A 56,111-nucleotide genomic window follows, 5' to 3' on the forward strand; every position below is an offset into this window, starting at 1 on the left:
ATCCTGATCGAGCTCGCGCGGCTGAGTCATCGCCTTGGTCACCGTGTCCTTGGTGATGGCGTTGAAGGTGACGCGCTGGACGTCCTTGGGCAGCGCCTTCTTCTTGGCGAGCAGTTCGCGCACGTGCCAGCTTATCGCCTCGCCCTCGCGGTCAGGGTCGGTTGCGAGGATCAGGCGATCGGCCTGCTTGGCCAGATCGGTGATCGCCTTCACCTGCTTGGCCTTGTCGCCGTAAAGCTCCCAGTCCATCGCGAACTCTTCGTCCGGGCGGACCGAACCGTCCTTGGCCGGCAGGTCGCGAACGTGGCCGTAGGACGCGAGGACCTTGTAGTCCTTGCCCAGGTACTTCTCGATGGTCTTCGCCTTGGCGGGCGATTCTACGATGACTAGCTGCATTGCGTCTCTGTATGCCCCTGCTCACACGTGCATGTATACGTGTACGCGTAAGGTGGTAACCCTTTGGGGCAGCCGTCAAGCGTCCGTTCGATTCAGCGCAAGGTCGCCAGCTTCGACACCAGCACCTGGTTCGCCTCGGTCGCGAGCTGGCGCGCGCCAGCCGAATAGGCGCCCGGCTCGGGGGTGAAGGTGAACTTCTTCGAGGAATTGGTGCCCACCCCACCAAGCAGGCCGATGGCATTGCCCAGGGCATTGGAGACCTTTTCACCGCTGCCCATCGCGTCGGTCTTGCGGAAGAAGTTGCCGCCGATCGCGACAGGCTCGTTCAGGACCAGGCTGCCGGTCTTGTTGTTCGGACCGATGATCGACAACTTCGACTGGGTCTCCATCATCGCCAGCCCACCCTCGACCTGGACCGCCGAGGAATTGCGGAACCAGCCGCCGTATTCCTCGCTCTTGGCGAAATCGAGGTAGTAGACGACGTTGACCACGCGCGTGTCCGTGTCCTTGACGTAGGCCGCAAAGCCCTGCGCCGCCTGGCTGCCCGACATGATCATCCCCATCGCACCGAAACCGCTGGCGGCGACGTCGCCGATCAGCAGGCGCAGCGGCTGGGTCTGGCTCGCACCGATGAACAGCACTTTCGCCTTGTCGTCGCGGCCGGTGATCGTTGTCATCTCCTTGGGGCCGGCCTCGCCGCGCGCGCGCGCCATAGCGGGATGCGCCTCGAGCGAGGTGCGATCGGCAACTTCGAAGCCCGCCGCGGTGAGCTGGGTGACGAAATCACCATAGGCTGCATCGACGATCTCCTGCATCTCGGCCTGGGTGTATCCCGCCAGGGTCGAGCGCACGGTCGAGCGACCGCCGAAGCCCGAGCCCATCAGACCGCCCCCGGCCTTGGTCGAATCCTTTCGCTCGATCAGAAAGCCGATCGTGAACTGGCCGATCGTGACGCGTTGCGTGCCCTTGATCGCGTTGGCCGAAGTGACCTTCACCGGCTCGGATTGCTTGGACAGCGCTGGCGCGGCGCCGATAAGCGAAATAGCGACGGCGAAACCGGTCGCGGTCTTCCTCATCCCCATAGTAATGCCCCTTGTCGTCTTCCCCTAAGACGTGAGCATCATACTTTATCGATACTTTCGATCAAGTGACGGAATTTAAGGCACATTACTCTCACATACCCCTGTTCAGGGGTTGACGCCGCTCGGGCGATCAGCCGCCGGTGAGCGAGACCCTGCCGGCGGCATGACGTGTCAGGCGACCGGTGATCTCGAGTTCGAGCAGGGCGAGTTGCACCGCCGCGGGGCTCTCGCCGCTCTGGCGGATGAGTTCGTCGACCGCGATCGGGGCCGTGGTGAGCAGACCGGCGATGTCGGCAGATCCATCGGCCACCTCCTCGACCACGCGCATGATCGGCACCGCTTCGCGCGGCGCTCCATCGTAGCCCGAGAGCAACTCAATCACATCGTCGGGCGTCTGCACGAGCACTGCGCCTTCGCGGATCAGCTGGTTGCAACCGTGCGAACGGCTGTCGAGCGGCGAGCCCGGGATCGCCATGACCTCGCGCCCGAACTCGCCCGCCAGGCGCGCCGTGATCAGCGAGCCCGACTTGGGCGCTGCCTCGACCACCAGAGTTCCCGCGGCGAGCCCGGCGATGATGCGGTTTCGCGAGGGAAAGTGCCGGGCCAGTGGCTCGGTGCCGATGGGCTGTTCGGCCACCAGCAGGCCGCGCGTGGCGACCTCGTTCTGAAGCTCGGCGTGCTCGGGCGGATAGGCCACGTCGATGCCGCTGGCGATCACCCCGATGGTAGATCCGACCGACAAGGCACCACGATGCGCCGCGCCGTCGATGCCGCGTGCCAGGCCCGAGACCACGACGAGGCCGGCCTCGGCCAGCCCCGCCGCGAAATCGCGCGCCAGTTTCACCGCCGCCGCCGAAGCGTTACGCGCGCCGACCACCGCCACGGCGGGGCGCGACGCCAGCGTCGCGTCGCCGCGAATCGTCAGGATCGGGGGCGCGCTGTCGATCCGGGCGAGCAGCGCTGGATAGTCGGGCAGGTCATGGAAGAGATAGCGTGCGCCGGCGCGCTTCACGCCGGCGATCTCCTCAATCACGCGCGACTCGAGTGCGGGCCGATAGGGCCGCCCGCCACGCGCTGCGAGATCGGGCAAGGCCGCGAGCGCGGCCACGGCATCGCCGAACCGCAACAGGAGCTGGCGATAGCCGATCGGCCCGATGTTGGGTGAGCGCAGCAGGCGGATGCGGGCGAAGGCCTCGGCCTGGTTCAGCCCGCCTCGCCCCTCGCTCACGCCGCCTCGCTCATGAGGCCTTGCCGCCCCCGACCTTTGGCTCGGTCCCGGCGCGCAGGCGGCCGATATTGGCGCGGTGCATCCAGATCACGAGGGCTGCGAGCAGGATCAGCGGCGGCACGAAGATCTCGTGCCCCGTGGCCAAGGCGGCGATCGGTGCGATCACCGCAGCGCTCATCCCCGACAGCGAGGAGATCCGCGTCAGCGCGAGAACGCCGAGCCAGGTCACGGCATAGGCCAGCCCGATCGGCCAGGCGAGACCGAGCGATACGCCCATCAGCGTGGCAACGCCCTTGCCGCCCTTGAACTTGAGCCAGACCGGGAAGCAGTGGCCGAGCACGGCACCCAGCGCTGCGAAACCGGCGGCGGCCGGCCACAGATGCGCGGCGATCAGCACGGCGAAGAGACCCTTGGCAAGATCGAGCAGCAAAGTCGCTGCGGCCAGGCCCTTGCGGCCCGTGCGCAGCACGTTGGTCGCGCCGATGTTACCCGAACCGATCGCCCGCAGGTCGCCGGCCCCGGTCAGGCGCGTGAGGATCAGGCCGAACGGCACCGAGCCGAGGGCGTAACCGAGCAAAAGGCCGAAAATCCACTCCATGTCGGCACCCATAACCGCCCACCCTGAGCTTGTCGAAGGGCTGTTCTTCCTTTTGCTCCGTTGCCGAAGTAAAGGGCGGCCCTTCGGTCCCCGCCTCCGCGGGGACAGGCAAGCTAAGGGCGGACGAGGATTGTTGTTTTGACCGAAGCTTCCGCCCCCATCCTCCTGTTCGATTCCGGCGTCGGCGGTCTCTCGGTGCTCGCCGAGCTGCGCGCGCAATTGCCCGATGCGCCGATCATCTATGCCGCCGACAATGCCGGCCTGCCCTATGGCAACAAGACCGAGGCGCAGATCGCCGCGCGCGTCGCCGGGCTGCTCGGTCGCATGACCGAACGCTATCGTCCGCGACTGGTCTGCATCGCCTGCAACACGGCTTCGACGATCGCGCTCGGCATGGTCCGCGAAGTGCTCGAAGTGCCGATCGTCGGCACCGTCCCCGCGATTAAGCCGGCAGCGGCGCTGACCGAAACCGGCACGATCGGCCTGCTCGGCACCGAAGCGACGATCCGTCAGGGCTATGTCGATCGACTCGAGGCCGAGTTCGCCCAGGGCAAGCGGCTGTTGCGCCATGGCGCACCCGGTCTCGTCGCCGCCGCCGAAGCGCGGTTGCGCGGTGAGCCGGTCGATCGCGCTGCCTATGCCCGCGCGGCCGCGGGACTGCGCGATCAGCCCGGCGGCGAGACGATCGATACGGTCGTGCTCGCCTGTACCCATTTCCCTCTGGTCGAACGCGAACTCGCCGAAGTTTTCGGCCCCGGCGTGGGCTTCGTTCATGGCGCCCAGGGAATCGCGCGGCGCGTGGCCCACCTCACCGAAGGTCAAGCGTTCGTACGCACGTCGCCCGACCTCGCACTGTTCACCCGCGACGGCGAGGACGTGGCCGCGCTGCTGCCCGCTTTGGCTCACTACGGGTTAAACCGTATGGAAATCCTGTGACGCATCCTAGATCAAAGGCGCTGGCAAAATCACCGGGGTTCGGCTAAGGCGCTGACCAAAGGCCCGGGGGAAGGCCAAGAAATTTCACAGGACGGGCTTTTGTGAACTACGACAAGATTTTCGACCAGGCTATCGAGCGCCTGCATGCAGAAGGGCGCTATCGCGTCTTCATCGACATCCTGCGCAACAAGGGCGCGTTTCCCAACGCGCGGTGCTTTGCGGGCCACAACGGCCCCAAGCCGATCACCGTCTGGTGCTCGAACGACTATCTGGCGATGGGCCAGCACCCCAAGGTCATCGCCGCGATGGAAGAGGCGCTGCACAACGTCGGCGCCGGTTCGGGCGGCACGCGCAACATCGGCGGCAACACCCATTACCACATCGAACTCGAGCGCGAACTCGCCGACCTCCACGGCAAGGACGGCGCGCTGCTGTTCACCTCGGGCTATGTCTCGAACGACGCGACGCTGTCGACGCTCGCCAAGATCCTGCCCGGCTGCATCATCTTCTCGGACGAACTCAACCACGCATCGATGATCGCGGGCATCCGCAATTCGGGCTGCGACAAACAGGTCTGGCGGCACAACGACGTCGCCCATCTCGAGGAACTGCTCGCGGCGGCCGATCCCTCGGTGCCCAAGCTGATCGCCTTCGAGAGCGTCTATTCGATGGACGGCGATGTCGCCCCGATCCACGAGATCTGCGATCTGGCCGACAAGTACAATGCGCTGACCTATATCGACGAGGTCCACGCCGTGGGCATGTACGGACCGCGTGGCGGCGGCATCACCGACCGCGACGAAGCCGCGCACCGCATCACCATCATCGAGGGCACGCTCGGCAAGGCTTTCGGTGTCATGGGTGGCTATATCGCCGCGGACAACAAGATCATCGACGTGATCCGCAGCTATGCTCCGGGTTTCATCTTCACCACCAGCCTTTCGCCGGTGCTCGTCGCGGGCGTGCTCGCCTCGGTCAAGCACCTCAAGGCAAGCTCGGCCGAGCGCGACGGTCAGCAGGCCGCCGCCGCGACGCTCAAAGCGCTGTTCGCAGACGCCGGCCTGCCCGTCATGCCCTCGACCACGCATATCGTGCCGCTGATGGTCGGCGATCCGGTCAAGGCCAAGAAGATCAGCGACATCCTGCTCGCCGAATACGGCGTCTACGTCCAGCCGATCAACTTCCCGACCGTGCCCCGCGGCACCGAGCGTCTGCGCTTCACCCCCGGCCCTTCGCACAGCGAGGAGATGATGCGCGAGCTGACCGCCGCGCTCGTCGAGATCTGGGAACGGCTGGACATGGAGCTGCTCGAAGCGGCCTGATCCCTCCGAACCCTCGGGGTTCCTCAAGATCGGCCACGGCGCATGCGTTAAGCATCGTCGTGGCCGATCTCGTATGGAGCCCCGAAACCCGGTTAGACCAAGGTCTAAAACTTCCTCGTAGAAGCCCGAGCGGCTTCTACGATTTCGTTCACCAGTTTCGTCTAGTCCGAAGGCCTAAGGAACCGGCAGCTTTCCGGTCCGCCCCCGAACGGGATGGGGGTACGAGAGGTCGCGAACGAGACAATGTTGAAGGTCTTTAGCTGCATCACGCAGGAGCATGACCTGCGTCTGTTGCTGGTCGCGGTCGCGATCTGCTTCTTTACCGAACTCACAAGCTTCACCCTTGCCGGCGACATCCGTCGCATGGCCACGCTGCCGCAGCGGCGCTGGAGCGTGATGATCGCCTTCGTCGTCGCATCGGGCATCTGGGCGACCCATTTCATCGCGATGCTGGCCTATCAGCCGCATCTGCCGAGCGCCTACTCTCCCCTTCTGACCGTGCTCTCCTTCGCCGTATGCTTCGCGGTCTGTTTCGCGGCGGTGAACATCCGCTCGATCGTCTGGGGCTCGCTGCAGATGACGGTGGGTATCTCGACGATGCATTTCATCGGCATGGCCGCGCTCGAAACCGCCGGCCGGCTCGATTACGACTTTCCGACCATTCTCTCGGCCTCGGCCGCCGGCGTAGTGCTCGTCGCCGCCTCAAGCTGGACCTTCAGCCGTCTCAAGACGCGCTTCACGGTCATACCGGCGCTTCTGTTCACACTCGCCGTGGCTTCGATCCACTTCGGCTCGATGGCCGCGATCACGATCATCCCCGATCCCCAGGTCGTGATATCTCCCAGCTCCATCAGCTCGCAAAGCCTGACAATCGTCGTCTCGGCCTTCGTCGTCGCGCTGCTCATGGTCAGCATAGTCATGCTCAAGACCGAGCGCCGGATCATCTCCAATGGCCAGGAAGAGGCCCGGCGGATGAAGCTTTTCGCCGACACCGCGATGGAAGGCCTTGCGGTGCTCGAGGACGATCGCATCGTCGACGCCAACGCGGTGTTCTGGAAGCTGGCCGGCTATGACGAAGCCGATGCCCCCGTGCAGATCGACCTTGGCGAACTGATCCCCGATCTTGCTGTCGCCGCCGCCGATCGCGAAGGGCCTTTCATCGAAACGACGCTCGTCCGGCGCGATGCCGAGGCGCTCGACATCGAGGCTGCCCTGCGCCGTACGAGTATGGCCGGCAAGCCCTGCACGCTGTTGGTCGTTCGTGACATCAGCGATCGCAAGGCGGCAGCCGCGCGTATTGCCCACCTCGCCAATCACGATCCGCTGACCGGCGTCGGCAACCGCCTGGCGTTCAACCGGGCCATGGAAGAACGCCTTGCAGGCGCCAGCGAGGCCCAGCCGCTCGGCCTGCTCTGCATCGATCTCGATCGCTTCAAGCCGGTCAACGATCTCTACGGCCACCCGATGGGCGATACGCTTCTCGTCAAGGTGACGCGCCGCATCAACGCGCTGCTCGACAAAACCGAACTGCTGGCCCGGCTCGGCGGCGACGAATTCGCGGTTCTGACCCAACGCGCACCCCATCGTGCGTCGCAACTGGCCGAGGACATCATCGAGGAGCTCTCCGCGCCTTTCACGGTCGAAGATCAGATGATCACGATCGGTGCCTCGATCGGCATCGCCTATGCACCGACCGATGCGCTCGACGCGCAGACCTTGCACAGCCGCGCCGATCTCGCACTCTATCGTGCCAAGAGCGATGGCCGCTCGTGCTTCCGGTTTTTCGACTGTGGCATGGACGATCAGGTCGTCGAGGCCTTCCGCATGAAGGCCGACCTGCGCACCGCGCTGCAGGAGGGGCAGCTCAAGCTGCACTACCAGCCGCTCGCCAATCTCACGACGGGCGACATCATCGGCTTCGAAGCGCTGCTGCGGTGGACTCATCCCGAACTCGGCCAGATCTCGCCCGTGACCTTCATCCCGCTCGCCGAGGAAACCGGTCTCATCGTGCCGATCGGGGAGTGGGTGATACGCGAAGCCTGCCGCGAAGCCGCGCGCTGGCCAAATGGCCTCAAGATCGCGGTCAATCTCTCGCCGGTGCAGTTCACCACGGGCAACATCGTCGAGGTCGTCGCCTCGGCGCTCGCCTGGAGCGGGCTCGAAGCCTCGCGGCTCGACATCGAGATCACCGAAGGCGTGCTGGTCAAGGATGCCGACGGCGCGCTGCGCATCCTCAACGCGTTCAAGGCGCTCGGCGTGCACATCTCGATGGACGACTTCGGCACCGGCTATTCGTCGCTAAGCTATTTCCGCCAGTTCCCCTTCGACAAGGTGAAGATCGACCAGACCTTCATCCGCGACATGGAAACCAATCCGCAGTCGCGCGCGATCATCCGCGCGATCATCGGGCTGGCGAAAGGTCTCGACGTCGAGATTCTGGCAGAGGGCGTCGAGACCGAGATGCAGATCGACATGCTCAAGCGCAAGGGCTGCGAACTGATCCAGGGCTACGCGATCAGTAGGCCGGCACCGATCGAGCAATTCGACGACATCGTCGGCGGCCGGGTCGATATCGACTTGGACCAACGCGCGGCCTGACCGCACGCACTGCACAAAAAGCCCCCGGAAGCCTTGGCTCCCGGGGGCTTTTTGTTGGAACGTTATCGGCTCAGCGCAGCGAGACGACGTTGTCCGAAACGCGCGGATCGCGGCGGCCCGTGTAGAGGCTCGACATCGGCTCGTCCGACACTTCGATCGCGGCGCCCTGGCCGAAGCCGTTGAAGCCGGTCCGCATGGCCGCGCCATAGGCGCCGAGCATGCCGATCTCGATGTAGTCGCCGGCCTCGATCTCCGCCGGTAGCGGGAACGGACCTTCCATATAGTCGGCATCGTCGCAGGTCGGGCCGTAGAACGAGAAGCCTTCGCTGACCTCGCCCTGGACCGGTGCGAGGCTGCGGACCGGGAAACGCCAGCCGAGATGTGCGGCATCGAACAGCGCGCCATAGGCGCCATCGTTGATGTAGAGTTCCTTGCCGCGGCGCTTCTCGACCTTAACGATCAGCGAGTTGTACTCGGCGCAGAGCGCGCGGCCGGGTTCGCACCACAGCTCGGACGAGTACGACACCGGCAGCGATTCGGCGGCGCGGTGGATCGAGGCGAAGTAGTCCTCTAGCGGCGGCGGTTCCATGCCCGGATAGACCGAGGGGAAGCCCCCGCCGACATCGATGATGTCGACCGTGACCGACGCGTCGACGATCGCCGCGCGGACGCGCTCGAGCGCCTGGACATAGGCAAACGGCGTCATCGCCTGGCTGCCGACGTGGAAGCAGATGCCGAGCCAGTCGGCAACCTGGCGAGTCGCCTGGAGCAGCGGTGCCGCATCGGCCAGATCAACGCCGAACTTCGAGGCCAGGCTCAGTTCCGAATATTCGGAAGAGACGCGCAGGCGCACGCAGAGGCGCAGATCAGCCGCCGGCTCGCCGTTTTCGTCGGCGGTCGCCTTGACGATCTTGGCCAGCTCTTCGTGGCTGTCGAGGCTGAAGGTGCGCACGCCGTGGACCTTGTAGGCCTCGGCAATCGCAGCCGCCGGCTTGACCGGGTGCATGAAGCACAGCTCGGCCTCGGGCAGCGTCTCGCGAACCAGGCGCACTTCGGCGATCGAGGCGACGTCGTAATGCGTCACACCCGAATCCCAGAGGACACGGATGAGCTCGGGCGAGGGATTCGCCTTGACCGCATAAAGCGACTTGCCCGGAAACTTTTCGACGAAAAAGCGTGCTGCCCGCGCCGCGGCTTGCGGACGGTTCAGAATGACCGGTTCGTCAGGCGCAATGGTGCGCGCTACAGCCGATGCGTCTTGGTGAATGTGCAACTCAAGGGACCCCCAAAAACACGGTTAGATGGACAAGGCTGCCTTGCGGTTATTGGAAGTCCCCATGGGGCAGCGGGGGGTCGATATAGGGACGTGGTGGTGAACTGCAAGTGAAAATGGACCCCCGTTTTCACAGAAATGCCACAATCTTGAATTCGTTCAATAAACCGCGTCAAACCAATGACATATATGACAGTTTTCGCCGCCGCAGCGCGCCGCCTAGACCAATGTCCAACGACGATTCGGGGTGCAAATGCGGCGACTCGCCATTCCGCTCTTTTCGTTCAGAACGAGACGTTCGGCACTGCACCGACGGAGGCTCGCTCGTCTGGGGCCAATTCGTGGAATGCGAAGGGCTCGAACCCCATCGAACCTGCGAAGAGGACCGCGGGAAAGCTCTCGCGCGCCGCATTGTAGCGCGCCGAGGCACTGTTCAGCGCACGCCGCGCGGCTGCGAGCTTGTCCTCGGTATCGGCGAGTTCACCCTGAAGCGATTGGAAGTTCGCGCTGGCCTTGAGATCGGGATAGGCCTCGCCCAGCGCCATCAGCTTGCCGATCGCACCATTAAGCTCCTTCTCCGCTTCGGCCCCGCCGCCGCTGGCCGCGCGGTTGCGCGCCGAGATGACACGGTCGAGAGTCTCCTGCTCGTGGGTGGCATAGCCCTTCACCGTCGAAACCAGATTGGGGATCAGGTCGTTGCGCTGGCGCAGTTGTGCGTCGATGTCGGCCATGCCCTGCCGGCAGGTCTGGCGGAGCGCGACGAGCCGGTTATAGATGCCGATGAGGACCAGCGCGAGAACCACCACGATGGCGATGACGACGACGATCGTTACCATGTCCGCTTTCCCCTTGGACTTCAGTGTCTTTGCGAATGGCTATCATTTCGCCGCAGCGAGGCAAGCCGCTTGATCGAGCGGCCCGACCCCGACGCATTGCTCGCCGGCCCGCTGGGCCAGTGGCTCGCGAGCCAGCAGGGCGCACGCGAGGAAGCCAAGGCCACGGCCCAGGCGCGCCGCCGCAAGGGCTTCATCGCGGCTTTCGGCATCTTCGTCGTCATGTCGCTCCTTGCGCGCGATCTCGAAGCGGGGTTCTGGTTCGGCGGTTTCGTCGCGCTCCTCGCCTGGGCCTGGGGCGAGATGGCGAAGACCGCGGTTGCCAAATCGATCAAGGGTGGGATCAACGGCGCGCTCGCCGAGGCGCTCGGGCTGACCTACGCCATGGAGCCCGATACGGGCGAAGAATGGACACGCGCGCGCCAATTCGGCCTGGTGCCCGGCTACGACCGCGCAAGTTTCGAGGACGGCTGGTCGGGCGAAGTCGGCGCCCTGCCCTTCCGCGTCTACGAAGCCCATTGCGAGGTAGAGTACGAGGACGACGACAAGAAGAAGTGGCGCACCGTGTTCCGCGGCGTCGTGCTGTCGGTCGGCTTCACCCGACGCTTCCACGGCACGACGCTGGTCGAGCGCGACGGCGCGCGCAAGAAGTGGTTCGGCGGCGAGAAGGAGGAGATCAAGCTCGGCGGCGTGACACTGGGACGCTGCGACATGGTCGACCAGACCTTCGAGGAGCGCTTCACCGTCTGGGGCGACGATCCGGTAGAGGCTCGCTTCCTCGTCCATCCCGAATATGTCGAGCGCCTGACCGCGGTCGAGCAGGCCTTCGCCGGCTCGAACCTGCGCTGCCTGTTCTGCGGCGGCCAACTGCTGATCCTGATCGATTCGAGGGATCTGTTCGAAAGCGGCTCGATCGATGCCGGCAAGGACCGCGAACTGCTCGTGAAGACGATCGACCAGTTCGCCACGCTCGCCGATCTCGCCAAGCGACTGAACGAGGCCCCGCGCGGAAATTTCACGCCGGCGGTTTGACGGGCTCGTCATCCCCGCGAAAGCGGCGACCTTTGGCGATTTGCTCCGAGATCGCAGTTACAACTTGCCAGTCGTCCCCGCTTTCGCGGGGATGGCGCGACGGACTCAGCTCAAGCGGCCGCGAAAGTCCTCGTAGTCGAAGCGACGGACCTGCTCGAGATTGTCGGTCTCGCTGTCCCATAGCCAGATCGAGGGCAGCGGCACGCCGTTGAAGGTCGTGGTCTTGACCATCGAATAGTGCGCTTGGTCGAGGAAGGCGAAGCGCACGCCTGGCTCGACGGGCACCGGCAGCGCATAGTCGCCGATCACGTCGCCGGCGAGGCACGAGGGGCCGCCGAGACGGGTCACGCCTTCGGGCGCTTCGTCGACCTCGCGGTCGATTGCCCTCTCGCCGAGCATGGCCGGGCGATAGGGCGCCTCGATCACGTCGGGCATGTGGCATGTCGCCGAAACGTCGGTGATCGCCAGGTCCATGCCGTTCCAATGCGTGTCGAGCACGGTGCCGACAAGAATGCCCGCGTCGAGCGCGACGGCCTCACCCGGCTCCATGTATATCTCGGCGCCGGTGTCCTCGGCCATGTCGCGGAGGAACCCGACGAGTTCCTCGCGCTGGTAGTCGGCGCGGGTGATGTGGTGGCCGCCCCCGAGATTGAGCCATTTGAACTCGCCGAAATGCGGTTCGAGGAAGTCGAACACCTTTTCCCAGGTGCGCTGGAGCGGCTCGAAATCCTGCTCGCACAAGGTGTGCATGTGGATGCCGTCGACTAGGGCGACATGCTCTTCGGTCAACTGGTCGATCGGGAAGCCCAGGCGCGAGCGCGGCGCGCAGGGATCATAACGCGGGACCTCACCTTCGGCATGCAAAGGGTTGATGCGCAATCCAATATCGAAATGGTCGCCGCGCGCTCGCGCGGCTTCGATGATCGGCCAGAAACGCTCGATCTGGCCCGGCGAGTTGAAGATCAGATGGTCCGACAGACGGCAGATCTCGGGCAGGTCCTCGGCCTTGTAGGCCGCGCAATAGGTCGCGATCTCGCCGTCGTAGAACTCGCCCGCGAGCCGAGCTTCCCACAGGCCCGAGGTGCAGACGCCGTCAAGGTATTCGCCGATCAGCGGCGCCACACTCCACATCGAGAAGGCCTTGAGCGCCGAGAGCATCCTGATGCCCGCGGCATCGCGCACTTCGGCGAGAATGCGCAGGTTCTGCCGCAGGCGCGCCTGATCGACCACGAAGGCGGGGCTGTCGACGCGCTCGAGATCGAACTGCGCGAATGCGCCCGGATCGCCGGCTCTGGTTTCCATGACTTCAGTCCTTAGCTGCCCAGTCGAGGGCGTCCTCGAGGCGATCGTCGCCCCAGAAAATCTCGTCGCCGACCACGAAGCTCGGCGCGCCGAACAGGCCGCGCGCCACGGCTTCCTCGCCGCTAGCGCGCAAGGCCGTCTTCTGCGCATCGCCTATATCGGCGGCGGAAAAGCCGTCGGCGCTGCCCCTTGCCTGCTCCAGACAGGCGTCGATCACTGCGGGATCGGCGATGTCCCGCCATTCGACGAACTCGGCCGCGAAGACCTGGCGGCAGAACGCGACGCCCCAGGGCTCGTCGCGCACCGCCAGCGCAACGCGTGCCGCCAGCAGGCTGCGCCGCGGAAAAGCGCTCGCATCCTCGGGCGCGCGAAACGGCACGCCGAAGCGCTCGGCCCGCCGCGTCATGTCGCGCCACATGTAGCGGCCTTTGACCGGCTGCAGGTTGAACGGCGAGTCGGTCCAGCCCTGCGCCGCGAAGATCGGCCCGAGTAGGAAGGGCCGCCAGCGCACCACGACACCGCGCGCTGCGGCTTCAGCATCGATCCGCGAAGCCGAGAGGTACGAATAGGTCGAAGCGAAATCGAACCAGAAGTCGACCGGCGACGCCATCAGTGTGGATCGACCTGGGTGGCGACCCACCAGGTCAGGCCACCGGGATCGCGGAAGCCACCGCGACGGTCGGCATCGTCCTTCTGCTCGGGCGCCTGGACCGCCTGCGCGCCCAGTTCGAGCGCACGCGCATAGGTCGCGTCGACATCGGGCACGTAGAGGTGCAGATGCGCGTCCTGCGCGGGCCAGTCAGCCAGCGCGCCACCAATCATCAGCACGACCTCGCCGACGCGGATCTCGGCATGGCGGATCCGCCCCGTCTCGTCCTCGATCCGCCGCAGCCGCGCACCGTCGAACACCGCCCCGGCGAAAGCCAAGGTCGCCTCGGGATCGTGTAGGATCACGTAAGGCGAGAGCGCCGGATATCCGTCGGGCTTGAACGCGGCCATGGCGGGACCTTTCGTCAGAACTGCAGCGGCCCCGCCAGTTCCTTCACCTGCCAGGGCAGGCCGTGCTGGTTGAGCATGTCCATGAAGGGATCGGGATCGAACTGCTCGATGTTGAACACACCCTCGCTCGACCAGGCGCCGGTCAGGATCATCGCCGCGCCGATCATCGCCGGAACGCCCGTGGTGTAGGAGACCGCCTGGTTGCCGGTCTCGTGATAAGCGTCCTCGTGATCGCAAATGTTGTAGATATAGAACGTCTTGTCACCCGAACCGTCGAGCGATTCTCCGGTCGCGATATCGCCGATGTTGGTCTTGCCCTGAGTCGTCGGGCCGAGCGAAGCCGGCTCGGGCAGGACCGCCTTGAGGAACTGCAGCGGGATGATCTCCTGGCCGTTGTAGAGCACCGGATCGATCCGCGTCATGCCGACATTCTGCAGCACGGTCAGGTGCTGGATATAGGCGTCGCCGAAGGTCATCCAGAAGCGCGCGCGCTCGAGTTCCGGGACGAACTTGGCGAGGCTCTCGAGTTCCTCGTGATACATCAGGTACATGTTCTTCGGGCCGACGCCCTCGAAGTCGAAGTTCTGGCGGATCGTCATCGCCGGGGTCTCGACCCAGTCGCCGTTCGCCCAGTGCCGCGCGGGCGCGGTGACTTCGCGAATGTTGATCTCGGGATTGAAATTGGTCGCGAAGGCCTGGCCGTGATCGCCGCCGTTGCAATCGAGGATGTCGAGCGTGCGGATCGTCTTGAGCTTGTGCTTCTTGAGCCACATCGCGAAGACCGAGGTCACGCCGGGATCGAAGCCCGAGCCGAGCAGCGCCATCAGGCCGGCCTGCTTGAAGCGGTCCTGATAGGCCCACTGCCAGTGATATTCGAACTTGGCGACGTCCTTGGGCTCGTAGTTCGCCGTGTCCATGTAGTGCACGCCGGCGGCCAGGCAGGCGTCCATGATCGTCAGGTCCTGGTAGGGCAGCGCCAGGTTGACGACGAGCTTGGGACCGATTTCCTGGATCAGCGCGGTCAGCGCGGGCACGTCCTCGGCATCGATCGCATAGGTGCTGACCGTCTGGCCGGTGCGGCTCTTCACCGATTCGGCGATCGCATCGCACTTCGACTTGGTTCGGCTGGCGAGATGCACGTCCGAGAAAATCTGCGGATTCATCGCCATCTTGTGGACCGCGACCGAACCGACGCCGCCCGCGCCGATAACCAGAACCTTGCTCAAAGCGCATCTCCTTTCGCCCGATCCGATGCGGGCCAGACAGGCGCATATAGGCTCGTTCCATGACATCTCAACACAGTCACTGAACGGTCATGCCGCGGGCGCAATTGGACCGCACCGCACGTGCGATTCGAGGTGTCCCCTATGCCGAAGTCCGCCGCTCAGCTCGTAACCAAGGCGGTCGTCCGCCGTGACGCCAATCCCGGTGGCAAATTCCTCGACAAGGCCTTCGCTTTCGCCTTCAAGGGGCTGGTCTACGCGCAGATCTGGGAAGACCCGGTGGTCGACATGGCAGCGCTGCAGATCCAGCCCGACAGCCGGATCGTGACGATTGCCAGCGGTTCGTGCAACGCGCTGTCCTATCTGACCGCCGACCCGGCGCAGATCACCGCGGTCGATCTCAACGCCGCGCATCTTGCGCTCGGCCGGTTGAAGATCGCGGCGGTCCGCCACCTGCCCGATTACGAGGCGCTGCGCCGCTTCTGCGCCGAAGCCGACGATCCCGCCAACCTTGCAGCCTATCGCGAACACCTGGCACCCCATCTCGACGCGCGTACGCGGCGCTATTGGGAAGGCCGCGACCTCGCCGGCCGCAAGCGCATCGGCGGTTTCTCCCAAGGCATCTACAAGCGCGGATTGCTCGGCAATTTCATCGGCTTGGCACACTTCCTTGCCAAGCTCTACAAGATCGATCCGCGCACGATCCTCGAAGCCGAGACAATCGAGGACCAGCGCCGCGTGTTCGACGAGAAGTTCGCGCCGATCTTCGACCGCCGCTTCGTTCGCTGGCTGACCGACCGCCCGGCCTCGCTGTTCGGCCTCGGCATTCCGCCCGCACAATACACCGCGCTCGCCGGCGACGACCGCATGGCCGACGTCCTGCGCAAGCGTCTCGAAAAGCTCGCCTGCCACTTCCCGGTCAACGACAACTACTTCGCCTGGCAGGCCTTTGGTCGTGGCTATGGCCGCGGGCCCGGCGATCCGCTGCCGCCCTATCTCAAGCCCGAGAATTACGACCTGATGCGCGATCGCATCGATCGGCTGGACGTGCGCCAGGCCAATTTTGCCGAGCATCTGGCCGCCCAGCCCGAGGCCAGCCTCGACCGCTATATCCTGCTCGACGCGCAGGACTGGATGGACGACGCCCAACTCACCGGGCTCTGGCGCGAGATCACCCGCACCGCCCGCCCCGGCGCGCGCGTGCTGTTCCGTACCGCGGCCGAACCGAGCCTGCTGCCGGGTCGCGTGCCCGATGTAGTGCTGTCGCTCTGGCATTACGCCGAAGCGGAATCGCGCGAGGCGACCAAAGCGGACCGCTCGTCAATCTACGGCGGCGTCCACCTTTACGTGCTGCGCTGATGGATATCGCCCACCCAGCGGGCGATCACGCCGCACTGATGGATTCGGTCTATCGCGGCCAGCGCCACATCTATGACCTGACGCGCAAATACTACCTGTTCGGTCGCGATCGGCTGATCGATGAGCTGGCAGCCGAGCCAGGCCAGGCCGTGCTCGAGATCGGCTGCGGCACGGGGCGCAACCTCGCGCAGGTGGCGCGGCGCTGGCCGGGCGTGGCGCTCCACGGACTCGACCTGTCCAGCGAAATGCTGAAATCCGCACACGCGACGCTCGGCACTTCCGCCGTGCTCGCACAGGGTGACGCCACGGCGTTCTGCGTCCAGGAGTTATTCGGCCGCGCTGACGTCGATCGCGCGATCCTGTCCTATGCCTTGTCGATGATCCCCGACTGGCGCGCCGCGCTCGCCCAGGGCGCCTCGGTGCTGGCACCAGGCGGCGCGCTCCATGTCGTCGATTTCGGCGATCTCGCCGGCCTTCCCGCACCGCTGCGCAAGGGCCTACGCGCCTGGCTCGCGGCGTTTCACGTCATGCCGCGGCGCGAGCTGGTCGAGACCGCGCAGGAGATCGCCTGGAACCGCCGCCTCGAATGCCGATCGGCACGTGGCCCGCTCGGCTACTTTCAGATGATCACACTGACGCGCGGGATTTGACTTCACGCCGCCTGCCGAACAGTCTCCGCCAGAGCACTGAAGGAGAAGCCTGAATGGTCGGCATGACGATCCTGCAACCCGTGGTCGCACTGTCGGCCTGGACCATGGTGATGTGGTTCTGGCTCTACGGGACGCGCATCCCGGCGCTGAGCGCGGCCAAGGTCGATCCCGACGACCTGGTCCACGACACGACCAAGGGCCTCGACCAGATACTGCCGCCGCAAGTGCAATGGAAAGCCCACAACTACAACCACCTGCATGAAGCTCCTACGGTCTTCTATGCGGTGGCGATCACGCTCGCGATCATCGGCAAGGGCGATGGGCTCGCGCTGCAACTGGCCTGGGCCTACGTGCTGCTACGCGTGGTTCACTCGCTGATCCAGGTGCTCGTCAACAAGGTGAAACTGCGCTTCCTGGTCTTCGCCCTGTCGAGCTTCGTGCTGATGGCGCTCGTCGCACTGGCAATCATGAACCTGTTTTGACGAACAAACTGGCGAGTTCGACATGGGTCGACCAGCGGAACTGGCCGACCGGGCGCAGCTCGACGAGCCGATAGCCGGCCTCGACGAGCAGTGCCGCGTCGCGCGACCAGCTCGAAGGGTTGCAACTGATATAGACGATCCGCGGAACCTTGCCGCCGGCCAGCAGCTCGATCTGGTCGCGCGCGCCGGCGCGCGGCGGATCGAGCAGGACGGCGTCGAAGCGGTCGAGTTCGTCAAGCTGCAGCGGATTGCGGAACAGGTCGCGGTGCAGCGCGTGGATTTGCAGCCCTGCGCGCCCCGCAGCGGCCTTGCAGGCGAGATGCGCGTCGCGCGCCGCCTCGACGGCCAGCACCTTGGTTTCAGGTCCGGCCAGCGCGAAGGCGAAAGTGCCGAGGCCCGAGAACAGATCGGCGACCGTCGTCGCACCCGCCAGCCATTCGCGCGCGGCGGAGACCAGCGCCTGCTCGCCGTCGAGTGTTGCCTGGAGGAAAGAACCCGGCGGGAAGCCGACGCTGACGCCGCCGAGCAGGACCGTGACCGGCACCGGCTCCCACAGCGTCTCCGAGCCCCAGCCCTGGTCGAGCGTCAACCGCGCGAGGCCGTGCTCGCGCGCGAAGTCGAGCATCAGCTCGTTGGCCTGGAGACCTTCGACGGTCAGCCCCTTGATGCCGAGATCGACGCCCTGCTCGGTCATGGCCAGTTCGATATCGGCGGCGAGGCGCGGCATGGCGTTCTTGCCGCCGGGCTTCTTGTTGCGCCCCTTGCTCTGCCCGCCAGATTGGCCAAGCCTGATCAACAGCTTGCGCAAGGGATTTAGAATCGTAACGAAGTCCGGCAGCATGACCGGGCATTCGGCCAGCTCGACCAGCCGGTGCGACTTGGCCTCGCGAAAACCGATGACCACGCGGCCGCCCGAGCTCTCCGCGCGCAACGAAGCGCGGCGGCGCGTGCCCGGCGGCGAGAGGTGCGGCGGCGTGATCCGCTCGGCGCCGAGCTCCTGGCCGGTCGAGGCGTTGGCGACGCGCTTCTCGACGAAGTCGCTCAGGCTCTCCTCGTCGAGCTGCTGGAGCTGGCAGCCGCCGCACTGGGTGAAATGGCGGCAGGCCGGATCGATGTGGTGCGGGCCGCGTTCGAGCGTGCCGTCGGGCAGCAGCCGGTCGCCCGGCGCCGCGCCCCAGGCGAAGCGTCCCGACGCGGTGACGCCATCGCCTTTGGCGGCAATGCGGATGATTTCCTCGATTTCGCTCATAGGCAGGCGGCTAGAGCATCGGGCACCCGCGCGGCAAGCCCGCTTGCGGTAAAAGCCGGGCCTGCGAGCCGCGCGGCCTCGGCCTGGAGCCAGACGCCCTCGCCCGCAGCCTGGAAGGGCTCGATGCCGCAGGCGAGCCGGCTGGCGATCGTTCCGGCGAGCACGTCACCGGTGCCCGCGACCGACAGCCACGACGCCGCGCGAGACGCGAAAACGAGCCGCCCGTCGGGTGCGGCGATCAGGGTGTCGGGGCCTTTGGCGACGATCACCATGCCGCTAGCCCCAGCCAGAGCCAGCGCACGCTCGGGCTTGGCGCCCTGCCCGTCGCAGCCGAAAGCCCGCTCGAGTGCCACCAGTTCCCCACCATGCGGCGTGGCGACGACCGGAGCCTGGCGGTCCGCGAGCGTGCGCTCGCCGATCAACAGCAGCGCGTCGGCATCGACCAAGGCGGGCACCGGATCGGCTAGCGCCACGGCGAGGCGTTCGCGCGCCCTGGCGTCACGCCCGAGCCCCGGGCCGACGAGCACTGCCCGGTTACGCAGGTCGGTAAGGACTTCGGAGAGCTTGCCCGTAGCGATCACGAGATCGGGCGGCGCGGGCGGACCGTGATCGGTGAAAAGCTTGACGTAGCCCGCACCCGCCCCCTGCGCCGCAGTCGCCGCAAGCACGGCGGCGCCGGGCATCGCGCCGCCCACCACCGCCAACAGACCGCGCGTGTACTTGTGGGCCTCGGCCGCGGGCGCGGCGATCCGCGGGCGGCCGAGCAGCGTCGCCGTGCCGGGAACCGCCGCCACGCCGATGTCGACGAGCCGCAGCGCGCCGAGCCGGGCGCTCGCGGGCATCAGCATATGTGCACGCTTCCAGGCGCCGAGTGCCAGGGTCAGGTCGAAGGCCGGCAGGTCGGGATTGAGAAGCGCGCCGCTGTCCGCTTCCACGCCGCTCGGCAGGTCGATCGCAAGGCTCAGGCGATGGCTCGCGACGAGGCGGGTCAGCAAGGCCAGATGTTCCGCGCTCAATGGCCGCGTCAAGCCGCTGCCAAACAGGCAATCGACGAAGACGTCGCCTTGGACCGCGGCGTCGGGGGCCAGCACCTCGCCCTGGTAGAGCGCGCGCGCGGCCTTGGCGGCGTCGGTCCGGGGCTCGGCGGCAGGCACGACCACGACCGCACCACCGCGCTCGCGCAGGGCCTCGGCGATCACCCAGCCGTCGCCGCCATTGTTGCCGGGGCCGCAGAGCACGGTGACCTTGTGCTGTGCGGCGATCCGCCAGACCCAGTCGGCCGCCCCGCGTCCCGCGATCTGCATCAGCGCATCGACGCTCGAGCCGGCGTCGATCAGCGCCTGCTCGGCCGCGCGCATCTGCGCGAAGGTAAGGATCTGGTCAGCGTGCGGCGGCATCGGCCGCTGCCGGGAAGCGATAGCGATCGTTCGCCACGCGCACCTCGAGATCGCTGCCGATGCGCGTCGCCGCGACCTCGTCGGCGCCGTCGGCCGTGGCGATGCGCTTGCCGCCGTCGATCAGCACGAAGCGACGGAAACCACCGTTCGGATGGCGGATCACCCAGGTCTCGCCATCCGGCGACTGCGCGATCTCGCGCGTGCAGGCGAGCGCGAAGTCCCGCGCGCCCGCGGGCGCGCAGCTCACGTGGTTCTCTTCCGTCTTGGTCGGCACCGGCGCCGGCTGCGTATCCCTGCCCTTGCCGCAGGCGGCGAGTGCCAGGACCACGACCGTCGCCGCCGCGCCGCGCATCAGCCGCGCTTGAGCTGGGTCACGTCGCGCACCGCGCCGCGCGCGGCGCTGGTCGTCATCGCCGCATAGGCCTGGAGCGCGACCGAGACCTTGCGCGGGCGCGGATGCACGGGCTGCCAGGCCTTGTCGCCGCGCGCTTCCATCTCGGCGCGACGCTTCATCAGCTCGGCATCGGAGATCGCCAGCTGGATCGTGCGACCGGGGATGTCGATCTCGATCGTGTCGCCGTTCTCGACAAGGCCGATCGCGCCACCTTCGGCCGCCTCGGGCGAGGCATGGCCGATCGACAGGCCCGAAGTGCCGCCCGAGAAGCGGCCGTCGGTGATCAGCGCGCAGGCGGCGCCGAGGCCCTTCGACTTGAGGTAGGAGGTCGGGTAGAGCATTTCCTGCATGCCCGGCCCACCGCGCGGCCCTTCGTAGCGGATCACGACGACGTCGCCGGCCGTGACCTCACCGCCGAGGATGCCCGCGACCGCTGCGTCCTGGCTCTCGTAGACCCGGGCCGGGCCGGTGAACTTGAGGATCTTTTCGTCGACGCCGGCGGTCTTCACGATGCAGCCGTCGAGCGCGATGTTGCCCGAGAGCACGGCGAGGCCGCCGTCCTTCGAAAAAGCGTGTTCTGCCGAGCGGATAACGCCGGCTTCTCTGTCGGTGTCGAGCTCATCCCAGCGGCTCGACTGGCTGAAGGCGACCTGGGTGGGCACGCCGCCGGGCGCCGCCTTGAAGAACTTCTGTACCGAGGCATCGCTGGTGCGGCTGATATCCCAGCGGTCGAGCGCGTCGCCCATCGTCTTGGCGTGGACCGTCGGCAGATCGGTGTGGATCAGCCCGGCGCGGTCGAGCTGGCCGAGAATCGCCATGATCCCGCCGGCGCGGTGGACGTCTTCCATATGGACGTCGTTCTTGGCCGGCGCGACCTTCGACAGGCAGGGAACGCGGCGACTCAGCCGATCGATGTCGGTCATGGTGAAGTCCACGCCCGCCTCGTGCGCGGCGGCGAGCAGGTGGAGCACGGTGTTGGTCGAGCCGCCCATGGCGATATCGAGGCTCATCGCGTTCTCGAAAGCCTCGAAGGTCGCGATGTTGCGCGGCAGGGCGCTCGCGTCGTCCTGCTCGTAGTAGCGGTGGCAGAGATCGACGACGAGACGCCCGGCCTCGAGGAACAGACGCTCGCGGTCCGAATGGGTCGCCAGGGTCGAGCCGTTGCCCGGCAGCGACAGGCCCAGCGCCTCGGTCAGGCAGTTCATCGAATTGGCGGTGAACATGCCCGAACACGAGCCGCAGGTCGGGCAGGCCGAGCGCTCGATCGTCTGCACTTCCTCGTCGGTGTACTTCTCGTCGGCGGCGGCGACCATCGCATCGACGAGGTCGAGAGCCACTTCCTTGCCGCGCAGAACGACCTTGCCGGCCTCCATCGGCCCGCCCGAGACGAAGACCACGGGGATGTTAATCCGCATCGCCGCCATCAGCATGCCCGGCGTGATCTTGTCGCAGTTCGAGATGCAGACCATCGCGTCGGCGCAGTGGGCGTTGACCATGTACTCGACCGAGTCCGCGATCAGGTCGCGGCTGGGCAGCGAATAGAGCATGCCGTCGTGGCCCATGGCGATGCCATCGTCGACCGCGATCGTGTTGAATTCCTTGGCGACGCCGCCCGCCGCCTCGATCTCGCGCGCGACCAGCTGGCCCAGATCCTTGAGGTGGACGTGACCGGGCACGAACTGGGTGAATGAGTTCACCACGGCGATGATCGGCTTGCCGAAGTCGCTGTCCTTCATGCCCGTGGCGCGCCAGAGCCCCCGCGCGCCCGCCATGTTGCGGCCGTGGGTGGTGGTGCGGGAACGATAGGCGGGCATGGTCTGGCTCCGGTCGAAAATCTAACTAAGTTAGCGCTGCCCTAGTGCAGGTAGGGACTCTTCCGAAGAAGAAAATGCCCTATTCGCCTATGGTGAGCGCAACTTCGTTGCAGATGCGTGCGAGACGTTCCGCCCACTCGCCTTGGCCGGCAGGGTGACCGATCTCGTCCTGGCGCACTTCGATGCCGAGATAGGGCCGCCCCTCGGCCTCGGCATGGCGATTCATCGTCGCGTTGAGGAGCTTGCCCGAATAGGGCTGCTGGTCGCCCACCACCAGTCCTTCGGCCTCCAGCAGCGGGATGGCGATCCGCGCCGCGCGGTCGTCCTCGTTGTATAGCACACCGACCTGCCAGGGACGCTTTTCCTGAGGATTGCTAACCAGTTGTGGAGTGAAGCTGTGAAGCGACAGGATCAAGCCGGGCGGCACGGCGTCGAGCTGTTCGGCGAGCCCCGCGTGATAGGGTCGGAAGAAGCGATCGAGCCGGGCCTCGTGTTCCGCGTGGCTCAGTTCGTTGCCGGGGATGGCATGGCCGTCGCTGGCGATCGGCACGATCGCGGGGGCGCCCTCGTCGCGGTTGCAGTCGCAAACGAGGCGGCTGGCGTTGCACAGGAAAGCGGCGATACCCGAGGTCTGCGCCATAGCCTCGGCCACCTCGCGCACGCCGATGTCGACGGCGATGTGCTGGGTCAGCAGTGAGGGATCGATGCCGAGATCGATGTCCTCGGGCACGCGGTTCGAGGCGTGATCGGCGACCACGAGAATGCCGCCGAAGCGCGGGGTGCCGATCAAGCGGAAGGCATCGTTCATCGCAGCTTCCCCGCCATCTGCCACCAGTCCGCGTTGATCCCCGCTGCCGCGGCATCGCGCGCTGCCTCGCTCGCGTAGAGCGCGAAGCAGGTCGCGCCCGAGCCCGACATGCGCGCGAACAGCGGCGCGGTGTCGTTGAGCGCGGCGAGGACATCGGCGATCGGCGGGCACAGGCCGATCGCCGGCATTTCGAGATCGTTACGCCCGGCCAGCGCGATTTCGCGCGCGCTACCGCCCGGCATGGCACCGCGGTCTTGGCCGTCCCAGGCCTTGAACACCGGCCCCGTCGCCAGCGGTACGCGCGGGTTGACCAGCAGAACGGGGGTGCCGGCAAGGTCGTCGTCGACCACCGCGAGATCGGTGCCCGTGCCCGTGCCCAGGCAGGTCCGGCTTTCGACACAGGCGGGTACGTCGGCGCCGAGCGCGGTGGCGATGTCGTGCCAGTTATCAGGCAGGCCGCCCCACTGGCGGACCATGCGGAAGATCGCGCCGGCATCGGCCGAGCCGCCGCCGAGCCCCGCGGCCACGGGCAGGTTCTTCTCGAGCGAGACCGACCAGCCGGGGACATGCTTGAGCTTGCCCAGCGCCTTGACGACGATGTTGCCGAAGGGATCGTCGAGCGCCCCGGCGAACTCGCCCTTGACGTGGAGCACGTCGCGCGCGGCAGGCGAGGCGCTCAGCCGGTCGCCCTGATCGACGAAGGCGAACAGCGTCTCGAGCTCGTGATAGCCGTCGTCGCGCCGGCGGCGGACGTGGAGGGCGAGGTTGATCTTTGCGTAGGCGGTTTCGATCACGATAGCCCTCCCCTGTCAGGGGATGATCACCAAGTCAAAATGCTACCGCCGTCCCCGCTTGCGCAAGGACGGCGATGAAGCCTTACATATTCGGATAGTTCGGCCCGCCGCCGCCTTCGGGCGCGACCCAGTCGATGTTCTGCGTCGGGTCCTTGATGTCGCAGGTCTTGCAGTGGACGCAGTTCTGCGCGTTGATCTGCAGCCGCTGGCCCGCGCCGTCGGGATCGACGAATTCGTAGACGCCCGCCGGGCAATAGCGTGCCTCGGGACCCGCATAGACCGGCAGGTTGATCTCGGTCGGCACCGAAGGATCCTTGAGCAGCAGGTGGACCGGCTGGTCTTCCTCGTGGTTGGTGAACGAGAACGAGACCGAGGTCAGGCGGTCGAAGCTGATCACGCCGTCGGGCTTTGGATAGTGGATCGGCTGGAACAGGTCGGCGCGCTGCGTCTCCGAAGCGTCGGTGTGGTGCTTCATCGCCGGGAAGATCGGCAGCTTGAGATAGCGCAGCCACATGTCGACATTGGCCAGCGCCGCGCCGAACAGGTCGCCGTTGAACTTGGCGAGCAGCGGCTCGGCATTCTGGACGAGCTTCAATTCCTTGGCGATCCAGCTGTCGCGCACGGCCGTATCGAACTCGCCGAGCTCGTCATGTTCGCGGTTGCCCGCAACGGCAGCCGCAATGGATTCGGCCGCCAGCATGCCGCTCTTCATCGCGGTGTGGCTGCCCTTGATGCGCGGCACGTTGACGAAGCCGGCCGAGCAGCCCGCCAGGACGCCGCCCGGGAAGGCCAGCTTGGGCACCGACTGCCAACCGCCTTCATTGATCGCGCGCGCACCGTAGGAAACGCGCTTGCCACCGTCGAGGATCTTGCGGATTTCCGGATGCTGCTTCCAGCGCTGGAATTCCTCGAAGGGGTAGACGTAAGGGTTGGCGTAATCGAGCGTCGTGACGAAGCCGAGCGCCACCTGGTTGTTCGCCTGGTGGTAGAGGAAACCGCCGCCGCCGCTGCCGCTCTCGGACAGGGGCCAGCCCTGGGTGTGGAGCACACGGCCGGGCACGTGCTTGTCGGGCGAGATGTCCCAAAGCTCCTTGATGCCGAGGCCATACTTCTGCGGCTGGCAATCGCGCTCGAGATCGTACTTGGCTTTCAGACGCTTGGTCAGGTGACCTCGTGCGCCCTCGCAGAACACGGTATATTTCGCGAGCAGGTTCATGCCGGGCTGGTAGTCGCCCTTGTGCTCACCATCGCGCGCGACGCCCATGTCCCCGGTCTGGACGCCGATGACGGCACCCTTGTCGTCGTAGAGTATCTCGGCAGCGGGGAAACCCGGGAAGATTTCGACGCCGAGTTCCTCGGCCTTGCCGCCGAGCCAGCGGCACAGGTTGCCCAGCGAGCCCGTGTAGTTGCCGTCGTTCGACATGAACGGCGGCATCAGGATGTGCGGGATCGGCATCTTGCCGTTCGCGGTGAGGAACCAGTGCCAGTTGTCGGTCACCGGCGTCTCGGCCATGGGGCAGCCGTCGTCGCGCCAGGTCGGCAGCAGCTCGTCGAGCGCGCGCGGATCGACCACGGCGCCCGACAGGATATGCGCGCCGATCTCCGAGCCCTTCTCCAGAATGCAGACCGCCAGGTCGGCATTGAGCTGCTTGAGCCGGATCGCCGTGGCCAGGCCTGCCGGCCCGCCACCCACGATCACGACGTCATAGGGCATCGATTCCCGTTCGCTCATCTCTCTTGTCCTATTCTCCCGGCCCGCAAAGGCCGTCCCCTGTATGCACGCTAATCGTGCAATTAAATTCCTCTGCGCCTTGATTGGAACGGGCTTGCAGGTCAAGACCCGCCAGATGGAAGATGGGGCGAAATCCGGGTTTGTCGAGGACTTCGCGGCCGCGCTCGACTGGTGGCGCGACGCCGGGGTCGACTGCGATTTCGCTGAAGAGCCGAACCGCTGGCTGGCGCCGAACGAGGCCGAAGCCAAGCAGGCCGAGCGCCGCGCCGTCGTCGCCGAGGCCCCGCCCCCCAAGCCGACGATCGACCGCAGCAGCCTGCCGCAGGACCTCGCGGCCTTCCGGCAATGGTGGCTCGACGATCCGCTGCTCGACGAGGGGCGCCTGAGCGGTCGGGTGCCGCCGCGCGGCGATCAGGGCGCCGACATCATGGTGATCGTGCCCGAACCTGAGCGCGACGACGGCGAACAACTGCTGTCCGGCCCCCAGGGTAAGCTGCTCGAGGCGATGCTCGCGGCGATGGGGATCGGGCTCGAGAACATCTATCTGGCAAGTGTCCTGCCACGCCACACGCCGATGGCCGATTGGGCCGAACTGGCCGACAAGGGCTTCGGCGCCGTGCTTCTGAATCACGTCAGACTGGCTGCACCGAAGCGGGTCATAGCGCTCGGCAGCAACATCCTGCCGCTCTTGGGCAACGATCCGGCGCATAGTCCTGCCGTTTTACGCGAAATTAACCATGAGGGTCTGACCATTCCCCTGCTTGCCGGTAAGAGCTTGTCTGCCTTGCTCGAACGACCGCGCTGGAAGGCTGGGCTATGGCAAGGGTGGCTCGACTGGACGCAGATCTGATCTGACGAGCCGGGGACGGATAGGAATCGGACGCACAGTGACATTCGCCGCGAAAGCACGGGCGCTGACTATTGGTCTCGCCGCCGCCAGCGCCGTTGCGCTCGGCATTGCCCCCGCCCAGGCCAACAGTGCCGCCGTCGACTATTTCCGCACGCGCGCCGACCGCACCGCCGTGCCATCGCTGCTCAGCCAGGACGAGCGCACCTATTACCGCGATCTCTTCGCCGCCATCGACAAGAAGGACTGGACCCGCGTCCAGGCGCTGTTCGCGCAGAAGGAAGACGGTCCGCTCCACCAGGAAGCCCTCGCCGAGTATTACCTCGCCTCGGGCAGCCCTCGCATCGAGCTTGGCCAGCTAAGCGCCTGGCTCGCCAAGGGCACCAGCCTGCCGCAGTCCGAACAGATCGCCCGCCTGGCGATGACGCGCGGCGCCGGCGTCATGCCCGCGATGCCCGGGGCGCAGCCACTCGTCAGCCTGCCGAGCATCGCCAAGCGCGTGCGCCCGCGCAGTGTCGAGGATGGCACGATGCCGGCCGCGATCGCCGCGGGCATTCTCGACAAGATCAAGAACGACGATCCGCTGGGCGCGCGCACCCTGCTCGACGGTGTCGATGCCACCTTGTCCGATTCCGCGCGCGCCGAATGGCGTCAGCGCGTCGCCTGGTCGTTCTACATCGAGAACCAGGATACCGAGGCCTACAGCCTCGCCCAGCTCGCCACCCAGGGCGCCGGCCAATGGATCGGCGAAGCCTGGTGGACCGCGGGCCTTTCGGCCTGGCGCCTCGGCGATTGTCAGGGCGCGGCCGATGCCTTCAAGAACACCGCTGCACGCGCCGACAATGCCGAGCTGCGCTCGGCCGCCTATTACTGGCAAAGCCGCGCGCTCGTGCGTTGCCGCAAGCCCGAAGAAGCCGCCGCGCCGCTGCGCCTGGCCGCCGCGCGCGACGAGACGCTCTACGGCATGCTCGCTGCCGAACAGCTCGGCATGAAGCTGCCCGAGCAGCATGGCGAGGCCGACTTCACCCAGAACGACTGGCAGCGCCTGCGCGACAGCGCCAACATCCGCGTCGCGGTCGGCCTGTCGGAAATCGGCCAGGATGCCCTCGCCGACGAAGTGCTCCGCCACCAGGCGCGCATCGGCTCGGCCGACCAGTATCAGCCGCTGACCCGCCTCGCGCGCGATCTCGGCCTGCCTTCGACCCAGCTTTGGATGGCCTACAACGCCCCCGCCGGTGGCAAGCCCGAACCGGCGACGCGCTTCCCCACGCCCAAGTGGACCCCCGTCGGCGGCTGGCAGGTCGATCCCGCGCTGGTCTATGCCCACGCACTGCAGGAATCGGTATTCCGCGCCTCGGTCGTCAGCCCCGCGGGCGCGCGCGGCCTGATGCAGATCATGCCCGCGGCGGCCAAAGATCACGCCGGCTCGCTCGGTTATACGGGCAATGCCAGCGATCTGAACAAGCCCGAGGTAAACCTCGCCTTCGGCCAGCGCCACCTCAACATGCTGCGCGACCAGAACTGCACCCAGGGCCTGCTGCCCAAGGTCATGGCCGCCTACAACGCCGGCGTTCTGCCGATCAGCCGCTGGAACACCGAGATCAAGGACCAGGGCGATCCGCTGCTGTGGATCGAGTCGGTGCCCTATTGGGAAACGCGCGGCTATGTGAACATCGTGATGCGCAATTACTGGATGTACGAGCGCCAGGCCGGTGGCCCTTCGGAAAGCCGCGCTGCGCTGGCGCAAGGCCTGTGGCCGACCTTCCCCGGCCTCGCCGGCTCCAACGCCGTGCGCATGGGGCCAAACGGAGCCGTCGTGCGTGCCCGTTGACACGAGCCGGACCTTCACTCCGATCAATATCGCGGTCCTGACGATTTCCGACACCCGCACGCTCGATGACGACACGTCAGGTGCGCTTCTTGCCGGCCGGGTAACCGGCGCAGGTCACAACCTCATCGAGCGCGCGATCGAAAAGGACGTTGTGGACCGCATCGTCAGCCGTCTGAACGACTGGATCGACGACCGACGCGTCGATTGCGTGATCACCACCGGCGGCACGGGCCTGACCGGGCGCGACGTCACGCCCGAGGCGCTCGAACGCGTCAGGGAGAAGGATATCCCCGGCTTCGGCGAACTGTTTCGCTGGCTGAGCTTCAAGACGATCGGCACGTCGACCGTACAGTCGCGAGCGATGGCCGTGCTTTCGCGCGGAACCTACATCTTCGCCTTGCCTGGCTCGAACGGCGCGGTGAAGGACGGCTGGGACCAAATCCTCGCCGAGCAGCTCGACAGCCGCAACCGGCCCTGCAACTTCGTCGAGCTTATGCCGCGCCTGCGCGAGGTCTAGCGCCCGGTCAGCCCGGCGCTGCGCCGTAGACCGGCGGAACCGCGGCTTCCTGGCGCTTCTCGCTATGCTTCTTGAGCAGGTAACCACCGGCCAGCGCCGCGAGGATACCCGCAGGCCCGAGCCGGCGCGCGACCGTGGCTGCGACCACGCCGATCGCTGCGCCCTTGGCGCCGTTGCCGCCGCTGAAGCGCTCTGCGACCTGTTGTCCGGCGATTCCCGCGATCAATTTACCAAGCATCGACAGTCTCCTTTGGCAAAAAGAAGACCCGACACCCGCAGAAGTTCCCTATTCTCCGACCAGCGCGCGCACCTTGGTGAGCAAGGCGCCGATCCGTTCGGCCGCTTCGGTGAAGGTCTTGACGTCGTCGCGCTGGTTGTTGCCGCGCGCCTCCTTGGCGGCTTCGACGTAGTTTTCCATATCGACCTCGAGCGCGTCGGCGATGATTTCGGCCTCGTCCTCGGTCAGGGCAAGCTTGATGGTATTGGCCATGGGGGGAACTCCTCTAATCGACGGGCGCGATAGGCAAATCGGGACGAGCGTTCAACCTCACCCGGCGAATATCCGCATCCGGGCGAGTTCGGCGACGGGGATATCGAGACCGAAGACGTCGCGCAGCGCGGTGGCGTAATCGGCCACGTCCTCGATCGCGCGGAATTCGGTCGAGCCGGCGCGATAGATCGTCAGCCGGCGGTCGCTCATCGCGGCGAAGCCGTCCGGCAGGACACGGCTGACCACGTGCAGCGTGGTGAACCGCGTATCGGGGCGCGTCGCGGTCCAATGATTGCACTGCTCGAGATCGGCGTCCTGAACCTGCGCGAGGTCGAAGCTGTATTGCGGTTGCCAGTCCTCGTGCGGCGCGGAGCGGCCGTCTGTCGCGGCGACCGGACCCGCGCGTTCGAGCAGCCATTCGCCGGCCATGCCGTCTTCGGGACCGAGCTGGCGCAAACGATGCGACGCGCCTTCGGGCGTAAGCCCCTCGGCACCGTCGACGAGCGGCAGCGGCGGTACGAAGCTTCCGCCGAAGCCCGCATCGGCGATCACCTTGCGGCCCTCGATGTCAACGAGCAGCAGCACATGGGTGCGCGGCGGCGTAGTGCCCGCCTCCACCTGCAGCCAGACGCGCGCGAGCAGCGGGCGGTTCGGCAGGCCCGTGGCCCCGAGCATGTCGGAGAACAGGCGGTTCTGCTCGAAACAATAGCCGCCGCGCCGCGCGCCCACGAGCTTGGCGAACACGCTGCCGCCGTCGATGGCGATGCCGCGGCCCAGCGGAATATCGAGATTCTCGAAGGCGATCGCCTGGCGGTGCGCGGCCAGCAGGCGTTCGAGCCCCGCCTCGTCCGCAGGCGGCGCTTCGGCAAGGCCGATGCGATGGAGATAGGCGGCAAGGCGTTGATCGATCGTGCTCATGCCCTGCTTCTAAGGGCGACAGATGACATGCGCCAGACTCGACAGGACATTTTGTTCTTATTATGTTCCATTCCATGAGTCCCAAGCCCACCGTCCACGGCCGCGGCGCCCAGTCCGGCAGCGTCTCGCGCCGCTTCGGCCTGGCCGAGCGCCATGACGATGGCGACTGGCTCGACGCGCGCGAGGAGATCGACGGCCCCGGCCCCAAACTGCGCACGATTGTGACCGAGGAGCGCCCCAAGACGATCGTCAGCTTCAACCAGTCGCCCGACATCGTCTTCGACCGCTCGATCAACGCCTATCGCGGCTGCGAGCACGGCTGCATCTACTGCTTCGCGCGGCCAACCCACGCCTATCACGATCTTTCGCCCGGTCTCGATTTCGAGACCAAGCTCTTCGCCAAGCCCGATGCAGCGCGGCTGCTGCGCGAGACGCTGGCCAAGCCGAGCTACAAGCCCGCGCCGATCGCGATGGGAACCAATACCGATCCCTACCAGCCAATCGAGGGGCGTTACGAGATCACCCGGCAGATCCTCGAAGTCTGCCTCGAAGTGCGCCATCCGGTGACGATCACGACCAAGTCGGCGCGCGTCACGCGCGATCTCGACCTGCTCAGCGAAATGGCGAAGCTGCGGCTGGTCGCGGTCGGCATATCGGTGACGAGCCTCGATCCGCGGCTTTCGGGCCTGCTCGAACCGCGCGCCTCCGCGCCGGCCAAGCGGCTGGCCGCGCTCGGGCAACTGGCCGCGGCAGGAGTGCCCGCGCATGTCTCGATCGCGCCGGTGATCCCGTCGATCACCGACGAATTCATGGAAGCGATCCTCTCGCAGGCAGCCGAGCGCGGGGTCACTTCGGCCAGTTGGATCCTGCTGCGCCTGCCGCACGAGGTAGCGCCGCTGTTCCGCGAATGGCTCGAGGTTCATTACCCCGATCGCGCGGGCAAGGTCATGCACATCGTCCAGTCGATCCGCGGCGGGCGCGACAACGATCCTGGGTTCTTCTCGCGAATGAAGCCGCAGGGCGTCTGGGCCGATCTGTTCCGCACGCGCTTCCGCCTTGCCTGCAAACGGCTGGGGATGAACCGGGTGGCGCTGGATCTCGACGTCGGCGGCTTTCGCAAGCCGTCGGCCAACGGGCAGTTGAGCTTACTTTGACCTGACGTTCAAAAGAGTTCAGATCGAACTCGGATCGACCGGCACGATCCGCGGCGAAGCACCTTGCGGCACCGGCGCGGCCGGAGCGGACGCGGGCGGCGGGGCGATAAGGCCGGCGCAGCCTTCGCCGCTGTCGACACGCTTCACCCGCGGTTCCCTGTTCTTGCCCTGCGAGGTCCATTCGGTGCGCTGCGAGCAGACCTTGCCGTCGGTGCCGGTGGTGATCAGCGTATATTCGTAAGTGCTGCCCTTGGGCTGATCGCCGGCGATGACGAATTGCGGCGGCGCGGAAAGTGGTGCACTCGGCGCGGCATATTGCGGCGCGTACTGCGACACGCCCGGCGCGGGCGGCTGGATCATGCGGCGCGCGCGCGGGATGCCGCCATAGGCGATCGGCGTGCCCTCGGCCTCGACCGCGGCGGGGCTAGCACCCTGGACCACGGGCATGGCGACACGCACGCGCGGCTCGATATCGCCGACGTACTGGATCTCGATGTCCGAACCGTCGGGCATCTCGACGATCGTCGTGTGCCACTGCGGATCGGCGGCCTGGGCCGCGGTCGCCGAAGTCAGGATCGCGGCGCCGGCAAGGAGCGCTGCCTGGAACCTGGGCATGGTCGTTCTCCCCATCATGGTTTCCTAAATGCTACGATCCGCGCGTGAACGCCAGATGAGCCGTACATCGCGCTGTCCGGCTTTGGGACGCCCTATTGCTCCAGACGATAGTCCTTGAACCGCTCGCGCAGGTCCTTCTTGCTGATCTTGCCCGTACCCGTGTGCGGGATGTCGTCGACGAATTCGACTGCATCGGGCAGCCACCACTTGGCGACGCGCCCTGCGAGCAAGGCGCGCAATTCCTCGCCGGTGACCTCCATGCCCGGCTTCTTCACCACGACCAGGATCGGCCGCTCGTCCCACTTCGAATGAGGCACGCCGATCGCTGCCGCCTCGGCCACGGCCGGATGCGCGACCGCGGCGTTCTCGAGTTCGACCGAGCTGATCCACTCGCCGCCCGACTTGATCACGTCCTTGGTGCGGTCGGTCAGCTGCAGGGTGCCGTCGGGGTGGATCGTGGCGACGTCGCCCGTGTCGAACCACTGGTCGGGAGCGGGCGCGGCGTCGGCCTCTGCCTTGAAGTAGCGCTTGATCGTCCAGGGCCCGCGCACCTGCAGCGCGCCCGAGGTAGAGCCGTCGCGCGGCAGGACCTTGCTCGGATCGTCGAGATCGACCGTGCGCAACTCGATGCCGAACAGCGCCTTGCCCTGCTTGGCCTTGATCGAGACCTGCTCGTCGAAGGGCAGGCTGTCGAAGTTCGCGGGTTCGAAGGCGATCGTCGCGATCGGCGAGGTCTCGGTCATCCCCCAGGCATGAGCGATGCGGATGCCTTCGCGCATCAGGCGCTCGATGATCGCACGCGGCATGGCCGAGCCGCCGGTCAGCGCCTTGGTCAGCGGCGGCAGCGGCTGGCCAGTCGCCTCGCAGTGCTGGATCACCGAGAGCCAGACCGTGGGCACACCGGCAAGGTAATTGACCTCTTCCTCGCGGATCAGCTTGCAGAGGTTCGCGGCCTCGTTGTTCGCGCAATAGACCAGCTTGGCGCCGACCGCCGCCGCCGCCCAAGGGAAGCCCCAGTTGTTGGCATGGAACATCGGCACGACCGGCAGCACGGCACAGCGCGCGTCGAGATCGAGGCACTGCGGCATCAGCGCGGCAAAGGTGTGGAGCATGTTCGAGCGATGCTCGAACAGCACGCCCTTGGGATTGCCTGTGGTGCCGCTGGTGTAGCAGAGCATCACCGGATCGCGTTCACTCCCCTCGATCCATTCGGCATTGCCGTCCTCGGCGCCGATCCAGTCCTCGAAATGTGGAGCGTGGTCAGAAGAGTCGAAGCAGACGTAGTGCTCGATCGTCGTCCAGCGGTCGCGCATGCGATCGACGATCGGCTGGAACGCCGCGTCGTAGATCAGCACGCGGTCCTCGGCGTGGTTGGCGATGTAGTCGAGCTGGTCGTCGAACAAGCGCGGGTTGATCGTGTGGAGCACCCCGCCCGCCCCCGTCGCGCCGTACCAGGCGACCAAGTGGCGGCCGTGGTTCATCGCCAGGGTGGCAACGCGATCGCCGGGTTTGATGCCGAGCCGCTGCAGCGCCTGGACCATCTTCAGCGCATCGCGGCGCACCGAAGCCCAGGTCGCACGGGTCTGGCTGCCATCAGCCCACTGCGTAACGATCTCGCGCTCGCCGTGCTCGCGCGCGGCGTGATCGATCAGCAGGGAGACGCGCAGCTCCCAGTCCTGCATGGCGCCCAGATTGCTCATTCGGTCCCGGTCCCCTGACAGCTCAAGCGTCGGAGACAGCTTAGCGATTCCGCGGAATCCCGCCAGCGGTGTCTTGCACCGGAAATGTTTGTTCACCGATGGCCCCAGGATTGCCGAACCCGGGAAAGCGCGTCACACCTCCGGCATGAGCCCGCTGCAGCAGACGAAGCTGTTCCTCGTCCAGCATCTCGACCTCGCGAAGGACGCGCTGCACATCTACGTGGCTTTGACCGTGTTTCTCGGAGCCTGCCTGCTGTTCCGCTGGAAGGCGGCGCAGTGGAAGCCCTGGCTGGCCGTACTGGTCGTGGCCTCGCTCGGCGAGGCCTGGGACCTGCGCGACAGCGTGACGTACCACACGCGGATCGATCTCTGGGGCAATTGGAAGGACCTGTGGAACACCATGCTGGTGCCGACGGTACTCATGCTCGCCGCGCGCCATACGCGGGTTTTCCGGCGCTAGGCTACCAGCCGCAAACTCGCCCCGCGCTCGGCCCTGAGCGAAACGTTGGCCACGCCTTCGATCTCTGCGATGCGATCGACCAGTTCGCCATCTAGCACGAAATCGCGACCCAGGCGGACCTTCTTCACCGTGTCCTCGCCGACATGCAGCGCTGCACGAACCTCACCGCGCCCCGGCGCGCCGGTAACGAGCATCATCGCCAGCTCCTGCACCGCATCGATGCTCGATACATCGAGCGAGAGCACCATCTTAGCGGCGTCGCGCACTTCGGCGAGCGGACGCGCCCCGCGCACGGTGATACGCGGCGGTTCGTCGACGCTGGGACTGTCGAGTTCGACCGTCAGCAGAACGCAAGTACCCTCGCGCCCCCATTTGACGAAGTTCTCGACCAGGGTTTCCTCGAAGCAGGCCGAGGAAAATTGGCCGGTGTTGTCCGAAAAATCGCAGCGCACGAATTCGGCGCCCTTGCGCGTGCGGCCCTTGCTCGCGCCCTCGACCATGGCCGCCATCGTCGCCTGCAAGCGTCCGCCCGCCACGCCCGAGGTCATCAGACTGGCATGGCTGCGCGAACCGTTGGCCGACGCGATCGCGCGGTATTGCTCGATGGGGTGCGCGGCGAAATAGAACCCGAAGTTCTCGCGCTCCTTGGCCATCTGGTCGGCGCGCGACCAAGCCTCGGCCTCGACCATGCGCAGCGCCTGCTCCGTGTGATCGCCGAGCAGGCTGTGCTGGTCACTGACGCGTTCGCGCGCCGAACGATCGGCCTCCATCAGCAGGGTATCGGCATTGGCCATAACCTTGGCACGGTTCGACTCAAGGCTGTCGAAGGCACCCGCGGCAGCCAGCCCTTCGAGCTGACGGCGGTTCATGGACCCCGCGGGCGCGCGGCGGAACAGGTCGTCGAGACTGACGAACTTGCCGTTCGTCTCACGCTCTTCGACGATCTGCTCCATGGCCTTTTCGCCGACGTTGCGGATGCCGGCCAGGGCATAGCGCACGGCATAGCTTTCCTCGGTCTGCTCGACGGTGAACTCGGCCTCGGAGCGGTTCATGTCCGGCCCCTCGATCGACAGACCGGCGCGGCGCATGTCGTCGACGAAGATCGCCAGCTTTTCCGACTGGTGCATGTCGAAGCACATCGAGGCCGCGTAGAATTCGTGCGGGTAGTGCGTCTTGAGCCAGGCGGTGTGATAGGCGAGCAGCGCATAGGCGGCGGCGTGCGACTTGTTGAAGCCGTAGCCGGCGAACTTGTCGATCAAGTCGAACAGTTCGTTGGCCTTCTTGGCGTCGATGTCCGAATTGGCCTTGCAGCCCTCGACGAAGCGCTGACGCTGCGCGTCCATCTCGGCCTGGACCTTCTTGCCCATGGCGCGGCGCAAGAGGTCGGCGTCGCCGAGCGAATAGCCCGCCAGGATCTGCGCGGCCTGCATCACCTGTTCCTGGTAGACGAAGATGCCGTAGGTTTCGGACAGGATGCCCGCGAGTTTCTCGTGCGGGTACTCGATCGATTCGAGCCCGTTCTTGCGCCGGCCGAACAGCGGAATGTTGTCCATCGGGCCCGGGCGATAGAGCGAGACGAGCGCGATGATGTCGCCGAAGTTGGTTGGCTTCACCGCCGCCAGCGTGCGCCGCATGCCTTCGGATTCGAGCTGGAACACGCCGACCGTGTCGCCGCGCTGGAGCAGCTCGTAGACCATGGCATCGTCCCACGGCAGCGTCGCCAGGTCGATCGTGATCGAACGCCGCTGCAACAGATCGGTGGCCTTGCGCAGCACCGACAGCGTCTTGAGGCCGAGGAAGTCGAACTTCACCAGCCCCGAGTCCTCGACATATTTCATGTCGAACTGGGTGACCGGCATGTCCGAGCGCGGATCGCGATAGAGCGGAACGAGCTGGGCCAGCGGACGATCGCCGATGACCACGCCGGCGGCGTGAGTCGACGAATTGCGCGGCAGGCCCTCGAGCTGGATCGCCAGATCGATCAGCCGGCGGACTTCATCGTCGTTGTCGTATTCGCGCTTGAACTCGGCGACGCCGTTGAGAGCGCGTGGCAGCGGCCAGGGGTCGGTCGGATGGTTGGGCACCATCTTGCAGAGGCGGTCGACCTGGCCATAGCTCATCTGCAGGATGCGGCCGCAGTCGCGCAGCACGGCGCGGGCCTTCATCTTGCCGAAGGTGATGATCTGGGCGACGTGGTCGTGGCCGTACTTCGACTGGACGTAGCGGATCACCTCGCCGCGGCGGGTTTCGCAGAAGTCGATGTCGAAATCGGGCATCGAGACGCGTTCGGGATTGAGGAAGCGCTCGAACAGCAGGCCCAGCCGCAGCGGGTCGAGGTCGGTGATGGTCAGCGCCCAGGCGACCACCGAGCCCGCGCCCGAACCACGCCCCGGCCCCACCGGAATGCCGTTGTCCTTGGCCCACTTGATGAAGTCGGCAACGATCAGGAAGTAGCCGCCGAAACCCATGCGGTTGATGATCGAGATCTCGAACTCGACGCGGGCCTTGTAGCTCTGGACCTCTTCCCACAGCCCTTCGGCCTCGAGCTTCTCGTAGCGGCATTCGGCCAGTTCGGGCGCGGCGGTCAGCGCTTCGTGGAGTTCGTCCCAAACGTGCTCGGGGTAATAGAGCTTGAGCCGCTCGACCAGGCCCGTCCGTGAATCCGCAGCCATGACTCGCGCCTCGCCTTCCTTGTCGCCGGCGAGGCTCGGCAGGATCGGCTTGCGCTTGGGCGGCGAGAAAGCGCAGCGCTGCGCGACGACGAGCGTATTGGCCATGCTTTCGGGAAGATCGGCGAAGGATTCGGCCATCGTGTCCGCGGGCTTGACCCAGGCTTCAGGGCTCGACCGCGGCCGCTCGGGCGCATCGATGTGAGTGGAATTGGCGATGCACAGCGCCGCATCGTGCGCCGGGTGGAAGCCGGGCTCGGCATATTGCGCGGGATTTGTGGCGACGAGCGGCAGGTTCCGCGCATAGGCGAGGTCGATCAGTCCGTCTTCCGAGGCGTCCTCCGACGCATCGCCGCGGCGGGCGATCTCGATATAGAGGCGGTCGCCGAACAGCGCCTGGAGCCGATCGCAATAGGCTTCGGCACCGTCGGGCTTGTTGTCGGCATGGAGCCGCGCCAGCGCGCCTTCGCCCGCGCCGGTCAGCGCGATCAGACCGTCGCTGTGACCTTGGAGATCCGACAGAAGGACATGCGGATCGAACTCGGCCGGGCGATCGAGATGCGCCCGGCTTACCAGGTGGCAGAGGTTGTCCCAGCCGGTCTCGTTCTGGGCATAGAGCGCCAGCCAGTCGATCGTACCGCCACCCGGCAGGTCCACCGGACGCGCGACGGCCAGAAAGGTGCCGATGACCGGCTGGACGCCCACGTCGTTGCAGGCTCCGGCAAAGGCGGTCGAAGCATAGAGGCCGTTACGATCGGCAATGCCGATCGCCGGAAAGCCACGCTCCTTGGCCAGCTTGGCGATCGCCTTCGGCTCGATCGCGCCGTCGAGCATCGTGTAACTGGAAAAGACCCGCAGGGGCACGAAGGGAGCGTAGGCCATGGCCCTCAGATTAGGGACGAGCCACCCCAAGTATCAAGCAGGCACCTGCAGGTCCTTGGGGAAATGTCGCCTGCAAGCTTGCAAAATTGCACAGATATGCTCCTATCGAGGCCGCGAGAGGTTGAGGGGAAGGCGCTTTATGGTCGATCTGTCTGGTGCAGACTTGTCCGGGGTCGATCGGCCACCGTCGCTGGTGGATCGTGCCAAGGCGATCATCCTGACGCCCAAGGACGAATGGCTGAAGATCGGCCGCGAGCCGACCTCGCAGGGCGATATCCTCAAAAGCTACGTCCTGCCGCTCGCGGCGATCGGTCCGGTAGCCTCGCTGATCGGCGGTCAGGTCTTCGGCTATGGCGCCTTCGGCGTCTCCTTCCGGCCTTCGCTCGTCGGCGCCATCGTCAGCGCGCTGATCCAGTATGGCGTGGTCATCGCCGGCGTTTTTCTCCTGGCCTTCATCGCCGATTTCCTCGCGCCGAAGTTCAACGGCCAGAGCAATCGCCTGAACGCCTTCAAGCTCGTCGCCTATGCATCGACGGCCGCCTGGCTTTCTCAGGTGTTCGGCCTGATCCCGGCGATCGGTTTCTTCTCGATCCTCGGGCTCTACACGATCTACCTGTTCTATGTCGGCGTCGGCCCAATGATGAAGGTGCCCGAGGACAAGGCCGCGGGCTATACTGCGGTCACTTTCCTGTGTGCGCTCGTCGGCGGGTTCATCCTGTCGCTGATCATCGCGCCGATCACCCTGCTGTTCGCGGGGCTGAGCGGCGGCGCGATCACCCAATCGGACGGTGACATTTCCGGCAAGGTGACGATCCCCGGCGGCGGCTCGGTCGATCTCGACAAGATCCAGCAGGCCACGAAGCAGATGGAAGACGCCGCCAATGGCAAGTCCCCGCCGATCGCGCCCGACCGGATGAAGGCGCTGCTGCCCGAAACCATCGGCGCCTATCAGCGCTCGGCCACCGAAAGCGTCTCGGCCGGCGCGATGGGCTCCACCGCCCAGGGCACCTACACGGCCGGCGACAAGAGCTTCGTCCTCAAGATCGCAGACATGTCGGCACTCGGCGCGCTTTCGGGCCTAGGCGCCGCCATGGGCGTCGAGCAGAGCAAGGAAGACGCCGACGGCTACGAGAAGACCTATTCGGTCAATGGCCAGCTCCAGAACGAGAGCTGGAACAAGACCACCAATTCGGGCAAGTTCGGGACGACGATCAACAACCGCTTCATGATCGAGGCCGAGGGCTCGGCCGGCTCGATCGACGAGCTCAAGCAGGCAGTATCGTCGATCGACCACGACGATCTGGCGGATCTGGTCGGCTAGAACGCACTCATCGTTCGAACGCGAAGTCGGGGTTAGAGCAAAGCCTCGATATCACCCGCCAGCTTTTCGGGCTTGTCGGTAGGCGCGTAGCGGCGAACGACCTGCCCGTCGCGGCCAATGAGGAACTTGGTGAAGTTCCACTTGATCCCGCGCGTGCCAAGCACGCCCGGCGCCTCCGCCTTCAACCAGTCGTAAAGTGGTGCTGCATCCGTCCCATTGACGTCGACCTTGGCCATGAGCGGAAAGCTCACGCCGAAGTTCAGATCGCAGAAGCTGGCGATTTCGTCGGCATCGCCGGGCTCCTGGTGGCCGAACTGATTGCACGGAAACCCTATCACCTCGAAGCCTTGGTCGCGGTACTGGCGCCAGAGCGCCTCGAGCCCAGCATATTGCGGCGTGAAACCGCACTTGCTCGCCGTGTTGACGATCAACAGCACCTTCCCCGCCTTGTCGGCCAAGCTCACACGCTCGCCGTTCGGCAATGTTGCGTCGAAATCGGCGATCGTACGGGGCGGTGTCATTGATGTCCTTTATGCGCGCGGGAAATCGGCACGCCGTGACAGCGAGCGAATCTCGCCGATGCTCAGGCGATGATCACCAGCCTTTTCGATGACGTAATGGTCCTGTTCGTCGTTGGGCAGATTGACGACGAAACGGATCAGGTCGGCCAGGCTGCCGTGACGCACGGCCTTCAGATCCGAAAGCAGACCGCCGCCGTCGTTGCTCCGGTGAAGCGAAGCGTGATCCCCCCAGTCCGGGCCGGTAGCACCGTTCGGTTCAGCCTTGAAAGTGCTGGGATTGCTCATTTTCGCTCCTTTCTCCGTGTCCGCCATATTGCAGGGCGTGATCCTTAGTGAACACTTTTCCCGCACGGAGGTTTCAGCGCGAAGTCGCTATTCGAGCTTGCCCTCGTGCAACCGCACCACGCGATCCATGGCCTGAGCCAGCCGCTCGTTGTGCGTCGCGACGATCGCCGCGCTGCCCTCGCCGCGCACGAGCTTGAGGAACTCACCGAACACGCGGTCGGCAGTCGCTTCGTCGAGATTGCCTGTGGGCTCGTCGGCGAGGACCAGACCGGGCTTGTTGGCAAGCGCGCGCGCCACGGCGACGCGCTGCTGCTCGCCGCCCGAGAGCTGGCTGGGACGATGATCGAGCCGTCCTCCGAGACCGAGCGCCACGAGCAGTTCGGTCGCCCGCGCCGTCGCCTCCTCTTGCGAGCGCCCCGCGACGAGTTGCGGCAGGAGCACGTTCTCGATTGCGTTGAAATCGGGCAGCAGGTGATGAAACTGGTAGACGAAGCCCAGGTGATCGCGGCGCAAGGTCGTGCGCGCGTCGCCATCGAGCGCGGTGGCATTCACACCCGCGATCTCGATCTTGCCCTCGAAACCGCCCTCGAGCAGGCCGATCGCCTGGAGCATCGTCGATTTGCCCGAGCCCGACGGGCCGAGCAGCGCGACGATCTCGCCAGGCCGAACTTCGAGGTCGATGCCGCGCAGGACATCGATGGTAACGCCACCCTGCTCGAAGCTGCGCTTGAGCTCGGTAATGCGGACCACGGGGCTCGCAGAAGAACTATTCATAGCGCAGCACCTGCACAGGATCGGTGCTCGCCGCGCGGAAGGCCGGATAGAGCGTGGCCAGGAAGCTGAATACCAGCGCCATGACGCTGATCACGCCGATCTCCACGGGATCGGAGCGGCTCGGCAGTTCGGTGAGGAAGCGGATCGACGGATCCCACAGGTTCTGGCCCGTGACGAGTTGGACCAGGTTTACGATCGGCTGGCGGAAATAGAGGAAGACGAAGCCCAGCAGCAGTCCGGTCAGGGTGCCCAGCGCACCGATGACGAAGCCCGTGGTCACGAAAATCTTGAGCAGCGAGCGCCGCGTCGCGCCCATCGTGCGCAGGATCGCGATGTCGCGCGTCTTCGCTCGCACCAGCATGATCAGCGAGGACAGGATGTTGAACACGGCAACGAGGACGATGATCGACAGCACGACGAACATCGCCACACGCTCGACCGCGAGTGCCTCGAACAGCGAGGCGTTGATCGTTTTCCAGTCGGTCACCACGGCCTGGCCCTGGAGCCGCTCGGCCAAGGGTTTCAGAATCTCGCCGACCTTGTCGGGATCGTTGGTGGTGATCTCGATCATGCCCACCGAATCTCCGGTCAGCAGCAAGGTCTGAGCATCGGGGATCGGCATGACGACGAAGGCCTGGTCATAGTCGTAGACGCCGATCTCGAAGATCGCCGAGATCTGATAGGCCACCTGCCGCGGCACCGTGCCGAAGGGTGTCGAGCGGCCCGCCGGATTGATGATCGTGATCGTGTCGCCGATCTGCGCCCCCAGATTCTCGGCAAGCCTTGCACCGATCGCGACATTGCCCGAGCCGGGCTGCAGATCGATCAGGCGGCCGGACTTCACGTTGGGCTGGATACGGCCGATGTCCTGCGGGGTGTTGCCCCGGACGAGGATCGCCTCGACCCGGCCGTTGAACGTCGCAAGCAGCGGCTGCTCGATCAGCGGTGAGGCACGAACGACGCCCGGCGTCTTGCGCACGTCGGCAAGCACGCTCTGCCAGTTCTCCAACCGCCCGCCATAGGCATTGACGATGGCATGGCCGTTGAGCCCGACGATCTTGTCGAACAGCTCCGCGCGAAAGCCGTTCATCACGCTCATTACGATGACCAGAGCGGCAACGCCGAGCGCTACCGCGACAAGGCTGATGCCGGCGACGAGCGCGATGAAGGCCTCGCCGCGTCCGGGAAGCATGTAGCGCTTGGCGATCGTCCATTCGAAAGGGCTGAGGATCAAGCGGAGGGAGCCTGTCAGATAACCGGTATGGGTTGGCCGGCGGTTTAGGGTGAGCCGTAGGGACTTGGCAAGCACCGTGACGGCGCCTTGCTTAACCTGCGCGAAACCAATTCGCTTGGGGCCTGCTGAACCATGCTCCTTGGTCCCTCGTTAGAAACCCGCGGCTAGGTAGGATGCAACGATCATGAAGGGATCTGACGCGTGTTTGTTACCAGAAGCAGCAATGGACCGCTCGTCGCCGAGCGCCGCACTCCGGTCGCACCCAAACCGCCCGAGCCGGCCAAGCCGCTTTCGCAGCAGCCCGAAGTGCGCTTCGTCGCCCCCGAGCGCACCGCGCCGCCGCGCGTGGTGGTAGAAGCCGGAGCGCTCAGCGCCGTCCAGCACAGCGCCAACAAGGTCTACGGGATGGTCTCGAAGTTCACCTGACCGGCCACTTCGCCGAACGGCAAAACGCCCCTGCGCGAGGCGCCGGAACGGCACATGAATATCTCAAACCGGGGAGTTCGGCGGACAGCCTGCCGCGCCGCCCTTGCTTTCGCGACCGACAAGGCCCAAATGCGCGGCCTGTAGGGCGCGCAGGCCGGACGATTCTATGAACTTTACCAATCCCTTCCTTGATCGCGATGGTGACAAACTTCGCGAGGAATGCGGCGTTTTTGGCGTTATCGGCGCCAAAGACGCAGCCGCTATGACCGCATTGGGGCTCCACGCCCTCCAGCATCGCGGTCAAGAGGCCGTCGGCATGACCAGCTTCGACGGCAGCGAGTTCTACTCGCACCGTGGCATCGGCCACGTCGCTCAGGTGTTCAACAGCGCCGAGCGGCTCGCGGAACTGCCAGGCGCGATGGCCTCTGGCCACGTCCGCTACTCGACGACGGGCGGCTCTGGCCTGCGCAACATCCAACCGCTGTTCGCCGATCTCGCCTCGGGCGGGTTCTCGATCGCGCACAACGGCAACATCTCGAACGCGATGCACCTCAAGCGCGATCTCGTGCAGAAGGGCGCGATCTTCCAGTCGACCTCGGACACCGAGGTCATCATCCACCTCGTCGCCACGAGCCGCTATCCGACCTTGCTCGATCGCTTCGTCGATGCGCTGCGCATGGTCGAAGGCGCCTATTCGCTGATCTGCATGACCAGCGAAGGCATGATCGCCTGCCGCGATCCGCTGGGCATCCGCCCGCTGGTCATGGGCCGCATCGGCGATGCCATCGTCTTCGCCAGCGAGAGCGTCGCGCTCGACGTCGTCGGGGCCGAACTGATCCGCCAGATCGAGCCGGGCGAACTCGTCCAGGTCGATCACAAGGGCATCATCTCGAGCCATCGTCCCTTCGGCAATTTCAACGCACGCCCCTGCATCTTCGAGCACGTCTACTTCAGCCGTCCGGACTCGGTGCTCGACGGGCAGTCGGTCTACGGCGTGCGCAAGCAGATCGGCGTCGAACTCGCCAAGGAATCGCTGGCCGACGCGGACCTCGTGATCCCCGTGCCCGACAGCGGCGTGCCTGCGGCGATCGGTTATGCCCAGCAGTCTGGCATTCCCTTCGAACTCGGCATCATCCGCTCGCACTACGTGGGCCGGACTTTCATCCAGCCGTCGGACGGCGCGCGCCATGCCGACGTCAAGCGCAAGCACAACGCCAACCGCGCGCTGGTCGAGGGCAAGCGCATCGTGTTGATCGACGATTCGATCGTGCGCGGCACCACCTCGATGAAGATCGTGCAGATGATGCGCGATGCCGGCGCCGCCGAAGTGCACATGCGCGTCGCCAGCCCGCCGACCGAGCATTCGTGCTTCTACGGCGTCGACACGCCCGAACGCTCGAAGCTGCTCGCCGCGCGGATGGACATCCAGGCCATGGCCGAATTCATCCACGCCGACAGCCTGGCCTTCGTCTCGATCGACGGCCTTTACCGTGCCGTCGGCGAAGCCGGCCGCAACAAGGGCTGCGCGCAGTATTGCGACGCCTGCTTCACCGGCGACTATCCGACCCGCCTCACCGACCTGGCCGAGCGCGATACGCCCGATCTGCTGACCCTGCCGATCAATCGCGTCGCGTAAGGGAGCTGCGACATGAGTGAAGGGCCCTTTTCCGGCCAGGTGGCGCTCGTCACCGGCGCCAGCCGCGGCATCGGCGCCGCGACCGCCGAAGCCCTGGCCAAGGCCGGTGCCCACGTCGTCCTGACCGGTCGCGACACCAAGCGGCTCGAGGAAATCGAAGAGCGAATCTTCCAGGCCGGCGGCAATGCGACGATCGCGCCGGTCGACCTGTCCGAACCCGACGGCATCGCCCGGCTCGCCACGGCGATCTCGCAGCGCTGGCAGGCACTCGACATGTTGGTGATCAACGCGGCGCTGCTGCCCGAGCTGACCTCGGTCCCCGACATCAGCCAGCGCGCGCTCAACCAGGCGCTAACGGTCAACGTTCTCGCCACGCAGTCGCTGATCGCCAATTTCGATCCGATGCTGCGACGGAGCGCCGATCCGCGCGTGATCGGCGTGACCAGTTCGGTCGGCGCCCAGCCGCGCGCGTTCTGGGGCGCCTATGGCGCAACCAAGGCTGCCTTCGACGTGCTGCTCGACTGCTACGCGCAGGAGACGCGGAACGTGTCGAAGCTGCGCGTCGCGATCGTCAACCCGGGCGCCACGCGAACGGCCATGCGTGCACGGGCCTATCCGGGCGAGGATCCGGCATCGGTGAAGGCTCCCGAGGTCGTTGCAGAAAGGCTCGTTTCCCTTTTGGCAGAACCCTTTGCCAGTGGGCATAGAGAGTCCGTTAACTAGCGAAATAAACCCCCCCGTAGCCAGACCGGCCGCATAAACGGTCGACCGACGGCGATCGACGCGCCGCGGCTAGGATTACGGAGCCCCGCGATGTCCAGTTTCGCCCCGCAGGATAGCTATGCTACCGCCGCCCAGGAGGATCGCTCCTCGCCGCGGACGCGTATTTCGATCCCCGCCTCGCTGCGCCCCTCGGGCTCGCGCGGGTTCCAGACCGTGGTGCAGGATCTGTCGCTGTCGGGCTTTTCGGCCATGGCGATCAACCGCCTGCATCCGGGCACGCTGTGCTGGCTGACGATCCAGGGCATGGAATCGATGGAAGCCCAGGTGATCTGGTGGAACAACAGCCTGGTCGGCTGCGCCTTCAACCAGCTGCTCAACCCGATCATCCACGACAATCTGCTCGAGCGCTGGCGCGGCAGCGGGATCTTCCGCTCGGTCTCGTAAGCGCTAGGCTTTCACGAGCGTGACTTGCGCGACGTCGATCGCGCCGCCGCGAAAGCCGCCTTCGCAATACATCAGGTAATACCGCCAGAGCCCCACGAAGCGCGCATCGAAACCCGCCGGCAGACGCCCTTCCTCAACCGCCAGATCGAACCTTTCGCGCCAGATCCGCAAGGTTTCGGCATAGTCGAGCGCAAAGCCTTCGCGATCGCGCCAGCTCAGCCCGCGCTCCTCGGCCAGCCGGCGAAATTCGCTCTCCCGGATCAGCATGCCGCCGGGGAAGACGTAGGTCTGGATGAAGTCGGCGCTGCGCGCATAGGCCTCGAACAATTCGTCGCGGAAGGCGATGAACTGGATTGCCGCGCGTCCGCCCGGATTGAGACAGCGCGCGACCGCATCGAGGAAATCGGGCCAGTATTCACGGCCCACCGCCTCTACCATCTCGACGCTCGCCACGGCGTCGAACTGCCCGGTGAGGTCGCGATAGTCCTGCTTGCGGAAATCGATGGGCAAGTCGCCCGCCAGGTTCCGCGCCCACGCCAGTTGCTCGTCCGACAGGCTTATCGCCGTCACCGAGACGCCGCGATCGGCAAAGTGGCGCGCCAACGCACCCCAGCCGCAGCCGATCTCGAGCACCGTCTCCGCCGTATCGATCCGCGCGGCGATGCTGGCGAGCTTGCGCTGCTGGCCGGCATCGAGCCCGTCGAGCTCGGCCTCGAACCGCGCGCTTGAATAGGACATCGTCGGATCGAGCCAGGCCGCGTAGAAATCGTTGCCGAGATCATAGTGCGCATGGATGTTGCGGAGCGCACCCGACCGCGTGTTGCGCTTGAACCCGTGCAGCAACCTTGCGACGATCCGCCAAGGCCCATGCGCGCGGGCGGCACTGCCGAGAGTCACGAGATTGTCGGTGAACAGCGCGAAGAGCTGGACGGGATCGGGACTGTCCCATTCGCCCGCCTCCCAGGCCTGATACCAGCCGACCGAGCCGCCGGTCGCCAGGCGCAGCAGGGCGCGATAGCTGTTCAGCGTGACAAGGGCCTGGAAACCGGGAGCCCGACCGCCCAGCTGTCGAGTCGAACCATCGGGCAAGGTCGCTTCGATCGCGCCGCGCTGAAGGCCCTGGTCGATGCGGTCGAGGATCCGGTGAACCCCGCCGGACCACAGACGCGCGAACCACTGGGAGCCGATGCCGATAGACCGGCCGCCCCCCACCAGTTCTGCACCCCTGACCGCTGCTTCTGCGTTCATGCGGCGAGTATGTCGCGCCTCCAGGGCTTCGGCAATCGGCGCGATGAGCCGCGCGCGAACTTTTCCTCCGCCGTCATTCGGGCTTCGAGATCGTGGTCTTCATGGCCCGATAGGCGCCGAGCGCCCGCTCGCGGGCTTCGCGGTGACCGATGATCTTCGCGGGATAGCCGCCGCGCTGCTCGTCGGGCGGATCGTGGATGTCGGCATCGGACAGATCGGCGAGTTCGGGCACCCATTCGCGGATGTAGCCGGCTGCATCGAACTTCGGCGACTGGGTCAGCGGCGCCATGATGCGGGTGAACAGGTTGGCGTCGACGCCGCTGCCCGCGACCCATTGCCAGTTGACGGCGTTGTTGGCGTAGTCGGCGTCGACCAGGGTGTCCCAGAACCAGCGCTCGCCCTCGCGCCAGTCTATGAGCAGATGTTTTATCAGGAAACTTGCCGCGATCATGCGCACGCGGTTGTGCATCCAGCCGGTCGTCCAGAGCTGGCGCATGCCGGCGTCGACGAGCGGATAGCCGGTGCGGCCCTGCTGCCAGGCCGCGAGGTCCTCCTTGCTGCGCCGCCATTTCAGGTGGCGAAAGTCGTGGCGATAGGACGCCTTGGCATAGTCCGGAAACTGCCAGATCACGGTCTGCGCATAGTCGCGCCAGAGCAGTTCGCCGCGGAAGGTGGAGACGCCCTCTCCGCGCTTGCCGGCCAGCGCGTGCCACACCTGCGTGGGCGAGATTTCGCCCCAATGCAGATGCGGCGATAGGCGCGACGTGCCCGCGATCGACGGCAGATTGCGGTCTCGCTCATAGTCCGGGGCGATGTGCAGGAACTCGTCGAGCGTATCGTGTGCGGCTGCCTCGCCGCAGACCCAGTCCTTGCGCAGGCCCGCGGCCCAGTCGGGCCTGGTCGGCAAGAGGTTCCAGTCGGCGAGTTCGTCTGACTTCGGCCAGGTCGCGGGGCTCGTCAGCGCCGGCTCGTCGAGCGGATCGCGTTCGGGCAAGCGCTGAATCGCGACCTTCGCGAAGGGCGTGTAGATCTTGTAGGGCGACCCCGATCCCGTCGTGACCGCGCCGGGCGGCAGCAGGTAGTTGCCGTCGTGGATATGGAGGTCGAGCTTCCGGGCGAGCGCTTCCTCGGCCTCGCGCCACCAGGGTTCGTGGTGGGCGATGGCGTGGACCGCCTTCGCGCCGGTCTCCTTGGCCAGCTTGACCAGCTCTGCGACGCTGTCTCCCCGGCGCAGGATCAGCTTCGAGCGATGCCGCCCCAACGAGCGCGCCAAGGCCTCGAGGCTGTGATGCAGCCACCAGCGCGAAGCGCCGCCCAGCTTGCGATCGCCCGGGATCTCATCGTCGAGCACGAAAACTGGGATCACCGGGCCTTCGCTGGCGGCGACGCTCAGCGCGGGCTGATCGGCGAGCCGCAGGTCGCGGCGTAGCCAGACAACGACGGGCGCGGTCATGGCTTGAGCTCGACCCGGAAATTTCCCGCGGCGATGCCGGAGAAGCGCTGATCGCCTAGCACGATCGTATCGCCCTGGACCTCGGCGAGCGGCATGCGCGACCAGAACAGGAAAGCCTGCGCCTCGGGGTTATGGACCACGCGCAAGGCAATGCGGGGATCCTCCATGCCGATCGGGCGGATCGGCGAGACGGCCTTCAGCGCCTGAAAAGGCACGCTATCATAGCTGCCATAGGTGCTGTCGGTGCGGACCAGAACCTCACGCCGCCAGAACGTCACCGGTGTAGGATTGGCCACGACCATGCGAGCGCCTGGCACCAGATCGCGCGCCTGCGCGGCCGCTTGGGTGCTGATTCCGAGATTGAGCGCAAGATAGGCGACGATTCCGGCGAATGCGGCCCGCGCCGGTCGCCGCCAGTCGCCGCGCGCCGCCTTGTCGCGCTTCCGCGAAAACCACACCCCGACGATCAGCATCGCCAGCAGCCAGGGATCGACGATGAACAGCGCATCGCCATAGAACCAGCGGTGCGAAAAAGGTTCCAGCAGGCGCACGCCGTAGGAGTTCATCCAGTCGAACAGCGGATGACTGAGACAGCCGATATAGGCGAGCGCCAGCAGCCAGCCCGGCCGCAGCGGCAGGCGATCGGCGGGCCGCGTTCCGCGGCGCGTCTGGCGGCGGTCGTACCAGACCATGACCGCGGTCAGCGCCAGCGGCAGGAGCAGCATGGCGATCGGCCCGTGGGTGATCCCCCGCCGCATCGCCAGGCTGACCGTGCCGAGCACGGTACAGCCGGCATCGATGTCGGGGATGTTGGCAGCGATGATCAGGGTCGGCATCGCCAGCCCGGTCTTGCGCTTGAGCCCCATCTGGCCGAGCAGCGCGCCGACGAGACTGTGCGTGACATTGTCCATGCGCACCTTGGTGCAAGTCCGCGCGAACAAAGGCAATCCCCGCTTGCAGCATCGCCTCGCCTCGGGCGTTATCCGCAGCGATGACCGATCACGCGCCCCTCCCCCACTCCACCCACGGCTGGCGCATCGACCCGCGCCACGCGCTGATCGCCGGGCTGCTGTGCTGGGCGGGTTTCGCCGCGATGGCCGTGCTGATGCAGAGCGGGAGGATGGGCACTTTCGACGCGGCCGGGCTCAAGCTGTGGCGCGATCATGCCAATCTCGGACTGCCGCGCGGTCCGGGCTGGCTGATCGAGGCGGTGCGCGACTATACCGCGCTTGGCGGATTGCTGCTGCGCCACCTTTTCGCGCTCGCGGCCGTGGGGGCGCTGCTGTTCCTGCGGCTGCGCCGCGAGGCCGTGCTGTTCGCAGCCACGGTGATGAGCGGCTGGCTGGTCGGCAGCGCGCTCAAGGCGCTGTTCGGCCGCGCGCGGCCCGACATCGTCCCGCACCTGATGGCGGTCGACGGCGCGAGCTTTCCGAGCGGACATTCGTTCAACGCCGCCGTGGTCTATGTTGCGATGGCGCTGGCCTTTGCTGCGCTGAGCCCGCTTCGGCGCTTGCGCTGGACCTTGATCGGCTGCGCGCTAGCCCTCACCTTCCTGGTCGGACTGAGCCGGGTCTGGCTGGGCGTGCACTATCCCAGCGACGTCGTGGCCGGCTGGCTCGGCGGTACGGGCTGGGCCTTTCTCGCTTCGGCCGTTTTGTATCGGCCGGCAGCGATGGTGGCCGAGGCCGGAACTTAGAGCTCCGGCCCACCCTCCGTCACCGTCCAAGTCTGGCCCTTGGCGAGCAGCTTGGCGAGGTCGGCGGACTTGCCCGAATTGACCGTGCGATCCTGGCCCAGCAGTTCCTGCTCGAAGGTCGGCCGCGGGTCGTCGTAGAGTACGCCCAGAGCCATCGGGAACGGCCCGAAGGGCATCTCGACCAGCATATGCGCGATCGCACGGTTGGTCACGTCATGGACGATCACGCCCGCCGCCTGCCAGTCGCCATCGACGACGTCGACGACTTCGAGATGCAGGTGATCGACGTTGAGCGCGATGCCCTTGATCGGTCCGGTCTTGGGATTGCCGAACAGCATCGGCTCGCCGTTCTTGAGCCAGAGCTGGCTGGCCTCGGCGCCCTTGGGGGCAGCGAAGTCCTCGAACACATCCTTGTTGTAGACGATGCAGTTCTGGAAGATCTCGACGAAGGCCGCGCCCTGGTGCGCGTGGGCCGCCTTGAGCACGCCCGAAAGTTCCTTCGACACGTCGAAGCCGCGCGCCACGAAGCGCGCGCCGGCGCCGAGCGCGAAGGCCGCGGGCTGCGCCGGGCGATCGACCGAACCGACCGGCGAGGACGGCGACGGCGTGCCGAGGCGGCTCGTCGGCGAATACTGCCCCTTGGTCAGACCATAGATCTCGTTGTTGAACAGCAGGATCTGGCAGTTCAGGTTGCGACGCAGGATGTGCATCGTGTGGTTGCCACCGATCGACAGGCCATCGCCGTCACCGGTGACCAACCAGACGTCGAGTTCGGGATTGGCGAGCTTGATACCCGTCGCGAAAGCCGGCGCACGACCGTGGATCGTGTGGAAGCCGTAGCTCTCGACATAGTAGGGGAAACGGCTCGAGCAGCCGATACCCGAGACGAACACGGTGTTCGCCGGATCGGCACCGATCTCGGGAAGCGTGCGCTGCACGGCCTTGAGGATCGCGTAATCGCCGCAACCCGGGCACCAGCGGACTTCCTGATCCGACTCCCAGTCCTTGAGAGTGGTCTGGATGGGGGTCATGTCGTTCATGGATTCACTGCCTTGGTGCTGGGGAGCTGGGTGTCGTCGGCATCGACTTCACCGCTCTCGTCATAACCGTTGAAATAGGTCGCGATGGCGTCCTGGATTTCGGCGATGGTGAAAGGCTGCCCGCTGGTCTTGGTCAGAGGCTTGGCATCGACCAGGTACTGGTCGCGCAGCACGGTCTTGAACTGGCCCGTGTTCATCTCGGGCACCAGCACGTGATCGTAGCTGTGCAGCAGTTCACCCAGGTTCTGCGGCAGCGGCCAGATGTGACGGACGTGGACGTGGCTGACGTCGAGGCCCTTGGCGCGCATGCGGCGCACCGCCTGGTGGATCGGCCCGAAGGTCGAACCCCAGCCGACGACGACCATCTTGCCGCCAGCCTGGCCGAGCGCGACGTCCTGATCGGGGATCGACTTGGCGATGCCGTCGATCTTGGCCTTGCGCGCGTCGGTCTGCGTCTGGTGCGCGAGCGGCGAGTAATCGATGTTGCCGGTGTCGACCGCCTTCTCGATGCCGCCGATGCGGTGCATCAGGCCCGGCGTGCCCGGCTTGATCCAGGGACGCACGCCCTTCTCGTCGCGCTTGAACGGCAGGACCACACCGTCTCCGTTCTTCTCTTCGAGGAATTCCACGGGGAACTCTTCGAAAGAAGCGGGATCGGGCACCTTCCACGGCTCGGCCGCATTGGCGATATAGCCATCGGTCAGCAGGATCACCGGGGTCATATACTGCACGGCGATGCGGCAGGCCTCGATCGCGACCTCGAAACAGTCGGCCGGCGAGCGCGCCGAGATCACGGGGATCGGGGCATCGCCGTTGCGGCCGTAGACCGCCTGGTAGAGGTCCGACTGCTCGGTCTTGGTCGGCAGGCCGGTGGAAGGACCGCCGCGCTGCGAATTGACGATGACGAGCGGCAGCTCGGTCATGATCGCCAGGCCCATCGCTTCGCCCTTGAGCGCGATGCCCGGGCCCGACGACGAGGTGACGCCGAGCTGGCCGGCATAGGAAGCGCCGATGGCGGCGCAGATCGCGGCGATCTCGTCTTCCGCCTGGAAGGTCGTGACGCCGAATTCCTTCATCTTCACGAGGTTGTGAAGGATCGCCGAGGCCGGGGTGATCGGATAGCCGCCGAAGAACATCGGCAGCTTGGCCAGCTGAGCGCCCGCGACGAGACCATAGGACACTGCCTCGGCGCCGTTGACCGTGCGGTAGAGGCCCGCCGGGCTTTGCGCCGGCTCGATGCTCAGCTTCTTGAGCGGGCCGGCCAGTTCGGCGGTTTCACCATAGGCATGGCCAGCGTTGAGCGCGGCAATGTTGGCGTCGGCAAGGATCTTCTTGTCGCCCTTGAACTTGGCATTCAGTCCGTCGATGATCGGCTGGCGATCACGGTCGAACATCCAGAGCGCCAAGCCCAGCGTCCACATGTTCTTGCAGCGCAGCGCATCCTTGTTGCCAAGGCCGAAGGGCTTCACGGCTTCCACGGTCAGAGCGGAGATGTCGAAGGCCAGCAGGTCCCACTTAGCGAGGCTGCCGTCCTCGAGCGGATTGACCTCGTACTTGGCCTTCTCGAGGTTGCGTTTGGTGAACTCGCCGCTGTCGGCGATGATCAGGCCGCCAGCCTTGAGCGCCGGGGCGTTGGTCTTCAGCGCTGCCGGGTTCATCGCCACCAGCACGTCGGGCTGATCGCCCGCAGTGGTGATCTCGGTCGAGCCGAAATTGATCTGGAACGCCGAGACGCCGAACAGCGTGCCCTGGGGCGCGCGGATTTCCGCCGGGAAGTCCGGGAAGGTCGCCAGGTCGTTGCCAGCAAGCGCGGTGGAAAGCGTGAACTGACCGCCGGTCAGCTGCATGCCGTCGCCGGAATCGCCGGCGAAGCGCACCACCACCGCTTCTGGAACGTCATTCTCGTGCGGCTTTGCCGCTTCGTCACCTTCGGCCAAAATCGTTGCCATTATCGTCCTCTATGGCGTCGGTCTGTTTCCTGCCGGTCGCCCTAGGCTGCCCGTGCGGAAGCACAATCCAGAAAAACTGTCAGGTGACAAAGTCGCCATCACCCACATAGTTTTGCAAGACGCCGCAGGCGCAGCCTAGTCAAGCAGCAATGCAGGCCATATGGGTATGGCCAACCGTTTGTGCCCGGAAAGATAACCCATGCCCGAGTCCCGATCCTGTTTCCCGGCACGGACCGTGCGGCGCGCGCGATGAACGATTTCACCGCACTGCCCTATCGTCCCTGCGTCGGCGTCATGCTGGTCAACGGCGACGGGCAGGTCTTCGTCGGCAAGCGGATCGACAACAAGGAAGGCGACGCTTGGCAGATGCCGCAGGGCGGCGTCGACGAGGGCGAGGAGCTTCGCCCCGCCGCACTGCGCGAGCTTGCCGAGGAAACCGGCGTCAGCGAAGACCTGGTGACGATCATCGCCCAGTCGCGCGAGGAGTTGCTCTACGACCTGCCCGACGAACTGATCGGCAAGCTTTGGAAGGGCAAGTACCGCGGCCAGCGCCAGACCTGGTTCCTGTTGCGCTTCGCCGGCAGCGACGCCGACATCGATCTCGAAGCGCACGATCCGCCCGAGTTCGAAGCGTGGAAATGGGTCGCGCCCGAGACGCTTCCGGACATCATCGTGCCCTTCAAGAAGCGGGTGTATCGTACGGTTCTGGAAGAGTTTCGCGATCTGATTTGAAAATGGATCCTCCCCTGCAAGGGGAGGATCGACCTAACTCAGTTCTCGCTGACCACCGGTTGTGGCTTGACCGCATCGGCCGAGACCACGCGCGGCGGCGGACCCTTGGCGATCACTGCCGACAGCGTGCGCGTGGCCTCGCAATTGCTGCCGCACAGGCCCTCGAGCCGGCTGAGGTTGCGGCGCGCCTTCTCGATTGCGCCCTTCTCGGCCAGGGCCGCGCCCTCACCCGAAATCGCCTGGACGTTGCTCGGCTCGGCCTTCAACGCTTCGCGGTAATAGTGGAGCGCCTTGCCCTGCATGCCCTGGCGGCGAGTCGCCTCGGCCAGGTCGAGCAGGATCTGGATATTGCCTGGCTGGACCGTCAGCGCCGCCTCGTAGGCGTCGACCGCTTCGTTGACTCGGCCGGCGGAAAGCTCGCTCCGGCCTTGGGCCAGCAGCGCAGAAGCGCGCGGATCGAGCGGTTTCGCCGGCGCGGAGAAGCTGACACTGGAAGTTACGGCGACGAGCAGAGATAGAGCAAGTGCAGCAGGCGTATAGCGCATCAACAGGTCCTTGGCCGAAGTAGCGGTCATGGGCATTTCCGTGACAGTTAGCAGCTTCGGGTTAAGATCGCGACGAAAAATCCGTCGGTTCCGTCGTGAAACGGGCTCAGTCGCAGGCCTTGACCACGCGGGCGGCCCGCCGGGAGATGCGGCAGCGCCGCCGACCAGTCCCGATGGCGCGCGAGGAAGCCGTCGATCTGACGGGCGCCCTCGACGTCGAGCAGCGAGCAGGTGACGTAGACCAGTCGACCGCCGGGCCGCACCAGCATGGCGGCCAGATCGAGCAGCCGCGCCTGAAGCGCGACATAGCGCGCGAGCTGGGCTTCGGTCAGTCGCCAGCGCGCCTCGGGATTGCGGCGCCAGGTGCCGACGCCCGAGCACGGCGCGTCGACGAGCACCGCGTCGGCCTTGCCCTGCCAGACGGCCAGTGCCTCGCCCTCGCGTCCGGCGTCGAGCAGCACGGTCTCGACGATCGACACCCCGGCGCGCTCGGCGCGCGGCATCAGGCGCGACAGGCGGGCGCGATCGGCATCGCTGGCGATCAGGCACCCGCGGTTCGCCATCGCCGCGGCGAGCGCCAGGGTCTTGCCCCCCGCCCCGGCGCAGAGATCGATCACGGTTTCGCCCGGCTGCGCCGCCAGGGCCTCGCAGGTGAGCTGCGAGCCGGTATCCTGAACCTCGATCCGGCCAGCCTGATAGGCCTCCCACTGCTCGACGGGCGTACCGAACGGCAGGCGCAGGCCCTGCGCCGCGACGGTCGGCTCGACGGGAAGCGGCAGTTCGATCGTCGCGCGATCGGCCTTGAGCGTGTTCACGCGCAGGTCGAGCGGAGCGCGCCCGAGCAAGGCCGCGGCTTCCTCGGCGACGACACCGCTGTCGGCCAGGGACTCTTCCAGCCAGGCGGGGGCTATGCCCGGCCGCGCGACGGGCTCGTCAGGTGTTATGGGTTCCGGGGCATGCCGCTCGCCATCGAACAGCGCCGCGAGCGCCGGATCGTCCTGCGCCAGCAGCAGCAGGGCCGCCCGGCCGCTTTCGGGAATCTCACCGCAGGCCCGGATCGCGGCATAGGCGAGCTCACGCACCGCGCGCCGATCGCCGCTGCCGGCGAAGCGGCGCGACTTGAACCAGTCCGAGATCAGGCGATCGGCCGGCGCGCCGTTGCTGCGCGCGGCCTCGATCACCAAGTCGAGAACCTCGATCGCCGCCTGGACCCGCGCGGCGGGCGTCATCGCCGCTTACCGCGACGGATAGTTGGGCGCCTCGCGCGTGATCGACACGTCGTGGACGTGGCTCTCGCGCAGGCCGGCATTGGTGATGCGGATGAACTGCGCCTTGGTGCGCAGGTCGTCGATCGACTGCGAGCCGGTGTAGCCCATCGCCGCGCGGATGCCGCCCACAAGCTGGTGGATCACGTCCTTGGCCGGACCCTTGTAGGGCACTTGCCCCTCGATACCCTCGGGCACGAGCTTCATCTGGTCCTTGATGTCGCCCTGGAAATAGCGGTCGGCCGAGCCGCGGCCCATCGCCCCGACCGAGCCCATGCCGCGGTACGACTTGTACGAGCGCCCCTGGTAGATGAAGGTCTCGCCCGGCGCCTCCTCGGTGCCCGCGAGCATCGAACCGATCATCAGCGACGACGCGCCCGCAGCAAGCGCCTTGGCGGCGTCGCCCGAAGTGCGCAGACCGCCATCGCCGATCACCGGCACGCCCGACTTCGCCGCTTCGGCCGCGGCTTCCATGATGGCGGTAAGCTGCGGCACGCCGACACCGGCCACGATGCGCGTGGTGCAGATCGAGCCCGGGCCGATGCCGACCTTGACCGCATCGGCGCCCGCATCGATCAGCGCGCGCGTCGCTTCGGCCGTCGCGACGTTGCCGGCAATGACCTGAACCGAATTCGACAGCTTCTTCACGCGATCGACCGCGCGGGCCACGTCCTTGTTGTGACCGTGGGCCGTGTCGATGATGACGACGTCGCATTCGGCGTCGAGCAGCGCTTCGGTCCGTTCGAAGCCCTTGTCGCCCACGGTCGTCGCCGCGGCAACGCGCAGACGACCCGATGCGTCCTTGGTCGCATTGGGGAAGTTGACCGCTTTCTCGATGTCCTTGACCGTGATCAGGCCGATGCAGTGGAAGCTGTCATCGACGACCAGCAGCTTTTCGATCCGGCGCTGGTGGAGCAGGCGGCGCGCTTCTTCCTGGCCGACACCGAGCCCCACCGTGGCGAGGTTCTCGTGCGTCATCAACTCGCGCACCGGTTGCGCGGGATTGGCCGCGAAGCGCACGTCGCGGTTGGTCAGGATACCGACGAGCTTGCCACTGGCCTCGACCACGGGGATGCCGCTGATGCGGTTCGCCTGCATGATCGCCTGGGCCTCGCCCAGGGTCGCGTCGGGCGTGATCGTGATCGGATTGACCACCATGCCGCTCTCGAAGCGCTTGACCGCGCGGACCGCGGCGCACTGTTCCTCGACCGTGAGATTGCGGTGAAGCACGCCGA

54 protein-coding genes (2 of these 54 running past the window's edge) are annotated in these 56,111 nt (G+C 66.2%); 19 read left to right on the forward strand and 35 right to left on the reverse strand.

The window, feature by feature from the left end:
* The 4 genes from topA to plsY all read right to left on the reverse strand — a co-directional run.
* Positions 1-396, reverse strand: the 5' end (the start) of a protein-coding gene (gene topA / locus WG901_RS05680; RefSeq protein ID WP_339586032.1) for a type I DNA topoisomerase. It extends 2,220 nt beyond the left edge of the window; only the first 396 of its 2,616 coding nucleotides appear in the window; the start codon lies at positions 394-396; its stop codon lies beyond the left edge, outside the window.
* Between the two features lie 92 nt (positions 397-488).
* Entirely contained in the window at positions 489-1,472 is a 984-nt protein-coding gene (locus WG901_RS05685; protein ID WP_339586033.1) for a hypothetical protein, read from the reverse strand.
* Between the two features lie 136 nt (positions 1,473-1,608).
* Positions 1,609-2,706, reverse strand: a complete 1,098-nt coding sequence (gene dprA, locus WG901_RS05690) for a DNA-processing protein DprA (protein WP_339586034.1) — start codon at positions 2,704-2,706, stop codon at positions 1,609-1,611.
* Between the two features lie 10 nt (positions 2,707-2,716).
* A complete protein-coding gene (gene plsY, locus WG901_RS05695; protein WP_339586035.1) occupies positions 2,717-3,304 on the reverse strand; it encodes a glycerol-3-phosphate 1-O-acyltransferase PlsY in 588 nt (195 codons plus the stop codon).
* Positions 3,305-3,442: 138 nt separating this feature from the next.
* Here plsY and murI point away from each other — a divergent pair, with 138 nt between their 5' ends.
* The 3 genes from murI to WG901_RS05710 all read left to right on the forward strand — a co-directional run bounded on the left by murI (position 3,443) and on the right by WG901_RS05710 (position 8,160).
* On the forward strand, positions 3,443-4,240 hold the full coding sequence (gene murI / locus WG901_RS05700) for a glutamate racemase (protein WP_339586036.1): 798 nt from the start codon (positions 3,443-3,445) through the stop codon (positions 4,238-4,240).
* Positions 4,241-4,341: 101 nt separating this feature from the next.
* Positions 4,342-5,562, forward strand: coding sequence for a 5-aminolevulinate synthase (gene hemA, locus WG901_RS05705; RefSeq protein ID WP_339586037.1), 1,221 nt, complete (start codon positions 4,342-4,344; stop codon positions 5,560-5,562).
* Positions 5,563-5,805: 243 nt separating this feature from the next.
* Complete coding sequence (locus WG901_RS05710) at positions 5,806-8,160, forward strand: bifunctional diguanylate cyclase/phosphodiesterase (protein ID WP_339586038.1); 2,355 nt, start codon at positions 5,806-5,808, stop codon at positions 8,158-8,160.
* A gap of 70 nt (positions 8,161-8,230) precedes the next feature.
* Here WG901_RS05710 and WG901_RS05715 read toward each other — a convergent pair whose 3' ends face one another.
* Positions 8,231-9,433, reverse strand: coding sequence for a type III PLP-dependent enzyme (locus tag WG901_RS05715; RefSeq protein ID WP_339586039.1), 1,203 nt, complete (start codon positions 9,431-9,433; stop codon positions 8,231-8,233).
* Between the two features lie 284 nt (positions 9,434-9,717).
* The gene (locus WG901_RS05720; RefSeq protein ID WP_339586040.1) at positions 9,718-10,269 is read right to left on the reverse strand and encodes a LemA family protein; all 552 of its coding nucleotides are present in this window, start codon (positions 10,267-10,269) and stop codon (positions 9,718-9,720) included.
* Positions 10,270-10,338: 69 nt separating this feature from the next.
* Here WG901_RS05720 and WG901_RS05725 point away from each other — a divergent pair, with 69 nt between their 5' ends.
* A complete protein-coding gene (locus WG901_RS05725; RefSeq protein ID WP_339586041.1) occupies positions 10,339-11,298 on the forward strand; it encodes a DUF3137 domain-containing protein in 960 nt (319 codons plus the stop codon).
* 105 nt (positions 11,299-11,403) lie between these two features.
* Here the strand turns inward: WG901_RS05725 and WG901_RS05730 are convergent, their stop codons facing one another.
* From WG901_RS05730 to WG901_RS05745, 4 genes are read right to left on the reverse strand one after another with little or no spacing between them, the layout of a single operon-like run.
* Positions 11,404-12,600 carry a carboxynorspermidine decarboxylase gene (locus WG901_RS05730; RefSeq protein WP_339586042.1) on the reverse strand — a complete coding sequence of 399 codons (1,197 nt, stop codon included), beginning with the start codon at positions 12,598-12,600 and terminating at the stop codon, positions 11,404-11,406.
* Between the two features lie 4 nt (positions 12,601-12,604).
* A complete protein-coding gene (locus tag WG901_RS05735) occupies positions 12,605-13,210 on the reverse strand; it encodes a 2-hydroxychromene-2-carboxylate isomerase (RefSeq protein WP_339586043.1) in 606 nt (201 codons plus the stop codon).
* Positions 13,210-13,599 (reverse strand): VOC family protein, encoded by a 390-nt coding sequence (locus WG901_RS05740; protein ID WP_339586044.1) that lies wholly within the window; start codon positions 13,597-13,599, stop codon positions 13,210-13,212. Before WG901_RS05740 ends, WG901_RS05735 begins: the two co-directional genes overlap by 1 nt.
* A gap of 14 nt (positions 13,600-13,613) precedes the next feature.
* On the reverse strand, positions 13,614-14,825 hold the full coding sequence (locus WG901_RS05745) for a saccharopine dehydrogenase family protein (protein ID WP_339586045.1): 1,212 nt from the start codon (positions 14,823-14,825) through the stop codon (positions 13,614-13,616).
* A gap of 141 nt (positions 14,826-14,966) precedes the next feature.
* On the opposite strand from WG901_RS05745, the gene WG901_RS05750 reads away from it, so the two are divergent.
* The 3 genes from WG901_RS05750 to WG901_RS05760 are packed head-to-tail and all read left to right on the forward strand — an operon-like array spanning position 14,967 to position 17,313.
* The gene (locus WG901_RS05750) at positions 14,967-16,181 is read left to right on the forward strand and encodes a BtaA family protein (protein ID WP_339586046.1); all 1,215 of its coding nucleotides are present in this window, start codon (positions 14,967-14,969) and stop codon (positions 16,179-16,181) included.
* Positions 16,181-16,831, forward strand: coding sequence for a class I SAM-dependent methyltransferase (locus WG901_RS05755; RefSeq protein WP_339586047.1), 651 nt, complete (start codon positions 16,181-16,183; stop codon positions 16,829-16,831). Before WG901_RS05750 ends, WG901_RS05755 begins: the two co-directional genes overlap by 1 nt.
* A gap of 53 nt (positions 16,832-16,884) precedes the next feature.
* The gene (locus WG901_RS05760) at positions 16,885-17,313 is read left to right on the forward strand and encodes an MAPEG family protein (protein ID WP_339586048.1); all 429 of its coding nucleotides are present in this window, start codon (positions 16,885-16,887) and stop codon (positions 17,311-17,313) included.
* Here WG901_RS05760 and WG901_RS05765 read toward each other — a convergent pair.
* From WG901_RS05765 to WG901_RS05795, 7 genes are all read right to left on the reverse strand, one after another.
* Entirely contained in the window at positions 17,297-18,562 is a 1,266-nt protein-coding gene (locus WG901_RS05765) for a class I SAM-dependent RNA methyltransferase (protein WP_339586049.1), read from the reverse strand. The genes WG901_RS05760 and WG901_RS05765 overlap by 17 nt on opposite strands.
* On the reverse strand, positions 18,559-19,959 hold the full coding sequence (locus WG901_RS05770) for an NAD(P)H-hydrate epimerase (protein ID WP_339586050.1): 1,401 nt from the start codon (positions 19,957-19,959) through the stop codon (positions 18,559-18,561). The genes WG901_RS05765 and WG901_RS05770 overlap by 4 nt, the downstream gene beginning before the upstream one ends.
* Entirely contained in the window at positions 19,943-20,311 is a 369-nt protein-coding gene (locus WG901_RS05775) for a hypothetical protein (protein WP_339586051.1), read from the reverse strand. Before WG901_RS05775 ends, WG901_RS05770 begins: the two co-directional genes overlap by 17 nt.
* Positions 20,311-22,167 (reverse strand): dihydroxy-acid dehydratase, encoded by a 1,857-nt coding sequence (gene ilvD, locus WG901_RS05780; RefSeq protein ID WP_339586052.1) that lies wholly within the window; start codon positions 22,165-22,167, stop codon positions 20,311-20,313. Before ilvD ends, WG901_RS05775 begins: the two co-directional genes overlap by 1 nt.
* A gap of 79 nt (positions 22,168-22,246) precedes the next feature.
* The gene (locus tag WG901_RS05785; protein ID WP_339586053.1) at positions 22,247-22,975 is read right to left on the reverse strand and encodes an N-formylglutamate amidohydrolase; all 729 of its coding nucleotides are present in this window, start codon (positions 22,973-22,975) and stop codon (positions 22,247-22,249) included.
* Positions 22,972-23,769, reverse strand: a complete 798-nt coding sequence (locus WG901_RS05790; RefSeq protein WP_339586054.1) for a 4-(cytidine 5'-diphospho)-2-C-methyl-D-erythritol kinase — start codon at positions 23,767-23,769, stop codon at positions 22,972-22,974. The genes WG901_RS05785 and WG901_RS05790 overlap by 4 nt, the downstream gene beginning before the upstream one ends.
* Before the next feature lie 82 nt (positions 23,770-23,851).
* The gene (locus WG901_RS05795) at positions 23,852-25,501 is read right to left on the reverse strand and encodes an electron transfer flavoprotein-ubiquinone oxidoreductase (protein WP_339586055.1); all 1,650 of its coding nucleotides are present in this window, start codon (positions 25,499-25,501) and stop codon (positions 23,852-23,854) included.
* A gap of 94 nt (positions 25,502-25,595) precedes the next feature.
* On the opposite strand from WG901_RS05795, the gene WG901_RS05800 reads away from it, so the two are divergent.
* From WG901_RS05800 to moaB, 3 genes are read left to right on the forward strand one after another with little or no spacing between them, the layout of a single operon-like run.
* Positions 25,596-26,351 carry a uracil-DNA glycosylase family protein gene (locus tag WG901_RS05800; RefSeq protein ID WP_339586056.1) on the forward strand — a complete coding sequence of 252 codons (756 nt, stop codon included), beginning with the start codon at positions 25,596-25,598 and terminating at the stop codon, positions 26,349-26,351.
* Positions 26,352-26,388: 37 nt separating this feature from the next.
* Positions 26,389-28,179 (forward strand): lytic transglycosylase domain-containing protein, encoded by a 1,791-nt coding sequence (locus WG901_RS05805; protein ID WP_339586057.1) that lies wholly within the window; start codon positions 26,389-26,391, stop codon positions 28,177-28,179.
* Entirely contained in the window at positions 28,169-28,696 is a 528-nt protein-coding gene (gene moaB / locus WG901_RS05810) for a molybdenum cofactor biosynthesis protein B (RefSeq protein ID WP_339586058.1), read from the forward strand. The genes WG901_RS05805 and moaB overlap by 11 nt, the downstream gene beginning before the upstream one ends.
* 7 nt (positions 28,697-28,703) lie before the next feature.
* Here the strand turns inward: moaB and WG901_RS05815 are convergent, their stop codons facing one another.
* Genes WG901_RS05815 through WG901_RS05825 form a run of 3 tightly spaced genes read right to left on the reverse strand, consistent with a single transcriptional unit; the run spans position 28,704 to position 30,104 of the window.
* On the reverse strand, positions 28,704-28,934 hold the full coding sequence (locus WG901_RS05815) for a hypothetical protein (protein ID WP_339586059.1): 231 nt from the start codon (positions 28,932-28,934) through the stop codon (positions 28,704-28,706).
* A gap of 48 nt (positions 28,935-28,982) precedes the next feature.
* Positions 28,983-29,186: a hypothetical protein gene (locus tag WG901_RS05820; RefSeq protein WP_339586060.1), complete on the reverse strand. Its 204-nt coding sequence runs from the start codon at positions 29,184-29,186 to the stop codon at positions 28,983-28,985.
* A 57-nt stretch (positions 29,187-29,243) separates the two neighbouring features.
* Complete coding sequence (locus WG901_RS05825) at positions 29,244-30,104, reverse strand: arylamine N-acetyltransferase family protein (RefSeq protein WP_339586061.1); 861 nt, start codon at positions 30,102-30,104, stop codon at positions 29,244-29,246.
* Between the two features lie 74 nt (positions 30,105-30,178).
* On the opposite strand from WG901_RS05825, the gene WG901_RS05830 reads away from it, so the two are divergent.
* Entirely contained in the window at positions 30,179-31,258 is a 1,080-nt protein-coding gene (locus tag WG901_RS05830) for a PA0069 family radical SAM protein (protein ID WP_339586062.1), read from the forward strand.
* An 18-nt stretch (positions 31,259-31,276) separates the two neighbouring features.
* Here the strand turns inward: WG901_RS05830 and WG901_RS05835 are convergent, their stop codons facing one another.
* Positions 31,277-31,873 (reverse strand): hypothetical protein, encoded by a 597-nt coding sequence (locus tag WG901_RS05835; RefSeq protein ID WP_339586063.1) that lies wholly within the window; start codon positions 31,871-31,873, stop codon positions 31,277-31,279.
* Between the two features lie 92 nt (positions 31,874-31,965).
* Entirely contained in the window at positions 31,966-33,573 is a 1,608-nt protein-coding gene (locus WG901_RS05840; RefSeq protein WP_339586064.1) for a long-chain fatty acid--CoA ligase, read from the reverse strand.
* A 145-nt stretch (positions 33,574-33,718) separates the two neighbouring features.
* On the opposite strand from WG901_RS05840, the gene WG901_RS05845 reads away from it, so the two are divergent.
* Entirely contained in the window at positions 33,719-34,033 is a 315-nt protein-coding gene (locus WG901_RS05845) for a hypothetical protein (RefSeq protein ID WP_339586065.1), read from the forward strand.
* Here the strand turns inward: WG901_RS05845 and dnaE are convergent.
* The gene (gene dnaE, locus WG901_RS05850) at positions 34,030-37,584 is read right to left on the reverse strand and encodes a DNA polymerase III subunit alpha (RefSeq protein ID WP_339586066.1); all 3,555 of its coding nucleotides are present in this window, start codon (positions 37,582-37,584) and stop codon (positions 34,030-34,032) included. The genes WG901_RS05845 and dnaE overlap by 4 nt on opposite strands.
* A gap of 139 nt (positions 37,585-37,723) precedes the next feature.
* On the opposite strand from dnaE, the gene WG901_RS05855 reads away from it, so the two are divergent.
* On the forward strand, positions 37,724-38,905 hold the full coding sequence (locus WG901_RS05855) for a Yip1 family protein (RefSeq protein WP_339586067.1): 1,182 nt from the start codon (positions 37,724-37,726) through the stop codon (positions 38,903-38,905).
* Positions 38,906-38,937: 32 nt separating this feature from the next.
* Here the strand turns inward: WG901_RS05855 and WG901_RS05860 are convergent, their stop codons facing one another.
* Genes WG901_RS05860 through WG901_RS05875 form a run of 4 tightly spaced genes read right to left on the reverse strand, consistent with a single transcriptional unit; the run spans position 38,938 to position 41,719 of the window.
* On the reverse strand, positions 38,938-39,426 hold the full coding sequence (locus WG901_RS05860; protein ID WP_339586068.1) for a glutathione peroxidase: 489 nt from the start codon (positions 39,424-39,426) through the stop codon (positions 38,938-38,940).
* A gap of 9 nt (positions 39,427-39,435) precedes the next feature.
* Positions 39,436-39,738, reverse strand: a complete 303-nt coding sequence (locus WG901_RS05865) for a hypothetical protein (protein ID WP_339586069.1) — start codon at positions 39,736-39,738, stop codon at positions 39,436-39,438.
* Positions 39,739-39,798: 60 nt separating this feature from the next.
* A complete protein-coding gene (locus WG901_RS05870; protein ID WP_339586070.1) occupies positions 39,799-40,485 on the reverse strand; it encodes an ABC transporter ATP-binding protein in 687 nt (228 codons plus the stop codon).
* Complete coding sequence (locus tag WG901_RS05875) at positions 40,478-41,719, reverse strand: lipoprotein-releasing ABC transporter permease subunit (protein WP_339586071.1); 1,242 nt, start codon at positions 41,717-41,719, stop codon at positions 40,478-40,480. Before WG901_RS05875 ends, WG901_RS05870 begins: the two co-directional genes overlap by 8 nt.
* Before the next feature lie 201 nt (positions 41,720-41,920).
* On the opposite strand from WG901_RS05875, the gene WG901_RS05880 reads away from it, so the two are divergent.
* From WG901_RS05880 to WG901_RS05895, 4 genes are all read left to right on the forward strand, one after another.
* Positions 41,921-42,145 (forward strand): hypothetical protein, encoded by a 225-nt coding sequence (locus WG901_RS05880; RefSeq protein ID WP_339586072.1) that lies wholly within the window; start codon positions 41,921-41,923, stop codon positions 42,143-42,145.
* 166 nt (positions 42,146-42,311) lie between these two features.
* Positions 42,312-43,781, forward strand: coding sequence for an amidophosphoribosyltransferase (gene purF, locus WG901_RS05885; RefSeq protein WP_339586073.1), 1,470 nt, complete (start codon positions 42,312-42,314; stop codon positions 43,779-43,781).
* Positions 43,782-43,793: 12 nt separating this feature from the next.
* Complete coding sequence (locus tag WG901_RS05890; protein ID WP_339586074.1) at positions 43,794-44,504, forward strand: SDR family NAD(P)-dependent oxidoreductase; 711 nt, start codon at positions 43,794-43,796, stop codon at positions 44,502-44,504.
* 90 nt (positions 44,505-44,594) lie between these two features.
* Entirely contained in the window at positions 44,595-44,948 is a 354-nt protein-coding gene (locus WG901_RS05895) for a PilZ domain-containing protein (RefSeq protein WP_339586075.1), read from the forward strand.
* Positions 44,949-44,951: 3 nt separating this feature from the next.
* Here the strand turns inward: WG901_RS05895 and WG901_RS05900 are convergent, their stop codons facing one another.
* The 3 genes from WG901_RS05900 to WG901_RS05910 form a co-directional block, all read right to left on the reverse strand.
* Complete coding sequence (locus WG901_RS05900) at positions 44,952-46,196, reverse strand: cyclopropane-fatty-acyl-phospholipid synthase family protein (RefSeq protein WP_339586076.1); 1,245 nt, start codon at positions 46,194-46,196, stop codon at positions 44,952-44,954.
* A gap of 73 nt (positions 46,197-46,269) precedes the next feature.
* Entirely contained in the window at positions 46,270-47,649 is a 1,380-nt protein-coding gene (locus tag WG901_RS05905; RefSeq protein ID WP_339586077.1) for a cryptochrome/photolyase family protein, read from the reverse strand.
* Positions 47,646-48,560, reverse strand: coding sequence for a metal-dependent hydrolase (locus WG901_RS05910; protein ID WP_339586078.1), 915 nt, complete (start codon positions 48,558-48,560; stop codon positions 47,646-47,648). The genes WG901_RS05905 and WG901_RS05910 overlap by 4 nt, the downstream gene beginning before the upstream one ends.
* 80 nt (positions 48,561-48,640) lie before the next feature.
* On the opposite strand from WG901_RS05910, the gene WG901_RS05915 reads away from it, so the two are divergent.
* Positions 48,641-49,345 carry a phosphatase PAP2 family protein gene (locus WG901_RS05915; RefSeq protein WP_339586079.1) on the forward strand — a complete coding sequence of 235 codons (705 nt, stop codon included), beginning with the start codon at positions 48,641-48,643 and terminating at the stop codon, positions 49,343-49,345.
* Here the strand turns inward: WG901_RS05915 and WG901_RS05920 are convergent.
* Entirely contained in the window at positions 49,342-50,385 is a 1,044-nt protein-coding gene (locus WG901_RS05920; protein ID WP_339586080.1) for a 2-oxoacid:ferredoxin oxidoreductase subunit beta, read from the reverse strand. The genes WG901_RS05915 and WG901_RS05920 overlap by 4 nt on opposite strands.
* The gene (locus tag WG901_RS05925) at positions 50,382-52,334 is read right to left on the reverse strand and encodes a 2-oxoacid:acceptor oxidoreductase subunit alpha (protein ID WP_339586081.1); all 1,953 of its coding nucleotides are present in this window, start codon (positions 52,332-52,334) and stop codon (positions 50,382-50,384) included. Before WG901_RS05925 ends, WG901_RS05920 begins: the two co-directional genes overlap by 4 nt.
* Before the next feature lie 249 nt (positions 52,335-52,583).
* Here WG901_RS05925 and WG901_RS05930 point away from each other — a divergent pair, with 249 nt between their 5' ends.
* Positions 52,584-53,066 (forward strand): RNA pyrophosphohydrolase, encoded by a 483-nt coding sequence (locus tag WG901_RS05930; RefSeq protein WP_339586082.1) that lies wholly within the window; start codon positions 52,584-52,586, stop codon positions 53,064-53,066.
* 38 nt (positions 53,067-53,104) lie between these two features.
* Here the strand turns inward: WG901_RS05930 and WG901_RS05935 are convergent, their stop codons facing one another.
* The 3 genes in view from WG901_RS05935 to guaB are tightly spaced (at most 11 nt apart) and all read right to left on the reverse strand, a layout consistent with a single transcriptional unit that may run on beyond the window.
* Positions 53,105-53,647, reverse strand: coding sequence for a tetratricopeptide repeat protein (locus WG901_RS05935; protein WP_339586083.1), 543 nt, complete (start codon positions 53,645-53,647; stop codon positions 53,105-53,107).
* Positions 53,648-53,658: 11 nt separating this feature from the next.
* On the reverse strand, positions 53,659-54,840 hold the full coding sequence (locus tag WG901_RS05940) for an RsmB/NOP family class I SAM-dependent RNA methyltransferase (protein WP_339586084.1): 1,182 nt from the start codon (positions 54,838-54,840) through the stop codon (positions 53,659-53,661).
* Positions 54,841-54,846: 6 nt separating this feature from the next.
* Positions 54,847-56,111, reverse strand: partial view of an IMP dehydrogenase gene (gene guaB, locus WG901_RS05945; protein WP_339586085.1) — the 3' portion only. The gene runs 193 nt beyond the window's last position; the window shows 1,265 of its 1,458 coding nt (coding positions 194-1,458); its start codon lies beyond the right edge, outside the window; it ends in the stop codon at positions 54,847-54,849.

The sequence above is a fragment of the Novosphingobium anseongense genome, from assembly GCF_037482895.1.
Classification (GTDB): domain Bacteria; phylum Pseudomonadota; class Alphaproteobacteria; order Sphingomonadales; family Sphingomonadaceae; genus Novosphingobium; species Novosphingobium anseongense.

Excerpts from the sequence above, each read along its gene's own strand:
- WG901_RS05685 (WP_339586033.1), bottom strand. The coding sequence starts at position 1,472 with ATGAGGAAGACCGCGACCGGTTTCGCCGTCGCTATTTCGCTTATCGGC.
- plsY (WP_339586035.1), bottom strand. The coding sequence starts at position 3,304 with ATGGAGTGGATTTTCGGCCTTTTGCTCGGTTACGCCCTCGGCTCGGTG.
- WG901_RS05710 (WP_339586038.1), top strand. The coding sequence starts at position 5,806 with ATGTTGAAGGTCTTTAGCTGCATCACGCAGGAGCATGACCTGCGTCTG.
- WG901_RS05720 (WP_339586040.1), bottom strand. The coding sequence starts at position 10,269 with ATGGTAACGATCGTCGTCGTCATCGCCATCGTGGTGGTTCTCGCGCTG.
- WG901_RS05730 (WP_339586042.1), bottom strand. The coding sequence starts at position 12,600 with ATGGAAACCAGAGCCGGCGATCCGGGCGCATTCGCGCAGTTCGATCTC.
- WG901_RS05735 (WP_339586043.1), bottom strand. The coding sequence starts at position 13,210 with ATGGCGTCGCCGGTCGACTTCTGGTTCGATTTCGCTTCGACCTATTCG.
- WG901_RS05740 (WP_339586044.1), bottom strand. The coding sequence starts at position 13,599 with ATGGCCGCGTTCAAGCCCGACGGATATCCGGCGCTCTCGCCTTACGTG.
- WG901_RS05750 (WP_339586046.1), top strand. The coding sequence starts at position 14,967 with ATGCCGAAGTCCGCCGCTCAGCTCGTAACCAAGGCGGTCGTCCGCCGT.
- WG901_RS05755 (WP_339586047.1), top strand. The coding sequence starts at position 16,181 with ATGGATATCGCCCACCCAGCGGGCGATCACGCCGCACTGATGGATTCG.
- WG901_RS05760 (WP_339586048.1), top strand. The coding sequence starts at position 16,885 with ATGGTCGGCATGACGATCCTGCAACCCGTGGTCGCACTGTCGGCCTGG.
- WG901_RS05765 (WP_339586049.1), bottom strand. The coding sequence starts at position 18,562 with ATGAGCGAAATCGAGGAAATCATCCGCATTGCCGCCAAAGGCGATGGC.
- WG901_RS05770 (WP_339586050.1), bottom strand. The coding sequence starts at position 19,959 with ATGCCGCCGCACGCTGACCAGATCCTTACCTTCGCGCAGATGCGCGCG.
- WG901_RS05775 (WP_339586051.1), bottom strand. The coding sequence starts at position 20,311 with ATGCGCGGCGCGGCGGCGACGGTCGTGGTCCTGGCACTCGCCGCCTGC.
- ilvD (WP_339586052.1), bottom strand. The coding sequence starts at position 22,167 with ATGCCCGCCTATCGTTCCCGCACCACCACCCACGGCCGCAACATGGCG.
- WG901_RS05785 (WP_339586053.1), bottom strand. The coding sequence starts at position 22,975 with ATGAACGATGCCTTCCGCTTGATCGGCACCCCGCGCTTCGGCGGCATT.
- WG901_RS05795 (WP_339586055.1), bottom strand. The coding sequence starts at position 25,501 with ATGAGCGAACGGGAATCGATGCCCTATGACGTCGTGATCGTGGGTGGC.
- WG901_RS05815 (WP_339586059.1), bottom strand. The coding sequence starts at position 28,934 with ATGCTTGGTAAATTGATCGCGGGAATCGCCGGACAACAGGTCGCAGAG.
- WG901_RS05820 (WP_339586060.1), bottom strand. The coding sequence starts at position 29,186 with ATGGCCAATACCATCAAGCTTGCCCTGACCGAGGACGAGGCCGAAATC.
- WG901_RS05825 (WP_339586061.1), bottom strand. The coding sequence starts at position 30,104 with ATGAGCACGATCGATCAACGCCTTGCCGCCTATCTCCATCGCATCGGC.
- WG901_RS05830 (WP_339586062.1), top strand. The coding sequence starts at position 30,179 with ATGAGTCCCAAGCCCACCGTCCACGGCCGCGGCGCCCAGTCCGGCAGC.
- WG901_RS05835 (WP_339586063.1), bottom strand. The coding sequence starts at position 31,873 with ATGCCCAGGTTCCAGGCAGCGCTCCTTGCCGGCGCCGCGATCCTGACT.
- WG901_RS05840 (WP_339586064.1), bottom strand. The coding sequence starts at position 33,573 with ATGAGCAATCTGGGCGCCATGCAGGACTGGGAGCTGCGCGTCTCCCTG.
- WG901_RS05845 (WP_339586065.1), top strand. The coding sequence starts at position 33,719 with ATGAGCCCGCTGCAGCAGACGAAGCTGTTCCTCGTCCAGCATCTCGAC.
- dnaE (WP_339586066.1), bottom strand. The coding sequence starts at position 37,584 with ATGGCCTACGCTCCCTTCGTGCCCCTGCGGGTCTTTTCCAGTTACACG.
- WG901_RS05855 (WP_339586067.1), top strand. The coding sequence starts at position 37,724 with ATGGTCGATCTGTCTGGTGCAGACTTGTCCGGGGTCGATCGGCCACCG.
- WG901_RS05860 (WP_339586068.1), bottom strand. The coding sequence starts at position 39,426 with ATGACACCGCCCCGTACGATCGCCGATTTCGACGCAACATTGCCGAAC.
- WG901_RS05865 (WP_339586069.1), bottom strand. The coding sequence starts at position 39,738 with ATGGCGGACACGGAGAAAGGAGCGAAAATGAGCAATCCCAGCACTTTC.
- WG901_RS05870 (WP_339586070.1), bottom strand. The coding sequence starts at position 40,485 with ATGAATAGTTCTTCTGCGAGCCCCGTGGTCCGCATTACCGAGCTCAAG.
- purF (WP_339586073.1), top strand. The coding sequence starts at position 42,312 with ATGAACTTTACCAATCCCTTCCTTGATCGCGATGGTGACAAACTTCGC.
- WG901_RS05890 (WP_339586074.1), top strand. The coding sequence starts at position 43,794 with ATGAGTGAAGGGCCCTTTTCCGGCCAGGTGGCGCTCGTCACCGGCGCC.
- WG901_RS05895 (WP_339586075.1), top strand. The coding sequence starts at position 44,595 with ATGTCCAGTTTCGCCCCGCAGGATAGCTATGCTACCGCCGCCCAGGAG.
- WG901_RS05900 (WP_339586076.1), bottom strand. The coding sequence starts at position 46,196 with ATGAACGCAGAAGCAGCGGTCAGGGGTGCAGAACTGGTGGGGGGCGGC.
- WG901_RS05905 (WP_339586077.1), bottom strand. The coding sequence starts at position 47,649 with ATGACCGCGCCCGTCGTTGTCTGGCTACGCCGCGACCTGCGGCTCGCC.
- WG901_RS05910 (WP_339586078.1), bottom strand. The coding sequence starts at position 48,560 with ATGGACAATGTCACGCACAGTCTCGTCGGCGCGCTGCTCGGCCAGATG.
- WG901_RS05915 (WP_339586079.1), top strand. The coding sequence starts at position 48,641 with ATGACCGATCACGCGCCCCTCCCCCACTCCACCCACGGCTGGCGCATC.
- WG901_RS05920 (WP_339586080.1), bottom strand. The coding sequence starts at position 50,385 with ATGAACGACATGACCCCCATCCAGACCACTCTCAAGGACTGGGAGTCG.
- WG901_RS05925 (WP_339586081.1), bottom strand. The coding sequence starts at position 52,334 with ATGGCAACGATTTTGGCCGAAGGTGACGAAGCGGCAAAGCCGCACGAG.
- WG901_RS05930 (WP_339586082.1), top strand. The coding sequence starts at position 52,584 with ATGAACGATTTCACCGCACTGCCCTATCGTCCCTGCGTCGGCGTCATG.
- WG901_RS05935 (WP_339586083.1), bottom strand. The coding sequence starts at position 53,647 with ATGCCCATGACCGCTACTTCGGCCAAGGACCTGTTGATGCGCTATACG.
- WG901_RS05940 (WP_339586084.1), bottom strand. The coding sequence starts at position 54,840 with ATGACGCCCGCCGCGCGGGTCCAGGCGGCGATCGAGGTTCTCGACTTG.